The 57671-nt window shown below is 40.9% G+C and carries 31 protein-coding genes and 1 pseudogene (2 of these 32 running past the window's edge); 2 read left to right on the forward strand and 30 right to left on the reverse strand.

Going from position 1 to position 57671, the window contains the following annotated elements:
• The 3 genes and pseudogenes from ACIQ0H_RS18240 to ACIQ0H_RS18250 all read right to left on the reverse strand — a co-directional run.
• A protein-coding gene (locus tag ACIQ0H_RS18240; protein WP_403417898.1) for a S8 family serine peptidase crosses the window boundary here: on the reverse strand, nt 1-3042 show its 5' portion. 1053 nt of this gene lie to the left of the window's left edge; the window shows 3042 of its 4095 coding nt (coding positions 1-3042); the start codon lies at nt 3040-3042; the stop codon falls past the left edge of the window.
• 348 nt (nt 3043-3390) lie between these two features.
• Nucleotides 3391-7539, reverse strand: a complete 4149-nt coding sequence (locus tag ACIQ0H_RS18245; protein ID WP_403417901.1) for a S8 family serine peptidase — start codon at nt 7537-7539, stop codon at nt 3391-3393.
• A 255-nt stretch (nt 7540-7794) separates the two neighbouring features.
• A pseudogene (locus tag ACIQ0H_RS18250) lies at nt 7795-7899 on the reverse strand (LuxR C-terminal-related transcriptional regulator); the annotation flags it as partial.
• 105 nt (nt 7900-8004) lie between these two features.
• Here ACIQ0H_RS18250 and ACIQ0H_RS18255 point away from each other — a divergent pair.
• The gene (locus ACIQ0H_RS18255; protein ID WP_403417904.1) at nt 8005-9435 is read left to right on the forward strand and encodes a polysaccharide deacetylase family protein; all 1431 of its coding nucleotides are present in this window, start codon (nt 8005-8007) and stop codon (nt 9433-9435) included.
• Between the two features lie 415 nt (nt 9436-9850).
• On the opposite strand, the gene ACIQ0H_RS18260 is transcribed toward ACIQ0H_RS18255, so the two are convergent.
• From ACIQ0H_RS18260 to ACIQ0H_RS18390, 27 genes are all read right to left on the reverse strand, one after another.
• Complete coding sequence (locus tag ACIQ0H_RS18260; RefSeq protein WP_403417907.1) at nt 9851-14164, reverse strand: S8 family serine peptidase; 4314 nt, start codon at nt 14162-14164, stop codon at nt 9851-9853.
• Nucleotides 14165-14600: 436 nt separating this feature from the next.
• Nucleotides 14601-18893, reverse strand: coding sequence for a S8 family serine peptidase (locus ACIQ0H_RS18265; RefSeq protein WP_403417909.1), 4293 nt, complete (start codon nt 18891-18893; stop codon nt 14601-14603).
• 537 nt (nt 18894-19430) lie between these two features.
• On the reverse strand, nt 19431-20123 hold the full coding sequence (locus tag ACIQ0H_RS18270; protein ID WP_403417912.1) for a hypothetical protein: 693 nt from the start codon (nt 20121-20123) through the stop codon (nt 19431-19433).
• A gap of 114 nt (nt 20124-20237) precedes the next feature.
• Entirely contained in the window at nt 20238-24551 is a 4314-nt protein-coding gene (locus ACIQ0H_RS18275; RefSeq protein ID WP_403417914.1) for a S8 family serine peptidase, read from the reverse strand.
• 579 nt (nt 24552-25130) lie between these two features.
• On the reverse strand, nt 25131-29489 hold the full coding sequence (locus ACIQ0H_RS18280) for a S8 family serine peptidase (RefSeq protein WP_403417917.1): 4359 nt from the start codon (nt 29487-29489) through the stop codon (nt 25131-25133).
• Between the two features lie 293 nt (nt 29490-29782).
• Complete coding sequence (locus tag ACIQ0H_RS18285) at nt 29783-34135, reverse strand: S8 family serine peptidase (RefSeq protein ID WP_403417919.1); 4353 nt, start codon at nt 34133-34135, stop codon at nt 29783-29785.
• 254 nt (nt 34136-34389) lie between these two features.
• Complete coding sequence (locus ACIQ0H_RS18290; RefSeq protein WP_403417922.1) at nt 34390-35019, reverse strand: response regulator; 630 nt, start codon at nt 35017-35019, stop codon at nt 34390-34392.
• Between the two features lie 192 nt (nt 35020-35211).
• Nucleotides 35212-39564: a S8 family serine peptidase gene (locus ACIQ0H_RS18295; RefSeq protein ID WP_403417925.1), complete on the reverse strand. Its 4353-nt coding sequence runs from the start codon at nt 39562-39564 to the stop codon at nt 35212-35214.
• Nucleotides 39565-39806: 242 nt separating this feature from the next.
• Entirely contained in the window at nt 39807-40436 is a 630-nt protein-coding gene (locus ACIQ0H_RS18300; protein ID WP_403417928.1) for a response regulator, read from the reverse strand.
• Between the two features lie 782 nt (nt 40437-41218).
• Nucleotides 41219-41617 carry a hypothetical protein gene (locus ACIQ0H_RS18305; RefSeq protein ID WP_403417931.1) on the reverse strand — a complete coding sequence of 133 codons (399 nt, stop codon included), beginning with the start codon at nt 41615-41617 and terminating at the stop codon, nt 41219-41221.
• A gap of 213 nt (nt 41618-41830) precedes the next feature.
• Nucleotides 41831-42457, reverse strand: a complete 627-nt coding sequence (locus ACIQ0H_RS18310) for a response regulator (RefSeq protein WP_403417933.1) — start codon at nt 42455-42457, stop codon at nt 41831-41833.
• A complete protein-coding gene (locus ACIQ0H_RS18315) occupies nt 42432-44285 on the reverse strand; it encodes a GAF domain-containing sensor histidine kinase (protein WP_403417936.1) in 1854 nt (617 codons plus the stop codon). Before ACIQ0H_RS18315 ends, ACIQ0H_RS18310 begins: the two co-directional genes overlap by 26 nt.
• Nucleotides 44286-44735: 450 nt before the next feature.
• Nucleotides 44736-44996 (reverse strand): thermonuclease family protein, encoded by a 261-nt coding sequence (locus ACIQ0H_RS18320; RefSeq protein WP_403417939.1) that lies wholly within the window; start codon nt 44994-44996, stop codon nt 44736-44738.
• Nucleotides 44997-45048: 52 nt separating this feature from the next.
• Nucleotides 45049-45807, reverse strand: coding sequence for a polysaccharide deacetylase family protein (locus tag ACIQ0H_RS18325; protein WP_403417942.1), 759 nt, complete (start codon nt 45805-45807; stop codon nt 45049-45051).
• A gap of 75 nt (nt 45808-45882) precedes the next feature.
• Nucleotides 45883-46587, reverse strand: a complete 705-nt coding sequence (locus tag ACIQ0H_RS18330) for an N-acetylmuramoyl-L-alanine amidase family protein (protein ID WP_403417944.1) — start codon at nt 46585-46587, stop codon at nt 45883-45885.
• 228 nt (nt 46588-46815) lie between these two features.
• A complete protein-coding gene (locus ACIQ0H_RS18335) occupies nt 46816-47298 on the reverse strand; it encodes a hypothetical protein (RefSeq protein ID WP_403417946.1) in 483 nt (160 codons plus the stop codon).
• Nucleotides 47299-47617: 319 nt separating this feature from the next.
• Complete coding sequence (locus ACIQ0H_RS18340; RefSeq protein WP_403417949.1) at nt 47618-49456, reverse strand: sensor histidine kinase; 1839 nt, start codon at nt 49454-49456, stop codon at nt 47618-47620.
• Nucleotides 49453-50133, reverse strand: coding sequence for a response regulator transcription factor (locus ACIQ0H_RS18345; protein ID WP_403417952.1), 681 nt, complete (start codon nt 50131-50133; stop codon nt 49453-49455). The genes ACIQ0H_RS18340 and ACIQ0H_RS18345 overlap by 4 nt, the downstream gene beginning before the upstream one ends.
• 331 nt (nt 50134-50464) lie before the next feature.
• Nucleotides 50465-51055 carry a thermonuclease family protein gene (locus ACIQ0H_RS18350; protein ID WP_403417955.1) on the reverse strand — a complete coding sequence of 197 codons (591 nt, stop codon included), beginning with the start codon at nt 51053-51055 and terminating at the stop codon, nt 50465-50467.
• A 67-nt stretch (nt 51056-51122) separates the two neighbouring features.
• Nucleotides 51123-51476: a fluoride efflux transporter CrcB gene (gene crcB, locus ACIQ0H_RS18355; protein WP_403417958.1), complete on the reverse strand. Its 354-nt coding sequence runs from the start codon at nt 51474-51476 to the stop codon at nt 51123-51125.
• Nucleotides 51473-51850, reverse strand: a complete 378-nt coding sequence (gene crcB, locus ACIQ0H_RS18360; RefSeq protein WP_403417961.1) for a fluoride efflux transporter CrcB — start codon at nt 51848-51850, stop codon at nt 51473-51475. Before crcB (ACIQ0H_RS18360) ends, crcB (ACIQ0H_RS18355) begins: the two co-directional genes overlap by 4 nt.
• A complete protein-coding gene (locus tag ACIQ0H_RS18365) occupies nt 51847-54003 on the reverse strand; it encodes an ATP-dependent helicase (protein WP_403417964.1) in 2157 nt (718 codons plus the stop codon). The genes crcB (ACIQ0H_RS18360) and ACIQ0H_RS18365 overlap by 4 nt, the downstream gene beginning before the upstream one ends.
• Before the next feature lie 180 nt (nt 54004-54183).
• Nucleotides 54184-54729, reverse strand: coding sequence for a GNAT family N-acetyltransferase (locus tag ACIQ0H_RS18370; protein WP_403417966.1), 546 nt, complete (start codon nt 54727-54729; stop codon nt 54184-54186).
• Nucleotides 54711-55304, reverse strand: a complete 594-nt coding sequence (locus ACIQ0H_RS18375) for a nucleoside/nucleotide kinase family protein (RefSeq protein ID WP_403417968.1) — start codon at nt 55302-55304, stop codon at nt 54711-54713. Before ACIQ0H_RS18375 ends, ACIQ0H_RS18370 begins: the two co-directional genes overlap by 19 nt.
• Nucleotides 55304-55831 carry a signal peptidase I gene (lepB, locus tag ACIQ0H_RS18380; RefSeq protein WP_403417971.1) on the reverse strand — a complete coding sequence of 176 codons (528 nt, stop codon included), beginning with the start codon at nt 55829-55831 and terminating at the stop codon, nt 55304-55306. The genes ACIQ0H_RS18375 and lepB overlap by 1 nt, the downstream gene beginning before the upstream one ends.
• 144 nt (nt 55832-55975) lie before the next feature.
• Nucleotides 55976-56569 (reverse strand): histidine phosphatase family protein, encoded by a 594-nt coding sequence (locus ACIQ0H_RS18385; protein ID WP_403418053.1) that lies wholly within the window; start codon nt 56567-56569, stop codon nt 55976-55978.
• Nucleotides 56570-56653: 84 nt separating this feature from the next.
• Nucleotides 56654-57439, reverse strand: a complete 786-nt coding sequence (locus tag ACIQ0H_RS18390) for an alpha/beta hydrolase (RefSeq protein WP_403417974.1) — start codon at nt 57437-57439, stop codon at nt 56654-56656.
• Between the two features lie 84 nt (nt 57440-57523).
• Between ACIQ0H_RS18390 and ACIQ0H_RS18395 the strand changes: the two genes are divergently transcribed.
• A protein-coding gene (locus ACIQ0H_RS18395) for a gamma carbonic anhydrase (RefSeq protein ID WP_403417975.1) crosses the window boundary here: on the forward strand, nt 57524-57671 show its beginning. It continues 365 nt past the right edge of the window; 148 of the gene's 513 nt are visible here — the first part of the coding sequence; it begins with the start codon at nt 57524-57526; the stop codon falls past the right edge of the window.

The following is a 57671-nucleotide window of genomic DNA, read 5'->3' on the forward strand; positions in this document are numbered from 1 at the left end:
GCTAGAAGCATTCACATTAATTTCCTTGGAAAACTTTCCGTTTTCGTCGGCGGTAATACCGATAAAACGACCACCTGCTCCATACCATACTTGGTTATTAGATTGGGTGAGTCGAATGTTCGCCGCTTGTGTATCATTTATTTCATGATCCAGTAAAGTTCCGGATAACGTTACAGTCTTTTTACCTTCTGGCAATTCAACAATTGGAAGATCACCTGTAGGGATGGCATCCGTCTCATCATAGCCAATAGTTGGTGCGTTATTGTCAAGACTTATAGTCGACGTTTCAACGTATTGGTTTCCATCTTTTGTCGTTCCAATCATTTTGACTTCATATATTCCATCTTGGGCTCTTACTTTGGTATAGCTGATTGGTTTTTTTTCATTTCCCGTAAACGGATAATAAAAACCTGCAAATCCTTTCTCTATGAAGTAATCTGTATCGAGCGCTGCTCCTGTTGCGTTAACGGATAGAATCCAACCTAAATCTTCTTTCGTATTAGGATCTGTCAACACCCAATCAATTCTTTCCAGTGGTGAATTTAATTTAAAGTCTAAATCTGTTGTCTTTCGGCTAAAAATATTTCTTGTACGATCTGTCGAGATACTTGGTGTAAAGACCTCAAAATAGCCGATGCCTTCTACAACCAATTTCGCCCCAAATGGGATACTGTAACTTTCTTCTGGATCTTTGCTATTTTCAAGATGAATATACCCTTCATACGTACCTTTCTCTGCCGTTTTCGGGATTGTAAGAAAAGCATTAAAGCTCTCTTCTTTATTCTTTTTGACAGTAATGGAGCTAGGCACATTTAGTTTCACACCATTTTTCTCTGCATCCAGTGAATCTGATGCAGATGCTCCAACATTATATTTTACCGAAACAGTATAGTTCTTATCTTCAGTACTCGTATTTGAGATGGATAGCTTGGTCGTTTTAAGAATGTTTTTATTCGACATAGGAACGAAGCCATAACTGAGTCCACCGGTTGGTTCGGGTATAATTCTTTCCTTGCCGTTTTCAATATACGGCGTCTTATCAAGTACCGAGATGACCGTGTCAGAATGGACGGCTTGCATAGGGTCCACTCTACCTGCGCCAACTTCAAATACGCTATATTGCTTTTTCAATGGATCGGCCGTATTCATCAATACAGATTTAATATCACTCGGCGTATAGTCCGGATGCGCTTGAAGTAACAACGCAGCGATTCCAGCTACTTGAGGTGCTGCCATCGATGTGCCTGACAGTCGTTGGTAGGCTTGAGAATAATCCGAATGATCTACTTTGTTTTGGATATAAGCGGGTACTGTTGAGAGAATACTAACCCCAGGCGCCGTCACCTCTGGCTTGATATCATACAAAGTCCCTGATGGTCCTTTCGAACTGAATGGAGCCAGCTCATCACCACTAATTTCGGCATTTCCTATTTCGCCAAGTGTGAGGGAAAGAGGCCCTTTTTCCAATAGGCTTTTAACAGCTAAGCCATCTTTGTTCGACAATGAAAAGGTTGGGATATTGTCTTTACTTTCACCTAAGTAATGAGGGATATGTCCTTCTTCTGCATTTGTATTATACACAACGCCCCCGATTGCACCGTTCTTCTCTGCATTCTCCATTTTTTCAATCAGCGCATTAGATCCACGAGCAACAAAGGCTACTTTTCCATTGACGTCTTTATCCTTGTAATCAGCTGGCACGCCTTCTCCGACTTCGACTATTTCAAAACGTTGACCTGTTAGATGTTGAAATTCAACTGTCCATTTGTTAGTCATTAACTGCAAGGTTCCATCATAGTCTTGACCCTCAGCAGAAAATGCGCCTTCATAAGTCGTCACAAAAGATGAAGCAGAACTTGCACCAACCGTTAATGCCAGTGCGGCAGCTCCAGGAGATCCGAGTGTACTATTTGCCAAATCTCCAGTATTTCCAGCTGCAACGACTGCAGTCACACCGCTTAACACGGCATTATCAATCGCTAAGCTCGATGCATCAAGCGGGTTATTTGTAGAAGCCCCCAAAGATAGGTTTATAATATCCATGCCATCTGCAACGGCACGGTCAATTCCAGCAAGTACCGCACTATTTGCTCCGCTTCCGTAAGGTCCTAATACACGGTAGACATTCAATTCCGCATCAGGTGCCACTCCAGTCACTTTGTAATCCGAATCATTTGCAGCTTGACCTACAATGGTTCCGGATACATGTGTACCATGTTCTGTGTAATATGTTTTCCCTTTATTAATTTCAGGATAACCTGTAGCCGCTTTCCAATCCTTATAAGTCGTTTCCATTGGATCATTATCATGATCGACGAAATCATATCCACCTTTATAAGCATCTTTTAAATCTGGATGGTTATAATCTATTCCAGTGTCAATGACTCCAATTCGAATCCCTTTTCCTGTAAAACCATCTTCATGCAATTTATCGATTTTCAGAAAAGGAATACTGTCTACTCTCGTGGCAGATCCTGTTTCCTCGTTCACTACCGGTAACGGAATTTGTACTTCCAGTTCACTGTAAACTGCTTTTACTACTTCTAAGTCTACTAATTTTTCTATTTCATTGGCTGGTAACGTTATGGCTACTCCATTGAAAGCTGTTTTATACGTGTACTTAATTTCATATTTTGCTTTTCCTGATTTAGCGTTTTTACCTACTATAGCTTTTAATTCATTCGTAAAACTTTCGTGAGATGCTTCTGCCTTTTTCTTAGCTGTTTCAAGGGAGACTTTTTCGCCCATGAGAGACTTTTGCTTTTGTTCCGCCTTTGCTGGCAGTTGATCAAATTCGACAATAACTGTTACTTGTTCTTCACTCGTCAAATCAATATCTCTTGATAATTGAAGTCCCCTGATCGATTGGCTGGCTTCTAAGTTTTGCAGAGCCTCACGTTGCTCTTTTGATAAGTTGGCTAAAATACTCCTTGCATCTGACTGATTTGCTGCATGTCCAACGGGTACATGGCTCAAAGGCGCCACTGTCCCCATAAGTAGGCCTACACTTAAAGCCACTTTTAAACAGTTCTTATTCTTCATTATCTCATCCTCTTTTCTACTGTACTCATCATTTCCCATTCACAAATTCATGTTTCTTCTAAACAAGCATTTTCCAGTGAATAGAATGTAAACTAGTTAAGTTGTCCTCATCAATTATCCACCATTTGTATTAACATGAATATAAAGTTAAAGGTGTAATTTTTGAAGACTTTAGTTTTACATCGGTTAAAACAAAAGCACTAGTATAAAAGCAAAATAATAAAGTACGGTACATTTGCTTACGACCTATCATCTGATTTATCGATATAAACGTTCCACAAAATAGTAAAACAGCCTTAGCTCCCAAGAATGCAGGGCTAAGGCTGATTGATCGCAACTTTTAACTATTTATTCCTTCACTTCAAGACCAATCAGGCGTAGGAAGTATTCCAGCCCTTTATTACCAATCTTCTCCTTCGGCTGTTTATCGGCAGTCGCATCAGGTCCCTTCATTAAGAAGTTTTTCTCAATAAAACGAACATCCGTTTCGTCGACCACACCATCTTGATTAAGGTCTTGCGGCACAATGGATGAATCCTTCGTACCATAGGCATCCACGACACTCTGGATATCGAGGATATCAATCACTTTGTCGCCATTCACATCCCCTGCAAGACTTCTCAGATTCATTGTTATAGATTGCCCACGTAGCTCACCTTTTGCATGATATCCAGGAATGAACTTTGTCATCTCTTTAAGATGCCCCGGAACATCGATAACAGCTGTATATACTTGATCGGAAGCCGGGATATTATCGATCGTGAAAGTTCCATTCCCATTCATTGTTCCTTTGTACTTTTTACCGCTTCTGGAGAGAGCGTATACTTGTGCACCTATTTTTGTATAATCCGCTTGTTTCAAAAATGATGTCCCTGATGGTTCATATATCAAAAATGCTTCCGGCAAGCTATATCCTTTCAACCGTGTATCTTTAGGAATTACTTTAAAATATTCAGTGCCGTAAAAAGGAATAGCAGTGTCAGCAAGTTGTCCCGATTTCTTATAAGAACCTTTCGGCACATCAAAAGTAACATAATCATATACTTCATCATTCACTACTTTAAACGTTACATCGAGGAACGGTATATCTCCGTTCAATCCTTTGAATGCCTTTCCAGTAATGGAAGCACCAACGTTCAAACTATTCCTGAAACTACCTTCCTTCACAACAGGCTCATGGAGTGATACTTGTAAGCCTTTTTCCTTTGCATATTTTTTCACTTCATTGTTCAGCTTCACATTCGCAAGCTTGAACAAATATTTCTCGAACTCTACATTAAATTCTCCGGATACGAGCTGCTTCACATTATTAAGACTGAGTGTCATCGTAAAGTTATCGCCTACTATCAACTCTTTCTTATCATAACTGGTGGTCGTATATTCCGTCCCTTCCTTCATGAAGAAATATTTTTGGCCAATTTCTGCCGTGGCAATATCAGACGCTCTCAAACTTAACCTCAAAGGTCCTGTTGCAATATCACTTTTCTCAATTCCAAATTTGAAATCCCCATTCGCTTGAATCGGGAAGTACCCACGTATAAATCCAGAGTCACCTGAATAGTAAGCCATTTTGTTGGACGATTGATCGACGTCCAACCCTTTAGATTGTAATAGATCCACTGTCGTATCCTTAGTTGTTCCATGCATCCACACTGCTTTTTGTCCATCTTCTACTGTAAACATAGAATCATCTATTTCGATTACATGCGATTTAATATTCATGTTCACTTCTGGTGCTGTATTGTCCACGATAAGCGGATTGTCATAAACATAGGATTTCCCATCCTCATCGTGTGCAATCAGTTCCAGTATATAATCGCCTTCTGACAGCTTTATTGGAGTATCACTGATTGGCTGGGATGGATCATTTGTAAATGGTAAGACCGTACCGCTGAATGCACCAACGAGGTACACTTCTCTATCTATTTGTAAATTACTCGCATTTACTGTTCCTATGAACCCTACAGCATTTCCTGTTTTACTGTCTTTTACAAGCACATCCATGGTTTTCATTGGGCTATTCAATTTCATGACGCCATGGATCATCGGGTCAAGATTTTGCCAGAAAGGCGTCGTATTTGTTACAGATGGTCTAGACGTTTTGACATAAGCCAAACCTTTTTCCGTCACCCTGACAGCAAATGGAATTTGATAGGTTTCGGCTGGATTGTCGGCATTGGTCACATGAATATACCCTTCATATCTGCCGTCCGCAGCGCTGGCTGGTATTGTCATTTTAGGCTGAAGCTCTTGTACTTGGCCGCCCCCCACTGTAATCGATGAAGGAACATCCACTGTAACACCGTTACTCACCGCATCTTGAATCCCTGTACGCTCACCGTGATACTCCACTTCTAGGCTAAACGTTTTTTCTTCCTGGCTGTTGTTTTGAACTGTCACCTTTTTACTTGCTTCAATGGGCTGATCTTCTTTTTTATTATATCTGCCGAATACAATGGAACCTGTTTCTTCATCAATTTCTACGACTTTTCCATCCTCGATATTTTGTGTCTTATCCCACACTTTGATGGATGTATCTGCATGAACCGCTTGATAGGCATCGATTCGACCGGCACCCACTTCGTATACAGAATGATCCCCTTGTAAATCATCTGACGTATTCATGAGTGCCAATTTCACATCGAAAGGCGTGTATTCCGGATGCTCCTGTAAAATCAAAGCGGCTGTACCTGCCACGTGTGGCGTGGCCATCGATGTTCCCGACATACGTACATAGGCATTGTCGTAATGAATGCCGTCCTGTGGATCATTGATGTATTCCGGAGTCGTGGAGAATATGGACACGCCCGGAGCGACGACATCCGGCTTGATATCGTCATTGCCATTTACCGGTCCGCGTGAACTGAAATCTGCTAAATAATCGCCTTCTGTTTGTGTATTCCGTAACGTTTCAAATGTGAAAGAACCTTCGCCCAGCTCCTTTAACCGCTCACCATCCGCTTTTGACAGGCGGAAGGACGGGATGACATCGACGATTTCGCCGAGGTAGCTAGGTATTTGCCCGTCTTCATTGTTGTACACAATCACAGCTTTAGCCCCAGCGTTTTTGGCATTTTTTATCTTTTGATCAAATCCTAATACCCCACGCTCCATTAAGGCGATTTTCCCACCGACTTCTTTTCCTGCAAAATCCTCCACTGAACCCAGTCCCGCAAATACAATGGGTAACGTTTGTCCTTGTAAATCTTCTATTTGGTCAGAAAAATCTTTGACGAGTAGTTGCAAATCATCAAATTGATTATCGAAAGCGCTTCCACTAAATGTAGGAATCGCCATGGAAGCGTTGCTCGCCCCGACTGAAATACCAAGAGCCGCTGTTCCTGGAGAACCAAGCGTTTTTTCTCCCGGTCCGGCGTTCCCTGCCGCAACGACGGCCACCACGCCTGAAAGCATGGCATTATTTATCGCGACAGAAGTGGCATATAAAGGATCGTTCGTCGCGGCGCCAAGTGACAAGTTAATGACGTCCATGCCATCTGTAATCGCTTGATCGATTCCAGCAAGGATTCCTGCCGTGGATCCAGAACCCCAAGCTCCCAATACGCGATAAGCATATAAATCTACTTCCGGTGCTACCCCTTTCACCGCATAGTCCACATTGTTTTTCTGTTGGGCTGCAATCGTCCCTGCGACATGTGTTCCATGATTCGTGTAATACACACGATCCGGACGCACTGGCTTGCCAACGTTGATCCATTCCTGATAGGTCGTTTCCATGGGATCTGCATCATTATCTACAAAATCATATCCGCCTTTAAACGCATTTTTTAAGTCTGGATGATTATAGTCAATCCCTGTATCCAGCACTCCGACTTTAATGCCTTTACCCTTAATGTCCTCGGCATGAAGCTTGTCCACGCCAATTTGTGGAATACTATCTGCCATTTTCGGTTCAATGGATTCTTGCGTTTCTACCGATGGTTCCACTTTTACCTCGTAATCTTTAAAGATATGTTTAACGACGCCGGATTGCAGCAAATCTTGTACGGCCGTACCAGGCAACGTCATCGCTACACCGTTGATGGCCTTTTTATATTCTCTAGTAATGGTTACGTCTTCCGATTTGTATTCGCTTGAGTTCTTCTGCATTTTCAATGACTGCACATGCGCTTTAAAAGCTTTGTGAGATTGTTCCACTTTTTCGTTTGCAGCAGAAGACGATAGTTTTTTTCCTTTCGCCGCTTGTTTCATCACTTCAATTTGTGCTGGTGCCTGATCGAATTCCACAATGACGTTGACTAATTCAAGGCTATTCGTTTCAACATCCGGAGAAATGGTAAAGGTTGTACTTGTCTCTAATTGCTCTAATGCCTTTCTTTGTTCCACAGTCAGGTTCTTTAGAATTTCTACCGCATTATCAACCGATGTCAGCTCATATGGACTTTCTGCCAATACATTATATGGAGCACCTTGAGTTAATAACAGTCCAACCGCTAACGATCCTGTCATGATTTTTCTGAATTTATTCCTCATCATACCCATCCCCTTTTTCAAATGGTATTGTCATTCTCCACTTCCAAACTAGTGTTTTTTTTAAACAAGCATTATCTAGCAAATTTTATGTAAACTAGTACTTGCCCATCCTTATTATCCATCATTTAGAATTTTGTGAATATATGATAAAAGAATCTAATTTGGAATATAATGGTTCTACAACCATTAAAACTAAAGCATTAGTCCAATCACTAGTATGAGAGCGTAATAATACAGTTCAGGACAGGACATTTTCATTCAAGAAAAGGGAACAAGTTGTTGTCGAACAGTATAAATTAAGGCTTTTACATTCAGCTTTTTGAAGATTTTATTGTTGTGAATCTTAACAGTCTTGTCACTGATAAGTGCATTAAACATTATATTTATCCAACAAATCCATAATTTGTTAAGAACTATTAACGAGACTCACCCGTCTAACTTTCTATAAACATAAAAGGAGTCTTTAACATGAAAAAAACGCACAGAAAACGTCGTTCCTTCTGGATTGATGTTACATTTTCAATTGTTATCATCGCACTAACCGTATCCGCTATCAGTTTAATTTCACTGTCTACTAAAGGGAAGGATACTTTGCTCCCTGAAAATAAACATGCTGTAGATCAGACTAATGTTGTAGTCGATACTACTGACTCACAATATACAGATATTAAAATTATTACTGAAACTTCGAATGACTTATATACACCATTTTCCATTCAATATCCGCAAAGTTTACATAGTCCTTTCAATAAAGCTATTGCTAGTTACATAAATGATGCAAAGCAAGGTTACTTGACTAAACATAACGGTAGTAAATTAAAACGAAAAATGAACATCTCTTTAGAAATTCTTTCCCATCGTTCAGGAAACTATTCTTTTGTTCTGGTTGACAGCCGTACAACTGGAAAGTCTAACGGACAGACTAGGATTCGATCATTCCATTTGAATCCTGAAACAGGAGAAAGTTTTACAATCTCGGATGTACTCGGCCACAATTCAAAACACCTTAAAATTCTTTCTACTCTAGTACGTGAAGCAATATACAATGATCCATTAATCGCAGACAACCTTTTCCCAGAAGAAGTTCATATCCAGACGGAACCAACCTGGGCCAACTTCGAAAATTTCGCAATCACAGATGAATCTCTGATTTTTTATTTTGATGAGAATGAACTGGCAGCAGGAAAAGTCGGTCCTCCGGTTGTAGCAATTCCGTTAAATGATATAAACAACTTACTTTCGGAGAAATTCAAATTGGTAATTGAAGATACTGCTACCCCTCCTAATCAAGACGATAGCAATCGGGATGCTACGGAAAACGAAGGAACTAAAGACGAGCATGACAGCGGCAGTAAGAAAGTTGCCCTCACATTCGACGATGGACCCCATCCAAAAGTGACGATGCAAATTCTTGAGACATTGAAGAAATACGATGCAAAAGCAACATTTTTCATGCTTGGTAACATGGTTGAAAAATACCCGGAAATCGCAAAAAAAGTACAAGAAGCTGGCCATGAGCTTGGGAACCATACGTGGAATCACCTTGAATTGACAAAGTTAAGCGGAGAAAAGGTGCGGAATGAAATCTACAAAACATCTGACATTATTGAAAATGTTACTGGTCAGAAAGTAACTGAGTTCAGACCCCCTTATGGAGCAGTAAACGGTACTGTTCGCAGCGAAACAAACTTACCTATTATCTTATGGAATGTCGATACACTTGACTGGAAAGACCGTGATCCAAACCGGCTTCTCGCTAATGTTAAAAATGCGACAAAAGACGGAAGCACCATCCTTATGCATGATATCCATCAATCGACAGCAGACGGCCTCGACGCAGTTTTAGCCTACTTGCAAAGTGAAGGCTATACCTTCGTCAAAGTTTCAGATTTAAAATGATCAGTTACTACACGTCCCTGAACTAAATGTTCAGGGTTTTTTATTTTCAGAAGTACTAAAGACATCTGTCACACCAACATCCGAAATAAAATGGATTGCTGAACCTTCTTGTATAGTCCATACATACCTGGTTGGCACATTCGCTTTGATTTTTGATAGAAAAAGAATAATGCATGATAATTAGCGAACTTCTATTTTTACAAAGTCACAATAGAATGCAAAAATCCACCTAGGCAGTTAAACTCAAAAGGTGGATTTTTTGCGTTATGACACAATAAGACTACATAGATGTTCTTTTATTTAATGAATAAGCACTTATTAATTAATGTCTACATGAGAGGGGATGTCCTTTCGATAAGGTACATGCTACTCTTTAAGTCCTGTCTTTTCATGAATATCCCTGCTAGGATACTATTTATTGCTTCACTTCAAGACCAATCAAGCGTAGGAAGTATTCCAGCCCTTTGTTACCAATTTTTTCTTTCGGCTGTTTATCGGCAGGTGCGTCAGGTCCCTTCGTTAAGAAGTTTTTCTCGATTAATCGAACATCCGCTTCGTCTACCACACCATCCTGGTTAATATCTTGCTTCACGATGGAAGTATCCTTCGTCCCATATGCGTCCACGACACTCTGGATATCAAGGATATCAATCACTTTGTCGCCGTTCACATCTCCTGCAATACTTTGTTTGCTAAAGAAGAAAGATTGCCCACGTAGCTCACCTTTCGCATCATATCCAGGAATGAACTTTTGCATCGCGTTAAGGTGCCCAGGAACATCGAAAACAGCTGTATATTCTTGATCTGAAGCCGGGATACCATTGATTGTGTAAGTTCCAGTCTTAGAGATTGTTCCTTTATACTTTTTACCGCTCCTGGAGAGAGCATATACTTGTGCACCTATTTTTGTATAATCCGCCTTTTTCAAAGTTGGTACTTGCCCTTCCCGATAAATTAAAAATGCTTCCGGCTTGATGGAACCTTGCAACTGTGTATGTTTAGAAATTATTTTAAGGAATTCAATGTTGTAAAATGGAATAGCAGTGCCCGCAAGCTGTCCTGATTTCTTATAAGACCCCTTCAGTACATTAAATCCAGGTAACTCACTGTAATATTCATCATTCACTACTTTAAACGTTACATCGAGGAACGGCATATCTCCATCCAGTCCTTTGTACACATTTCCAGTAATGGAAGCACTGATGTTCAAACTATTATAGAATGAGCCTTCCTTCACAACAGGCTCGTGTAGGGATACTTGTAAGCCTTTTTCCTTTGCATATTTTTTCACTTCATTGGTCAGTTTCACATTCGCAAACTTGAAGTAGTCTTTCATGTACTCTACATTAAATTCTCCGGAGACAAGCTGTTTCACATTATTAAGACTGAGTGTCATCGTAACGTTGTCGCCAAGTTTCAACTCTGTCTTATCATAACTGGATGTCGTATATTCCGTCCCTTCTTTCAAGAAGACATAGTTTTGGCTATTGTCAGCCGTGGCAATATCAAACGTTCTTAATTTAAACTTTAAAGGTTGTGTTGCAATATCACTTTCCTCAATTCCGAATTTCACATTTCCATTTGCTTGAATCGGGAAGGCCCCACCTATGAATGAAGAGTTTGCATAGTACGCCATCGTGTTGGACGATTGATCGAAGTCCAACCCTTTGGCTTGTAATAGATCCACTGTTGTATCCTTAGCAGTTCCATGCAGCCACACCGCTTTTTGGCCATCTTCTACAGTAAACATAGAATCATTGATTTCTATTACACCTGGTTTGATATCCATATTCACTTCCGGCGCTGTATTGTCCACGATAAGCGGATTATCAATAACATATGATCCACCTTCCTCATCGTGTGCAATCATTTCCAGTATATAATCGCCTTCCGGAAGCATTACAGGTAGATCATTGATCGGGTTGGAAGAATCATTTGTAAATGGATAAACCGAACCGCCGAACGCAGTAAGTAAAAGATCTACATCTATTTGTGCATTGCTCATATTCACTGTCCCTATGAACCCAACAGCTTCTCCCGTTTTACTGTCTTTCACAAGCACATCCATGGTTTTCATTGGGCTATTTAACTTCATGATGCTATAAATGTATGGGTCTGAATATTGCCAGTAGGGCGTCGTATTTGCCACAGATATCCTAGACGTATTGACATATTCAAATCCTTTTTCCGTCACCATCACAGCAAATGGAATTTGATAGGTTTCCTCTGGATTGTTGGCATTGGTCACATGAATATACCCCTCATACCTGCCTCCCGCAGCGCTGGTTGGTACCGTTATGGTAGGCTGGAGCTCTTGCACTTGGCCCGCTCCTACTGTAATCGAGGAAGGTACATCCACTTTAATACCGTTTTTTACTCCATCTTGAATCCCCGTACGCTCACCGTGATACTCCACTTCTAGTGTAAACGTTTTTTCTTCCTCGCCGTCGTTTTGAACCGTCATTTTTTTACTCGCTTCAATAGGTTGATCTTCTTTTTTATAATATCTGCCGAATACAATGGAGCCTGTTTCTTCATCAATTTCTACGACTTGTCCATTTTCAATATTTTGCGTCTTATCCCATACTTTGATGGATGTATCTGCATGAACCGCTTGATAGGCATCGATTCGTCCCGCACCCACTTCGTATACAGAATGATCCCCTTGTAAATCATCTGACGTATTCATGAGTGCCAATTTCACATCGAAAGGCGTATATTCTGGATGCTCCTGTAAGATCAATGCGGCTGCACCTGCCACATGTGGCGTAGCCATCGATGTCCCCGACATACGTACATAGGCATTGTCGTAATGAATGCCGTCCTGCGGATCATTGATGAATTCCGGTGTCGTGGAGAATACGGACACACCTGGTGCGACGACATCTGGCTTAATATCATAATTGCCATTTACCGGTCCACGTGAACTGAAATCTGCTAAATGATCGCCTTCTGTTTTTATATTCCCAAGCGTTTCAAATGTGAAAGAACCTTCTCCTAGCTCCTTTAACTGCTCCCCATCTTCTTTTGACAGGCGGAAGGACGGGATTAAACCGACGATCTCGCCCAAGTAGCTAGGTATCTGCCCATCGTCATTGTTGTAGACAATCACAGCATTAGCTCCAGCGTTTTTGGCATTTTTGATTTTTTCATCAAAGGTTAGTTCTCCTCGCTGAATCAAAGCGATTTTCCCGCTAACGTCTTTTCCTGTAAAATCACTCACTTTACCAAGTCCTGCAAATACAATTGGGAATGATTGTCCTTGTAAGTCTTCTAACCGATCAGAAAAGTCTTTACCCAGAAGTTGCAAATCCTCAAATTCGTGAGATAGTCCTTTATTAAGACTCTTCGGCTCTTCTAGTTGAGGGGACAAATCTTTTTCCGGGAGTTGCAACTCATCTAATTGGGGAGAAAGGTCCTCGCCGATAAGCTTCGAATCTTCTAGTTGATGAAAAAGATCTTTATCGAGACGCTTCAAACTATCAGATTCATTCGTGTAAACACTTCCACTAAATGTAGGAATGGTCATGGAAACATCGCTCGCCCCCACTGAAATACCAAGAGCTGCCGTTCCTGGAGAGCCAACTGTCTTTTCGTTCGGTCCACCGTTCCCGGCAGCAACGACGGCCACTACGCCTGAAAGCATGGCATTATTTATCGCGACAGAAGTGGCATATAAAGGATCATTCGTAGTATTACCGAGCGATAAATTAATGACGTCCATGCCATCTGCAATCGCTTGATCAATTCCAGCAAGGACTCCTGCCGTGGACCCTGAACCCCAAGCTCCCAATACACGATAAGCATATAAATCGACTTCCGGTGCTACTCCTTTCACCGCATAATCCACATCGTTTTTCTGTTGGGCTGCAATCGTCCCTGCGACATGTGTTCCATGATTCGTGTAATACACACGATCCGGACGCGCAGGCTTGCCAGCATTGATCCAGTCCTGATAGGACGTTTCCATCGGATCTGCATCGTTGTCTACAAAATCATATCCTCCTTTAAAAACATCTTTTAAGTCTGGATGGTTATAGTCAATCCCTGTATCCAAAACACCGACTTTAATGCCTTTACCTGTAATGTTCTCAGCATGCAGCTTGTCCACGCCAATTTGTGGAATACTATCTGCCATTTTCGGCTCAATGGATTCTTGCGTTTCTACCGATGGTTCCACTTTTACCTCGTAATCTTTAAAGACATGTTTAACGACGCCAGATTGCAGCAAATCTTCTACAGCCGTACCAGGCAACGTCATCGCGACACCGTTAATGGCCTTTTTATATTCTCTTGTAATGGCGATATCTTCTACTTTATATTCAGTCGAGTTCTTCTGCACTTTCAATGATTGCACATGCGCTTTAAAAGCTTTATGTGATTGTTCCACTTTTTCGTTTGCAGCAGAAGAAGATAGTTTCTTTCCTTTCGCCGCTTGCTTCATCACTTCAATTTGCGCTGGTGCCTGATCGAATTCCACAATGACGTTGACTAATTCAGGGCTATTCGTTTCAACATCCGGAGAAATGGTAAAGGTTGTACTCATCTCTAATTGCTCTAATGCCTTTCTTTGTTCGTCTGTTAGGCTTTTTAGAATTTCTTCCGCATTATCAACCGATTTCAGCTCAAATGGGCTTTCTGCCAATACGTTATATGGAGCCCCTTGCGTTAATAACAGTCCAACCGCTAACGATCCTGTCATGATTTTTCTGAATTTATTCTTCATCATACCCATCCCCTTTTTCTACTATGATTGTCTTTTTCCGTTCCACAACTAACGTTTCTTATAAACAAGTATTTTTCAAAGGAGTTTATGTAGACTAGTGAACATGTCCACCCTTATTATCACCCATTTCAAATTCGATGAATATATAGTGAAAGATGTAAAAATTATAGCCATTGGTTTTACTTCCGTTAAAACAAAGGCACTAGTATGAAAGAGGAATGATAAAGTACAGGACATTTTTTACGTTCAGTCAGGCAGTTTATCAATACAAACGATTCTACAAATTAGCAAATAGCCTTAGCCCTTAAGAATACAGGGCTAAGGCTACTTATAATTATGTTTATTGCATCATCTCAAAACCGATTAGACGTAGGAAGTCTTCTAACCTTTATTACGTCTTTGCCTATGCCAAAGAGAAGCATGTCATACGATATTCCCGTTAATTCTTAGGCTGTAGACCAATTGCACGCAAGAAATCAGCTAATCCTTTTTTCCCTGATTTTTCTTGCGGCTTCTTATTTTTCGGTGTATCCGGGCCAACTTTCAAGAAGTTCTTTTCGATCAAGCGAATATCCGCTTCGTTTACAATACCATCCCGGTTAATATCTGCCTGCTTATTTTCCTTACCATAAAAAGCGACAGCCTGTAGGACATCTTTAATATCAATCATTCCGTCCTGATTCACATCACCGGCTACTGCAGTTGGTTGAGCACCTTGTTTTTGTATATACTCACCGACTTCTTCGCCCCACGGTGATTTCGTACCTAGTGTCACTTGCTGAATGCTCTTCAGATGTCCGGGTGCTTCAACGACAATATCGATTGGATCTTTCGATAAAGGAATATGCTCGATATCTACAAAGCCTTGTTTGTTAATCGTTCCTTGTACTTTTGTCCCGTCTTTCAATTGCGCGTATGCTTTTGTTCCAATGTTAGATAAATCCATCGTCCAGTTGTCAGAGAACGCTTCAAGACGGGTATAAGATACCACATACGAGCTCTTTGGTACGATTTTATATTGGTTAATATGGTTGAATGATTCGATGACAACCGGCTCTTGCTCACCGTACTGTGTATACGTGAATGGCACTGTATTATCTTCGCCGTTCATCGTGTCATAGTAGATACCATGCATACCGTCATTGTACAGTTTAAATGTCACGTCTAGGAATGGCGTATCACCGTTGATTCCTTTGAAATCTTCACCGCCACTGATATGAGCGCCCACATTCACCTCGTCTTTAATACCTGGATAGACAGGGTGCTCCTTCACAGTGGGTTCATCGATACTTACTGTTAATCCGTTTGCCTCCGCATACTGCTGGAATGCGGGGTTCACTTTTACGCTTTCGAGCTGGAAGAGCCAATCATAGAATCCGACATCGTAGTTTCCAGCCATCAAATCCTTTACGTTATGGAGATTCAATGTCATCGTCAACGTGTCATCTAGATAGACTGTTTCCTTATCGTAAGTGGGTATCACATAAGGTGTACCTTTTTTGACGAAAGCATAGTAATTGAATTCATTTGTTAGTTCCGCATTTCTTGCCAAATCCATAGGCATTAGTTTGATTGTTGCTGGTCCATTCTCAATATCAGATGGTTCAATACCGATTTTTGTATCCCCTTTTACATCAAGGGGGAAATCGCCGTCCACAGTAGCTTTTTGATTCAAGTAATAAAATAGCTTATTTTCAGACTGTGTGTAGCCTAAAGATGCTAATTTTGCCGTTCCTTCATCCCACAGATTGGCATGAACCCAATGCGCACGATGCATATTTCCGTCTAGCCCTTTTTCTTCTGTAAAGTCCGAATCACTTAGCTCATAAACGCCAGGTTTATGGTCTTTTAGCGTCAACTTCGGTAATGTGTTATCGATGATAAACTTTTGATTTGCGACCTCGTATCTCACTTCATCTGCATCTGTTGCACGAAGTTTGATTGTATAATCACCTTCTGGCAGTGTCGCCATTGGCTGATTGATGTCTGTTTTTTCATCTTTCGGATCACCGATAAACGGATAATACGATGGCGAAAATAGTGTTTTTAGGTCCATACCAAGAGGCGCACCGTTTAGGCTAAATGGTTTTAATGAACTTGCTCCAAGTGCCTTGCCGTCTTTATCATAGATAATCGGCCATAAATCTGTCATCGGGCTATTTAATCTGAAATTGATATAGCGCGATGGAGATACAACAAATGGATGAATCCATTTTAGGGTTGTGATTGCTGGATTAGAGATTGCAACGTCCCCGAATCCTTTTTCAACGAAGCGCGTCGCGAACGGAATGCGATAATGTTCATTTGGATTGTCTTGGTTGACAATGTTCACATAGCCTTCATATAGTCCCATCTCTGCGCTCGCAGGTATGTTCACTGTTGCCGTTACATTTGTTTCCTGCCCTGCAGCGACCGTCACAGATGCCGAAGAAGTCGTTACGGTTACATTGTTCGCTGCAGCGTCTTTTACCTGTGCACTTACCGTATCCATCGGTTTACTATACTCTGCCGTAACGTCGAATGTTTTTGCTTGGGTACCGCGGTTTTTAAAGATAACCATGCGGTTTGCTGTGTTTGCGCTATCGTCTTTTTTGTAAACTGTGCCAAACGTCAATGCACCTTTTTCATAGGCGTTCTCTATAAAGCCACCATTTCCATCACCAATTATCGTGGTATCTTGTACCTTGAATGCCATGTCGTTATGAACGGCTTCTGCTACATCTACTTGACCTGCACCTACTTCGTACACGGAATAGTCGCCATTTAGTTTGTCCGCACTATTCATCAACGCCGCTTTGACATCAGCCGGTTTGTAATCTGGGTGCGCTTGTAAAATCAGTGCAGCCATCCCTGCTACGTGTGGAGAAGCCATCGATGTACCCGAGATACGAGCATACGCTTGTGAGTAGTCAATTCCTGCGTCTGGACTGTTGACAAATTCTGGGTACGTCGAGTACACCGATACCCCAGGAGCCACAACGTCCGGTTTAATGTCATAGGTTGACGTAACCGGTCCTCTTGAACTGAAATCGGCCAACTTGTTTCCTTCTGTTACAATCGACCCAATATCGGTAAACGTAATTGAATCCGTTTCAGCCGCTGCTTTTAAACGCTCGCCGTCTGCTTTTGACATGCGGAATGTCGGGATAAAACCAACACCACTTGCCATATAGTTATCGATATCGCCGTCGACATTGTTATACATAATCGCCGCCACTGCGCCTGCTTTTTGTGCATTCACGATTTTCTCACTAAGCGCATGCGTTCCGCGTTCTATCAATGCGATTTTCCCTTGCAAATCAACCTCTTTGAAATCATCCTCACCAGCTAAGCCTACAAACTCAACTGGATATGTGTTATTCGCAAGTGTTTCCACTTTGTCATTGAACCCTTTTCCAAGCAGTTTAAAGTCGGTGAACGTTTCGTCTCCAACTGTCGCCGTTGCGGTTGGAATCGATATCGCGAAGTCACTTGCCCCAACCGTAATCGGAAGTGCTGCTGCTCCAGGTGTGCCAAGTGTATAGGCATAATTACCATCATTTCCTGCTGAAATAACGCATGTTACACCCGCTAATGTCGCATTGTTAACCGCGATGGCTTCTGCTGATAGTGGATTGTTACTCGCTGCCCCAAGAGACATGTTAATGACTTGCATGCCGTCACTCACGGACTTATCAATTCCTGCAACAATTCCACTCGAATAACCAGAACCGTACGGACCTAATACGCGGTAGACATATAAATCAACACCAGGGGCAACCCCTTGTGCCGGATAGTCAACATCGGCATTCGATTGTGCTGCGATGGTTCCGGATACGTGCGTACCGTGGGCCGTCGTGTATTCACGGCCTGGTACTACTGGTTTACCTTTATCCACCCATTCATCGTATGTTGTTTCCATCGGATCTGCATCGTTGTCGACGAAATCCCATCCTTTAACCGAACTCGGGTCAATCTTCGTTGGATCAACGCCTTCTTGTTTTCGGTAGCCTTTATATACATCCGTTAAATCAGGATGATTGTAATCGATTCCTGTATCTAAAACGCCGACTTTGATGCCGTTGCCTTTAATGCCTTCGTCATGAATCGCGTCAATACCAGGAAGTGGGATACTATTTTCTTCTAGTCCTTCCACGCCTTTTTGTGACACAGCTGGTGGTTTAATCGGCTCGATTGTGACCTTTTCGTCCTCAAGGACATGTTTAACAAGACCAGATTCCAACAGCCTCTCGACCATTGTGCCTGGAAGTGTCATCGCTACCCCGTTCAACGCGTGCTGAAACTCATGCGTAATTTGGATAGTAGATGATGTTCCGGCTGCATTGACACTTGCTTGATGCGTAGATAACCCTTCGATAAATGAACGAAATTGTTTATGCGCATCACTTACTGCTTGTTTCTCTTCTTTTAAGGTTGTCTTATCTCCAGCTGCTTGTGCCTGTAACACAGCTACTTGTGCCGGTGCTTGCTTGAATTCAACAATGACGCGGACAGGTTCCGCACTCGATGTATTGATATTCGGCGAAATTTCCGGACCACCTATGCTGATTTGATTCAATGCCGCAATCTGTTCTTCCGTCAACTGTGGAGCACTCGAATCCTGATAATCCTGACGAAGAGTATCATTAGGCGTTGGTGATTCCGCTAGCACGTTATATGGAATGGCAGATGATAGTAATAAAGCACTCATCGTCGTTGTTGCTAATATGTTCTTTACCTTACGGTTTACCAATTCAAATTCCCCCATTTTTGTTCTACTGGATTCAGTTCACACAAACTTTCTGCTATTTATGTACAAAATATTACTTTTTTCTCCTCCTCTTCATTGCCTGTCTACTATCATTTTTCTCTCCTAAACGATTGTTTTTTACAAACAAGTCATCAAAAATAATTCACAAAACTAGTAAACTAGATTCTATCGTTATCATCCCACATTTCCACTTCTTTGAATATTCAACATAGGTAGTAACCTTCATAACAATTGGTACTACACCTAATAACACAAAAGTATTATTCCAATCATTATTAAAGTGGATGTATAAAATACAGGTCAGTTCGTTTCGACATTTTCATTCAAGATAAAGTTAAATAGCCTTAGCCCACAAACATACAGGGCTAAGGCTACTTAATAAATTCTTTTAAGAAATACTGTTTAATTGCTTCAGCTCAAGATCAGTCAGGCGTAGGAAGTATTCCAGCCCTATTATCAACAATCTGAGGTAGTCTTGCAAAAGACTGACTTTCCCCAATAAAACAGATACGAATCGTTTTAGTATTGGGCACCGTCATCCGTTTGTTTGGCGTTGACCTTGATTGTCGCACTGTATTTTGCCCCTTGATAGTCATTACCTGCGTCTTCACCTAGTTTGATCCCTAGCATCATATCAATATACTGGCCTTCATTTAATGACCAGAACGGATCGCCTTCGCCGCCTTCACCAATCAAAAATTCTCCTGATTGACCCGCAGTAGCCATCATTGCTTTGGCCTGGTCGCCTTTCAGTATACCGCTAACAAGCTCAACGCCTGCTGGTAATGGAGTGGAAAGAGATCTTTCATTTGTCGTTCCTTTAAACAAATTAGCCAATTGGATTTTACTGTCTTCATAAATATCCTTATCTGGTGTGGTTGTATATTTCATCGCAACATATCCCACTTCGTATTCCTCTAATGATGCTTTATCGACAGAGTGAGAATACGTTGCCTTTAAATGAGTATCTAAATCACCACTGTTACTCAGCGTAATCCAATCTCCATATTGTAACTGTGAGGGTGTGAATTTCTCCCCGGAGAAGATGGGTGTGTCGATATCACTACCATTATTGATTTGTAATGTACCATTCACCATTTCCCCATGCGCTTGTGTTTCGGACGTGAACCAAGAATAAGTACCAAATCCAACTGATACGATCAATGCACCAGCTAATGTTGTTCCTAATAGAAATGACTTTGTCTTTTTCAAAGTATTCAATCCTTCCTTTTAAATAATATTCATTCTGTAGTCGGGGTTGTACAACATACATGATCTGTGCACAATCCCCTATGTTTTATAAATGCATGCAATACGATATTCCCGTTAATTCTTAGGCTGTAGACCAATTGCACGCAAGAAATCAGCTAATCCTTTTTTCCCTGACTTTTCTTGCGGTTTCTTATTTTTCGGTGTATCCGGCCCAACTTTCAAGAAGTTCTTTTCGATAAAGCGAATATCCGCTTCGTTCACAATGCCATCCTGGTTAATATCTGCCTGTTTATTTTCCTTGCCGTAAAAGGCGACAGCCTGTATGACATCTTTAATATCAATCATCCCGTCCTGATTCACATCACCGGCTACTGCAGTTGGTTGAGCACCTTGTTTTTGTATATACTGACCGACGTCTTCGCCCCACGGTGTTTTTTTGGTACCAACCGTCACTTGCTGAATGCTCTTCAGATGTCCAGGGGCTTCAACGACAATATCCATATCGATTGGACCTTTCGATACAGAAATATTCTCGATATCCACAAAGCCTTTGTTGTCAATCGTCCCCGGAACTTTTGTCCCATCTTTCAATTGCGCGTATGCTTTTGCTCCTATGCTGGAATAATCTAATGTCCAGTTTGCATAGAACGCTTCAAGATGAGTAAAAGATACCAAATGAGAAGTCCCTGGTATGACTTTATATTGGTTAATATGGTTGAATGATTGGATGACAACCGGTTCTTCCACACCGTATTGTGTATACGTGAATGGCACTGTATTATCTTCGACGTTCATCGTGTCATAGTAGGCATCGTACATACCGTCATTGAAGAGTTTAAATGTCACATCAAGGAATGGCGTATCACCGTCGATTCCTTTGAAATCCGCACCACCGCTGATATGAGCGCCCACATTCACCTCGTCTTTAATACCTGGAATCAAAGGGTGTTCCTTCACAATTGGTTCATCGACACTTACTGTTAATCCGTTTGCATCCGCATACTGCTGGAATGCTGGGTTCACTTTTACGCTTTCGAACTGGAAGAGCCAATCATAGAATGCAACATCGTAGTTTCCAGCCATCAAATCCTTTACGTTATGTAGATTTAATGTCATCGTCAACGTGTCATTTAGATAGACTTTTTCCTTATCGTAAGTGGGTATCACATAAGGTGTCCCTTTTTTGACGAATGCATAGAAATTGGATTCATTTAAAATTTCCCCATTTTTCGCCATATCAATTGGGAATAATTTGATTGTTGCTGGGCCATTCTCAATATCAGATGGTTCAATACCGAATTTTGTATCCCCATTTTCATCAAGTGGGAAATCACCGTTCGCAACAGCTTTTTGATTTAAGTAATAATATAGCTTATTTTCAGACTGTGTGTAGCCTGAAGAAGCTAATGTTGCCGTTCCTTCATCCCACAGGTTGGCATAAATCCAATGCGCATGATGCATATTCCCGTCTGGCCCTAGTTCATCTGTAAAGTCCGAATCACTTAGCTCATAGACACCAGGTTTATGGTCTTTTACCGTCAACTTCGGTAACGTGTTATCGATGATAAACTTTTGATTACCGACCTCGTATCTCACAGCATCTGCATCTGTTGCACGAAGTTTGATTGTATACTCACCTTCTGGCAGTAGCGCCATTGGCTGCTTACTGTCTGTTTTTTCATCTTTCGGATCCCCAATAAACGGAAAATACGATGCCGCGAATGTTGCTCTTATTTCCTTATCAAGAGGCGCACCGTTTAAGCTAAATGGTTTTAACGAACTGGCTCCAAGTGCTTTGCCGTTTTTATCATAGATAATCGGCCATAAATCTTTCATCGGGCTGTTTAGCTTGAAAACGATATAGCGACTTTGAGATGCCATATATGGATGCCTCCAAGACAGCGTTGTGATTGCTGGACCCGGGATTTCAACGTCTGCGATTCCTTTTTCAACGAAGCGAGTCGCGAACGGAATGCGATAGTGTTCATTTGGATTGTCTTGGTTGACAATGTTCACATAGCCTTCATATAGTCCCATCTCTGCACTTGCAGGTAGGTTAACGTTTGCCGTTACATTTGTTGCCTCCCCTGCAGCGACCGTCACAGATGCTGAAGAAGTCGTTACGGTTACATTGTTCGCTACTGCGTCACTTACATATGCACTTACAGTATCAATCGGTTTACTATATTCTACTGAAACGTCGAATGTTTTCCCTTGGGTACCGCGATTTTCAAAGACAATCGTACGGTTTGCTGTGTTTGCGCTATCGTCTTTTTTGTAAACCGTACCAAACGTCAATGCGCCTTTTTCATACGTGTTCTCTATAAAGCCACCATTTCCATCACCGATGATCGTGGTGTCTTGTACCTTGAATGCCATGTCGTTATGCACAGCTTCTGCTACATCTACTTGCCCTGCACCTACTTCGTACACGGAATAATCGCCATTTAGTTTGTCCGCACTATTCATCAACGCTGCTTTGACATCTGCCGGTTTGTACTCTGGATGTGCTTGTAAAATCAGTGCAGCCATCCCTGCTACGTGCGGAGAAGCCATTGATGTACCCGAGATACGAGCATATGCTTCCGAGTAATCAATTCCTGCTTCTGGACTGTTGACAAATTCTGGATACGCCGAGTACACCGATACCCCAGGAGCTACAACATCTGGTTTAATGTCATAGGTTGACATAACCGGTCCTCTTGAACTGAAAGCGGCCATTTTGTTTCCTTCTGTTACAATCGAATCGATAGCGGTAAACGTAATGGAATCCGTTTCAGCAGCTGCTTTTAAGCGTTCGCCGTCTGCTTTTGACATGCGGAATGTTGGGATAAAACCAGCACCACTTGCTAAGTAGCTATCGAAGTCGCCGTCGACATTGTTATACATGATTGCCGCCACTGCACCTGCTTTTTGGGCATTCACGATTTTCTCAACAAGCGCAACCGAACCGCGCTCTATCAACGCTACTTTCCCTTGCAAATCAACACCTTTGAAATCATCCTCGCCAGCTAAGCCAACAAACACAACTGGATACGTTTGATTCGCAAGTGTTTCCACGTGGTCATTGAACCCTTTTCCAAGCAATTTAAAGTCGGTGAACGTTTCGTTTCCAACTGTCGCTGTTGCGGTTGGAATCGACATCGCGAAGTCACTTGCACCAACCGTAATCGGCAGCGCAGCTGCGCCAGGTGTGCCTAGTGTATAGGCATAATTCCCATCGTTTCCTGCTGCAATGACGCATGTTACACCCGCTAATGTTGCATTGTTAACCGCGATGGCTTCTGCTGATAGTGGATTGTTACTATTTGCCCCAAGAGACAAGTTAATGACTTGCATGCCGTCACTCACTGACTTGTCAATCCCTGCAACAATCCCACTCGTATAACCAGAACCGTACGGACCTAGTACACGGTAAACATATAAATCAACGCCAGGGGCAACCCCTTGTGCCGGGTAGTCGACATCCGCTTTCGTTTGGGCTGCGATGGTTCCAGATACGTGTGTACCGTGGGACGTCTGGTATTGACGGCCGTCTGGTCTTACTGGCTTACCTACATTCACCCATTCATCATAGGTTGTTTCCATTGGATCTGCATCGTTATCGACGAAATCCCATCCTTTAACCGATTTTGGGTCAATCTTCGTTGGATCAACGCCGTCTTGTTTTCGATAGCCTTTATACGCATCCGTCAAATCCGGATGGTTGTAATCAATTCCTGTATCTAAAACGCCGACTTTGATGCCGTCCCCTTTAATGCCTTCGTCATGAATCGCATCAATACCAGGAAGTGGGATACTATTTTCTTCTAATCCTTCCACGCCTTTTGGTGACACGGCCGGTGGTTCAATCGGCTCGATTGTGACTTTTTCGTCCGCAAGGATATGTTTGACAAGACCGGAATCCAACAGGCTCTCGACCATTGTGCCTGGAAGTGTCAGCGCTACCCCGTTCAACGCATGCTGAAACTCATGCGTAATTTGGATATCAGCTGTTGTGCCGTCTGCATTTTTTGCAGTGACCGCATTGCCGCTCGCTTGATGCGTAGATAGCCCTTCGATAAATGAACGGAATTGTTTGTGCGCATCATTTACGGCTTGTTTCTCTTCTTTTAAGGTTGTCTTATCTCCAGCTAGTTGTGCCTGTAACACCGCTACTTGTGCCGGTGCTTGCTTGAATTCGACAATGACGCGAACAGGTTCCGCACTTGATGTGTCGATGTTCGGTGAAATTTCAGGACCACCTATACTGATTTGATTCAATGCCGCAATCTGTTCTTCCGTTAACTGCGGAGCGCTCGAATCTTGATGAAAAGGATCGTTTGGTGCTGGTGATTCCGCTAGCACGTTGTACGGAATGGCAGATGACAGTAATAATGCACTCATCGTTGTCGTTGCCAACATGTTCTTTAACTTACGTTTTCCCAATTTAAATTCCCCCTATTTTTGTTCAACTGGATTCAGCTCATACGGGCTTTTCGCCAATAAGTCATATGGAGCGCCTTGACTTAACGACAAACCAATAGCTGGTTTGTCTGTAAAAGCCATACTACCTTTCCCCCTTGTCTACTATAATTTTTGCCCTCCTAAACCATTGTTTGTTTACAAACAAGTCATTTAAAAAAGAACTCAGAAAATAGCAAACTATGTTCTTTCCTTATCATCCCACATTTCTATTTTTTAGAATATTCAACATTAGTGTTAACTTTTGTAACCATTGGTCCTATTCCTACATAACACAAAAGTATTATTCCGATCATTATTAAAGCGGAATAATAAGATACAGGACAGTTTGTTTTATCATTTTTATTCAAGAAAATGGAACAAGTTGATTTCGAACGGCATAAATATGACAATCCTCCAATCACAAACAATTCCAAAAAGGTTAAATAGCCTTAACCCTCAAGAATACAGGGCTAAGGCTACTTGATTACCGCTCTTAAACTATTTTTCTACTTGATTTACTTTGAGTCCTCTCCTGTTGCCTACATCCCTAATAGGATACTGTTATTGCTTCACTTCGAGACCGATCAGGCGGAGGAAGTATTCCAGCCCTTTGTTGCCTATTTTTTCTTTCGGCTGTTTATCGGCAGGTGCGTCAGGTCCCTTCGTTAAGAAGTTTTTCTCAATTAAACGAACATCCGCTTCGTCTACCACTCCATCTTGATTGAGATCTTGTGGCACGATGGATGAATCCTTCGTACCGTATGCATCTACGACACTTTGGATATCACGGATATCAATCATTTTGTCACCATTTACATCTCCTGCAAGACTTCTCTGACCCATTCTGATAAATTGCCCACGTAGCTCACCTTTTGCATCATGATATCCAGGAATGAACTTCTTCATCACTTTAAGATGCCCCGGAACCTCGAAAACTGCTGTATATTCTTGATCGGAAGCCGGAATACCATTAATCTCGAAAGATCCATTTTTATTAATTGTTCCTGGATACTTTTTACCGCCTCTAGAAAGAGCGTAGACTTGCGCCCCTATTTTTGAATAATCCGCTTTCTTCAGATATTCTGTTGACGACCCTGGTTCCTTTAACATAAATGCTTCCGGCGTGATGGATCCTATCAATTGTGTATGTGCAGGAATTACTTTCAGATCTTCAGTGCCGTAAAAAGGAATGGCCGTTTTTACTTTTTGTCCCGATTTCATATAAGATCCATTCTGTACATTAAATCCAGAAACAACATCGTAAACTTCATCATTCATTACTTTAAACGTTACATCGAGGAAAGGCATATCTCCGTTCAGTCCACTGAATGCATTTCCAGTAATGTCAGCACCGAATTTCAAATTATTATTCCATGTACTTTCCGTCACACTAGGCTCATGTAGCGTTACCTGTAAGCCTTTTTCCTTTGCATATTGTTTGACTGCTTTGTTCAGCTTCACATTCGCAAACTTGAACAAATCTTTGGAGTATTCTACATTAAATTCTCCGGATACAAGCTGTTTCACATTATTAAGACTAAGTGTCATCGTAAAGTTATCGCCGAGTCTCAACTCTTGCTTGTCATAACTGGTAGTCGTATATTCCGTTCCTTCTTTCATGAAAACATACTTTTGGGAACCAACTGCCGTTGCAATATCCCACGTGCTCAATCTAAAGTTTAAAGGTTTTCTTGCAATATCACTCTCCTCAATTCCAAATTTCACATCCCCATTCGCTTGAATCGGGAAGTACCCCGTTATATATCCAGAGTCGTTTCCATAGTAAGCCATCTTGTTGGACGATTGATCGACGTCCAACCCTTTAGATTGTAATAAATTCACTGTCGCATCCTTAGCTGTTCCATGCAGCCACACTGCTTTTTCACCATCTTCTATTGTAAACATAGAATCATTGATCTCGATGACACCTGGTTTTATATCCATGTTCACTTCTACTGCCGTATTGTCCACGATAAGCGGATTGTCAAAAACATATGATTTCCCATCCTCATCGTGTGCAATCATTTCCAGTATATAATCGCCTGCTGGAAGCTTTATAGGAATATCACTGATTGGTTGGGACGGATTATTTGTAAATGGTAAGACCGTACCGCTGAACGCACCAGTAATGTATACTTCTCTATCTATTTGTAAGTTACTCATATTCGCCGTTCCTATGAACCCTACGGCTTTTCCAGTCTTACTGTCTTTTACAAGTACATCCATAGTTTTCATTGGGCTATTCAGTTTCGTGATGATATGAACATTTGGCTCTAAAAATTGCCAGAAAGGCGTCGTATTCGTCACGGATGGCTTAGTCGTTTGAAGATAAGCAAATCCTTTTTCCGTCACCATCACTGCAAATGGAATTTGATAGGTTTCGTCTGGATTGTCGGCATTGGTCACATGAATATACCCTTCATATCTTCCACCCGCAGCGCTGTTTGGTACCGTTATGGTAGGCTGGAGCTCCTGCACTTGGCCGGCTCCCACTGTAATCGAGGAAGGTACATCCACTGTCACACCGTTACGCACTCCATCTTGAATCCCTGTACGCTCACCGTGAAATTCCACTTCTAGTGTATAAGATTTTTCTTCCTCGCTGTTGTTTTGAACGGTTACCTTTTTACTTGCTTCAATGGGTTGATCATCTTTTTTATAATATTTGCCGAATACAATGGAACCTGTTTCTTCATCAATTTCTATGACTTTACCATTCTCGATATTTTGTGTCTTATCCCATACTTTGATGGATGTATCCGCATGAACCGCTTGATAGGCATCGATTCTTCCTGCGCCCACTTCATATACGGAATTTTCACCTTGTAAATCATCTGATGTATTCATGAGTGCCAATTTCACATCGAATGACGTGTATTCTGGATGTTCCTGTAAGATCAATGCGGCTGCACCTGCCACATGTGGCGTAGCCATCGATGTCCCCGACATACGTACATAGGCATTGTCATAGTTAATACCCTCCTGCGGATCATTGATGAATTCTGGTGTCGTGGAGAATACAGCCACACCTGGGGCGACGACATCCGGCTTGATATCCAAATTGCCATTTACCGGTCCGCGTGAACTGAAATCCGCTAAATGATCGCCTTCTGTTTTTGTATTTCCTAATGTTTCAAATGTGAAAGAACCTCCACCTAGCTCCTTTAACCGCTCCCCATCTGCTTTTGACAGGCGGAAAGATGGTATTAAACCAACGACCTCGCCCAAGTAGCTAGGGATTTGCCCGTCGATATGGTTATACACAATTACAGCTTTAGCTCCAGCGTTTTTGGCATTTTTGATTTTTTCATCAAAGGCTAGATCCCCTCGCTGAATTAGAGCGATTTTCCCACTGACGTCTTCCCCCGCAAAATCGGCTACTTTACCAAGTCCAGCAAATACAATTGGGAAAGTTTGTCCTTGTAAATCTTCTAATTGGTCAGAGAAATCTTTGCCCAGAAGTTGCAGGTCTTCTAATTTGTGAGATAAGCCCGTCTTCTTATTTTCTAATTTAGAAGATAAGTCCTTGTCTAGGCGCTTCGAATCCTCTGCTTGTGGAGAAAGGTCCTCGCTGCCAAGCTTTGAATCTTCTGTTTGAGAAGAGAGGTCTTCACCGACAGGCTTTGAATCTTCTATTTGATGAAAAAGATCTTTATCGAGACGTTTCGAATTATCAAATTCACTCGTGTAAACACTTCCACTAAATGTAGGAATGTTCATAGAGACATCGCTTGCCCCTACTGTAATACCTAGAGCCGCTGCCCCTGGAGAACCAAGTGTTTTTTCATTCGGTCCGTCGTTCCCTGCAGCAACGACGGCCACTACGCCTGAGAGCATAGCATTATTTATGGCGACAGAAGTGGCGTATAAAGGATCGTTCGTCTTAGCACCGAGAGACAAGTTTATGACGTCCATGCCATCCGTAATCGCTTGTTCGATTCCAGCAAGGACTCCTTCCGTGTATCCTCCACCCCAAGGTCCCAATACGCGATAAGCATATAAATCTACTTCCGGTGCTACTCCTTTTACCGCATAATCTACTTCGTTTTTCTGTTGAGCTGCAATCGTCCCTGCAACATGCGTTCCATGATTTGTGTAATACACATAGCCCGGGTCTACTGGCTTACCAGCATCAATCCAATCCTTATAGGTCGTTTCCATCGGATCTGCATCATTATCTACAAAATCATATCCACCTTTAAAAACATCTTTTAAATCTGGATGATTATAGTCAATTCCGGTATCCAGCACACCAACTTTAATGCCTTTCCCCGTAATATTCTCGGCATGTAGCTTGTCCACACCAATTTGCGGAATACTATCTACCATTTTCGGATCAATGGCTACTTGCGTTTCTTTCGATGGTTCCACTTTTACCTCGTAATCTTTAAAGACATGTTTAACGACGCCAGATTGCAGCAAATCTTCTACAGCCGTACCAGGCAACGTCATCGCGACACCGTTAATGGCCTTTTTATATTCTCTTGTAATGGCTACGTCTTCCGTTTTATATTCGGTTGAGTTCTTTTGTACTTTCAATGATTGCACATGTGCTTTAAAAGCTTTATGTGATTGTTCCACTTTTTCATTTGCGACAGAAGAAGATAGTTTTTTTCCTTTCGCCGCTTGCTTCATCACTTCAATTTGCGCTGGCGCCTGATTGAATTCCACGATGACTTTGACTAATTCAGGGCTATTCGCATCAATATCCGGTGAAATGACAAAGGTCGTATTCGTCTCTAATTGCTCTAATGCCTTTCTTTGTTCCGCTGTCAGGTTCTGTAGAATTTCTTCCGCATTATCCACCGATTTCAGCTCAAATGGGCTTTCTGCCAATACGTTATATGGAGCCCCTTGCGTTAATAACAGACCAACAGCTAACGATCCTGTCATGATTTTTCTGAATTTGTTCCTCATCATACCGCATCCCCTTTTTCGAATGGTATTGTCATTTCCTTTTCCCAAACTAGCGTTTCTTACAAACAAGTATTTTCCCGTGAATTTTATGTGAACTAGGTAACTTGCTTATACTCATCATCCCACATGTGTAATTTTATGAATATATAGTAAAGGATGTAAATTTGGCAGCTATTAGTTTTACACCCGCTAAAACAAAAGCACTAGTCCATTCACTCGTTAAAAGTGGTCCAAATATAAACAAGTAAAAAAGCCTTAGCCCCAACAATACAGGGCTAAGACTGCTTAAATTATTTTTATTGCTTCACTTCGAGACCGATCAGGCGTAGGAAGTATTCCAGCCCTTTGTTGCCTATTTTTTCTTTCGGCTGTTTATCGGCAGGTGCGTCAGGTCCCTTCGTTAAGAAGTTTTTCTCAATTAAACGAACATCCGCTTCGTCTACCACTCCATCTTGATTGAGATCTTGTGGCACGATGGATGAATCCTTCGTACCGTATGCATCTACGACACTTTGGATATCACGGATATCAATCATTTTGTCACCATTTACATCTCCTGCAAGACTTCTCTGACCCATTCTGATAAATTGCCCACGTAGCTCACCTTTTGCATCATGATATCCAGGAATGAACTTCTTCATCGCTTTAAGATGCCCCGGAACATCGAAAACAGCTGTATATTCTTGATCGGAAGCCGGAATACCATTGATCTCGAAAGATCCATTTTTATTAATTTTTCCTGGATACTTTTTACCACTTCTGGAAAGAGCGTATACTTGTGCACCTATTTTTGAGTAATCCCCTGGCTTCAAATAGGCTGCCCCTGATTCATATAGCAAAAATGCTTCCGGCGTGATAGATCCTATCAACTGTGTATGTGTAGGAATTACTCTAAGGTCTTCAGTGTTGTAAAACGGAATCGCAGTGCCTGCTGTTTGTCCCGATTTCTTATAAGAGCCCCTCTTGACTTCAAATCCAGGAACATCTTCGTAAACTTCACCTTTCGTTACTTTAAACGTTACATCGAGGAACGGCATGTCTCCGTTCAGTCCTTTGAATACATTTCCAGTAATAGAAGCACCGATTTTCACAGTATTATTAAATGTACTTTCCGTCACAACAGGCTCATCTAGTGATACTTGTAAGCCTTTTTCCTTTGCATATTGTTTGACTGCTTTGTTCAGCTTCACATTCGAGAACTTGAAGTAGTCTTTTAAGAACTCTACATTAAATTCTCCGGATACAAGCTGTTCCACATTATTAAGGCTGAGTGTCATCGTAAAGGTGTCGCCAAGTTTCAACTCATTCTTGTCATAACTGGTAGTTGTATATTCCGTCCCTTCTTTCAAGAAGTAATACTTTTCGTAACCAGTTGCCGTTGCAATATCCCACGGTCTCAACCAAAATCTTAAAGGTTGTTCCGCAATATCACTTTCCTCAATTCCGAATTTCACATCACCATTCGCTTGAACTGGGAAGAACCCAGCTAAATAATAAGAGTCACCTGCATAGTAACCCAGCGTATTGGACGATTGATCGACGTCCACGCCTTTAGATTTCAATAAATCCACGGTCGCATCCTTAGTTGTTCCATGAAGCCAGAATGCTTTTTGGCCATCTTCTACTGTAAACATAGAGTCATTGATTTCGATTACACCCGATTTAATATCCATGTTAACTTCCGGTGCTTCATTGTCCACGATAAGCGGATTGTCAAAAACATATGATTTCCCATCCTCATCGTGTGCAATCAATTCCAGTATATAATCGCCTGCTGGAAGCTTTATAGGAAGATCACTGATTGGCTGGGACGGATCATTTGTAAATGGTAAGACTGTACCGCTGAACGCACCTGTAAGATAAACTTCTCTGTCTAGGGCTAATCTGCTAATATCCGCTGTTCCAATAAACCCAACAGCTTTTCCTGTTTTACTGTCTTTTACAACCACATCCATGGTTTTCATCGGGCTATTAACTTTCATAATGATATGAACATTTGGGTCTAAATATTGCCAGAAAGGCGTCGCATTTGTCACGGATGGTTTAGTCGTTTTGACATACTCAAATCCTTTTTCCGTCGCCATCACAGCATATGGAATTTGATAGGTTTCTTCTGGATTGTTGGTATTGGTCACATGAATATACCCTTCATATCTGCCACCCGCAGCGCTGGTCGGTACCGTTATGGTAGGCTGGAGCTCCTGCACTTGGCCCGCTCCCACTGTAATCGATGAAGGAACATCCACTTTAACACCATTACTTACTCCATCTTGAATCCCTGTACGCTCACCATGATACTCCACTTCTAGTGTGAACGTTTTTTCTTCCTGGCCGTTGTTTTGAACTGTTACCTTTTTACTTGCTTCAATGGGTTGATCATCTTTTTTATAATATTTGCCGAATACAATAGAACCTGTTTCTTCATCAATTTCTACGACTTTACCATTGTCGATATTTTGTGTCTTATCCCATACCGTGATGGATGTATCTGCATGAACCGCTTGATAGGCATCGATTCGACCCGCGCCCACTTCGTACACAGAATTTTCTCCTTGTAAATCATCCGACGTATTCATGAGTGCCAATTTCACATCGAAAGGCGTGTATTCCGGATTCTCCTGTAAAATCAATGCGGCTGCACCTGCCACGTGTGGCGTAGCCATTGATGTTCCCGACATACGGACATAGGCATTGTCATAGTTAATACCCTCCTGCGGATCATTGATGAATTCTGGTGTCGTGGAGAATACAGCCACACCTGGAGCGACTACATCTGGCTTGATATCATAATTGCCATTTACCGGTCCGCGTGAACTGAAATCTGCTAAATGATCGCCTTCTGTTTTTGTATTACGTAACGTTTCAAATGTGAACGAAACTTCGCCTAGCTCCTTTAACTTCTCGCCGTCTTCTTTTGACAGTCGGAAAGATGGGATTAAACCAACGACCTCGCCCAAGTAGCTAGGTATTTGTCCGTCGACATTGTTGTACACGATCACAGCTTTAGCCCCAGCGTTTTTGGCATTCATGATTTTTTCATCAAAGGCTAATTCCCCACGCTGAATTAGGGCGATTTTTCCGCTGACGTCTTTTCCTGTAAAATCACTTACTTTACCAAGTCCCGCAAATACAATTGGGAATGATTGTCCTTGTAAGTCTTCTAATTGGTCAGAAAAGTCTTTAGCCAGAAGCTGCAAATCTTCTAATGGGAGAGACAAGCCCATCTTCTTATCCTCTAATTTAGTAGATAAGTCTTTGTCGAGACTTTTTGGATCTTTTAATTGTGGAGCAAGATCATCGCTGACAAGCTTTGATTCTTCTTGTTGTGAAGAAAGGTCATCACCGACGGGCTTTGAATCTTCTAATTGATGAAAAAGATCTTTATCGAGACGTTTCACATTATTAAATTCATTGGTGTAAATACTTCCACTAAATGTAGGAATGTTCATAGAGACATCGCTTGCTCCTACTGAAATACCAAGAGCCGCTGTTCCTGGAGAGCCTAGCGTTTTTTCTCCCGGTCCGTTGTTGCCCGCAGCAACGACGGCCACTACACCTGAAAGCATAGCATTATTTATGGCGACAGAAGTGGCGTATAAAGGATCGTTCGTCTTAGCGCCAAGTGACAAGTTTATGACGTCCATGCCATCTGTAATCGCTCGATCGATTCCAGCAAGGACCCCTTCCGTTGATCCTCCACCCCAAGGTCCCAATACGCGATAAGCATATAAATCTACTTCAGGGGCTACCCCTTTCACCGCATAATCCACATCATTTTTCTGTTGGGCTGCAATTGTACCTGCAACATGCGTTCCATGATTCGTGTAATATACATAACCTGGTTCTACCGGCTTGCCGACATTTTCCCAATCCTTATAGGTCGTTTCCATCGGATCTGCATCATTATCTACAAAATCATATCCGCCTTTAAAAACATCTTTTAAGTCTGGATGATTGTAGTCAATCCCTGTATCCAGTACACCGACTTTAATGCCTTTCCCCTTTATGTTCTCAGCATGTAGCTTGTCCACACCAATTTGCGGAATACTATCTACCATTTTCGGATCAATGGCTACTTGCGTTTCTTTCGATGGTTCCACTTTTACCTCATAATCTTTAAAGACATGTTTAACGACACCGGATTGTAGCAAATCTTCTACAGCTGTACCAGGTAACGTCATCGCGACACCATTGATGGCCTTTTTATATTCTCTTGTAATGGTTATGTCTTCCACTTTATATTCACTTAAGTTCTTCTGTATTTTCAATGATTGCACATGTGCTTTAAAAGCTTTATGTGATTGTTCCACTTTTTCGTTTGCAGCAGAAGAAGACAGTTTTTTTCCTTTCGCCGCTTGCTTCATCACTTCAATTTGCGCTGGTGCCTGATTGAATTCCACGATGACTTTGACTAATTCAGGGCTATTCGCATCAATATCCGGTGATATGACAAAACCTGTATTAGTATCTAATTGCTCTAACGCCTTTCTTTGTTCCGCTGTCAGGTTCTGTAAAATCTCTTCCGCATTATCAATCGCTTTCAGTTCAAATGGACTTTCTGCCAATACGTTATATGGAGCCCCTTGCGTTAACAATAATCCAACAGCTAACGATCCTGTCATGATTTTTCTGAATTTATTTCTCATCATACCGCATCCCCTTTTTCGAATGTAATTGTCATTTCCCATTCCACAACTACTTTTTCTTCTAAACAAGCAATCTTCAGAAAACGTTATGTAAACTAGTTAACTTGTCCGCTCTTATCATCCCACATTAAAAATTTTATGAACATATAGTGAAAGATGTAAATTTCGTTGCTATTGGTATTACACTCAATAAAACTAAGGTTCTATTCCAATCACTAGCATTCAAGCGTTAAAATCAAGTGCAAGACATTTTTTATTCACGAAAAGGGCACAAGTTGATGTCGAACGGCATAAATGATTGTTTGTGTACGACTTTTCACATTCAACTTTTTGAAGATTTTATTGATGTGAATTTTAACCGTCTTGTCACTGATACATAAGACTTCTGCAATTTCTTTATTACTTAGACCCTTGACCAGTTCAATTAGGACTTCTTTTTCACGCTTTGTCAGCTTATTTATGAGTGGCTCTTGGTGATGATACGTTACCAGCTTTTTCGTCATGCGAGGATGAATAACAGCCTCTCCTTGAGCGATCATTCGAATAGCCGCCACTACTTGGTCAGACGAAGAATCTTTCAATAAGTAGCCGTCTGCACCTGCCCGAAGTGCCTCTAGCAAGTACTCTTCATCTTCAAACATCGTTAATATGAGGACACGGCAATTCGGATATTCCCTTTTCACGAGTGATGTGACCTCAATTCCATTTTTTCCTGGAAGATTGATATCCATCAAAACACAATCCGGCTGCAACTCCTCTACTTTCTTCAACACCTCATCCCCGGAAACAGCTTCTCCTACAACGCGGATGTCGGGTTCAAGCGCTAATATACTCCGGATTCCATCTCGCAAGAACGTATGATCATCGACTACTAATATTTGAATCATGATAATCCTCCCATGACAAACGATTCCAGTATTAAAATAGCCTTAGCCCCCAGGAATACAGGGCTAAGGCTGTTGAATAACCACTTTGTAATGACTCTCTACTTGGGAGGGATAAGTCCAGCATACAGAAACCATCTTCTTGTTGCGGTTTACCCCTTTTTTATTTTATGAACATGCTAAAAAGAATACTATTTATTGCTTCAGTTCAAGACCAATCAGGCGTAGGAAGTATTCCAGCCCTTTCTTGCCAATCTTTTCTTTCGGCTGTTTGTTGGCAGGGGCGTCAGGGCCCTTCGTTAAGAAGTTTTTCTCAATCAAACGAACATCCGCTTCGTCTACCACACCATCTTGATTGATATCTTGCGGCACAATGGATGAATCCTTCGTACCGTATGCATCGACGACACTCTGGACGTCAAGAATATCAACCACTTTGTCGCCGTTCACATCCCCTGCAATACTTCTCTGAGAAAATCTTATAGCTTGCCCAAGTAGCACACCTTTTTCATTATAGCCAGGAATGATCTTCTTCATCACGTTAAGATGCCCCGGAATATCGAAAACGATTGAATATTCTTGATCGCTAGCCGGGATATCATTGATCTTGTAAGTTCCATTCTTTTCAATTGTTCCTGGATACTTTTTACCGCTTCTTGAAAGAGCATATACTTGTGCGCCTATTTTTGAGTAATCCGCTTTTTTCAAGTATTCTCCTTGCCCTGGTCCTCCAGGAATCAGAAATGCTTGTGGCGAGATGTTTCCATACACCTGTGTATTTTTAGAAATCATCTTAAGCTGTACAGTGTTGTAATAAGGAATATTTGTGTCTGCTGTTTGACCCGACTTCTTATAAGTCGACTTCTGCACCATAAATCCAGGTAGGTCATTGTAGTATTCATCATTCATAACTTTAAATGTTACATTAAGGAATGGCATATCTCCGTCCAGTCCGTTGAATACATTTCCAGTAATGGAAGCACCGATATTCACAGTATTACTAGTTGCACCTTCCGTCACAACAGGCTCCCGAAGTGTTACCTGTAAACCTTTATCCTTTCCATATTTTTTCACTTCATTGGTCAACTTCACATTCGCAAACTTGAACAATTCTTTGTTGAACCCAACATTAAATTCTCCGGAGACAAGCTGCTTCACATTATTAAGGCTGAGTGTCATCGTAACATTATCGCCAACTTTCAACTCTGTCTTATCATAACTGGAAGTAGCAAATTCCGTCCCTTCTTTTAGGAAGAAATAGGTTTGTGTATCAACTGCAGTTGCAAGATCAGACGCTCTCAATCTCAAATTCAAAGGTTGTTTTGCAAAATCACTCGCTTCAATTCCGATTTTCACATTTCCATTTGACTCGATCGGGAAGAACCCGCTTACCATTCCAGAGTTTGCGTAGTAAGCCATCAAGTTGGATGATTGGTCGATGTCCACCCCTTTAGCTTGCAATAGATCCACTGTCGCATCCTTAGCTGTTCCATGTAGCCACACTGCTCTTTGGCCATCTTCTTCTGTAAACATAGAATCATTGACTTCGATTACACCCGGTTTGATATTCATGTTCACTACTGGTGCTGTATTATCCACGATCAGCGGATTATCAAAAGCATATGTTCCACCTTCCGCATCGTGCGCAATCAGTTCCAGTAAATAATCGCCTGCTGGGAGCTTTACAGTATAATCACTGATTGGGTTAGAAGGATCATTTGTAAATGGATAGACCAAACCGCCAAACGCAGCCGGAATAAAAGTTTCCGCATCTGTAAGTAATCGGCTCACATCCGCTGTTCCTAAGAACCCAACAGCTTTTCCTGTTTTACTGTCTTTTACAAGTACATCCATGGTTTTCATTGGGCTATTCATCTTCATGATGACATGAACGAATGTGTCATTGAGCTCCCAGAAAGGCGTCATATTTGTGACGGATGGTCTAGACGTTTTGACATAATCAAATCCTTTTTCCGTCACCATCACAGCAAATGGAATTTGATAGGTTTCGTCTGGATTGTTGGTATTGGTCACATGAATGTACCCTTCATATCTTCCGTCCGCAGCGTTAGTTGGTATCGTAATTTTTGGCTGAAGTTCTTGTACCTGGCCGCCTCCCACCGTTATCGATGAAGACACATCCACTGTAACACCGTTCTTCACCGCATCTTGAATACCTTTACGCTCACCGTGATACTCCACTTCAAGTGTATAAGATTTTTCTTCCTCACCGTTGTTTTGAACTGTCATCTTTTTACTTGCTTCAATGGGTTGATCGTCTTTTTTATAATGTTTGCCGAATACAATGGAGCCCGTTAGTTCATCAATTTCTACGATGTTTCCATTCTCGATATTTTGAGTCTTATCCCATACTTTGATGGATGTATCTGTATGAACTGCTTGATGGGCATCGATTCGTCCCGCGCCCACTTCGTATACAGAATTATCCCCTTGTAAATCATCCGACGTATTCATAAGTGCCGATTTCACATCGAAAGGCGTGTATTCTGGGTTCTCTTGTAAAATCAATGCGGCTACACCTGCCACATGTGGCGAGGCCATCGATGTCCCCGACATACGGACATAGGCATTGTCATAATTAATGCCTTCTTGCGGATCATTGATAAATTCCGGTGTCGTGGAGAATACGGACACACCTGGTGCAACTACATCCGGCTTGATATCATAATTGCCTTCTACCGGCCCACGTGAACTGAAATCTGCTAAATGATCGCCTTCTGTTTTCGTATTCCTTAACGTATCAAATGTGAAAGAACCATTTTCTAGCTCTTTTAGCCGCTCACCATCTGTTTTTGACAGGCGGAAAGATGGAATTAATCCGACGACCTCACCCAAGTAGGATGGTATTTGCCCATCGGCATTGTTGTACACAATTACAGCCTTAGCTCCAGCGTTTTTGGCATTTATGATTTTTTCATCAAAGGTGATTTCCCCGCGCTGAATTAAGGCGATTTTCCCGCTGATGTCTTTTCCTTTGAAATCACTTGCTTTACCAAGTCCCGCAAATACAATCGGTATAGATTGTCCTTGTAACTTTTCTAATTGGTCTGAAAAGTCCTTGCCCAGCAGTTGCAAGTCTTCAAATTTATGAGACAAGCCTTTTTTCTTATCTTCTAATTTAGAGGATAAATCTTTGTCGAATCCTTTCAAACTATCTATTTGAGGAGAAAGATCATCACTGACAAGCTTTGAATCTTCTCCTTGAGAAGAAAGGTCATCGCCAACAGGCTTTGAATCTTCTAATTTATGAGCTGGTTCTTCGCCGAGACGTTGCAAATTATCATTTTCATCCGTAAACACACTCCCGCTAAATGTAGGTATGGTCATGGAAACATCGCTTGCTCCTACTGAAATACCGAGAGCCGCTGTCCCTGGAGAACCAAGCGTTTTTTCACCCGGTCCGTTGTTGCCTGCAGCAACGACAGTCACCACACCTGAAAGCATGGCATTATTTACTCCGACAGAAGTGGCGTATAACGGATTGTTGGTCGCGGCGCCAAGAGACAAGTTAATGACGTCCATGCCATCTGTAATCGCTTGATCGATTCCCGCAAGGATTCCCGCTGAATCTCCTCCACCCCATTCTCCCAATACTCGATACGCATATAAATCTACTTCAGGTGCTACCCCTTTTACCGCATAGTCCACATTGTTTTTCTGCTGGGCTGCAATCGTCCCTGCGACATGTGTTCCATGATTCGTGTAGTACACACGACCTGGGACTACTGGCTTGCCAGCATCAAGCCAATCCTGATAGGTCGTTTCCATCGGATCTGCATCATCATCTACAAAATCATAGCCGCCTTTATAAGCATCCTTTAAGTCTGGGTGATTGTAGTCAATGCCTGTATCCAGTACACCGACTTTAATCCCTTTCCCCTTAATATTCTCGCCATGTAGCTTGTCCACGCCAATTTGTGGAATACTATCGGCCATTTTAGGATCAACAGCTTCTTTCGTTTCTACCGGCGGGTCCACTTTTACCTCGTAATCTTTAAAGACATGTTTGACGACACCGGATTGCAGCAAATCTTGGACAGCTGTACCAGGCAACGTCATGGCTACACCATTGATGGCCTTTTTATATTCTCTAGTAATGTTGATGTCTTCGGCTTTGTATGTAGCCAAGTCCTTCTGCACTTTCAATGATTGCACATGCGTTTTAAATGCTTTTTGTGACTGTTCCACTTTTTCATTTGCAGCAGCAGAAGATAGTTTTTTTCCTTTCGCCGCTTGCTTCATCACTTCAATTTGCGCTGGCGCCTGATCGAATTCCACGATGACTTTGACTAATTGAGGGCTGTTCGTATCAATATCCGGTGATATGGTAAAAGTTGTACTGGTTTCTAGTTGCTCTAACGCCTTTCTTTGTTCGTCTGTTAGGCTTTTTAGAATTTCTTCCGCATTTTCAACCGATTTCAGCTCATATGGACTTTCTGCCAAAACATTATACGGAGTACCTTGCGTTAATAATAGTCCAACAGCTAACGATCCTGTTATAATTTTACTGAACTTTTTCTTCATCATACCGCATCCCCTTTTTCGAATGTAATTGTCATTTCTCTTTCCCAAACTAACGTCCCTTATAAACAAGAAACTTTCAGAAAAAATTATGTGAACTAGCTAACTTGTCTCTCCTTATCATTCCACATTTTTAATCTTACGAATATATAATGAAGGATGTAAATTTAGCGACTATTGGTTGTACACTTGTTAAAACAAAAGTACTAGTGAAAAAGCAGTATCATCATATGTAAGCCATTCTTTCGTTAAGAAATGGGAACAAGTTGATGTTGAACGGCATAAATGATTGTTTGTGTACGGCTTTTCACATTCAGCTTTTTGAAAATTTTATTGATATGGATCTTAACAGTCTTGTCGCTGATAAATAAAGCTTCAGCAATTTCTTTATTACTAAGACCTTTAACCAGTTCAATTAGCACTTCTCTTTCACGCTTTGTTAGCTTATTTATGGTTGGTTCCTGGCGATGAAACGTTACCAGCTTTTTCGTCATGCGAGGATGAATGACAGAATCTCCTTGTGCAATCATTCGTATGGCTGCCACTATTTGGTCAGATGATGAGTCTTTCAATAAATAGCCGTCTGCCCCCGCCCGAAGCGCTTCCAACAAGTATTCTTCATCCTCAAACAAAGTTAAAACGAGAACGCGACAGTTCGGATACTCTTTTTTCACGGTAGATGTGACCTCAATTCCATTTCTACCAGGCAGATTGATGTCCATCAAAATACAATCCGGTCGAAATTCCCCTACTTTCTTCATCACCTCATCCCCAGAAACAGCTTCTCCTACAACTTGGATGTCAGATTCAAGAGCCAATATACTCCGAATGCCATCACGCAAGATTTTATGATCATCCACTACTAATATTCGAATCATGATAGCCCTCCAATAACAAATGAGCCTAAAAATAAAAACAGTCTTAGCCCTCAAGAATTCAGGGCTATGACTGCTGAATCACGACTTTTTAATTACCGTCTACTTGAGATATGAACATGCCTGATGAAATTAAGTTTACTGTTTATTGCTTCAGCTCGAGACCCCTTGAGTTAATAACAGCCCGACCGCTAACGATCCATTCAGAATTATACTGAATTTCTTCCTCATCATACCGCATCCCCTCTTTCTTATGTAATTGCTATTTTCCTTGCCTAAAACAAGCCACATTCAGAAAAATTTATGTGAACTCGTTAACCTTTACTGTTCTTATCATCGCATAGTCCAATTTTTCTGGATATAGAACACAGGAAGTAACTTTGCCAGCTGTTAGTTCTAGGCGCGATACAACTAAAGTTCTAGTCTGATTACTAGTACTGAAGTAGAATCATAAGGTACAGGACATTACTAATTTAGGCTATATATAGTGAACTTATGATTTTCACCTAATCTCCAGCGAAGGTGCCTTACTGGGGTAGCCGAAGCGATAAGACTTAGGAGGGATGCAGTTCAATCCTTCCTTAAGCGCCGAGCGTTGTAGATAGGATTCTTTCAATAAACATATATATGTTTATTCTTAATGTTGTTTTTGCCCCCAAAAGAAAAACGCCCTATGAAAAGGCGATTAATTTAACTATCGTTTCTAGTTAGCTCAATAACAAATTTAAGTTACGTTTTTTATAGTTAAGATGTCGAAAAGGGTATCTCGAAAATCAACATCTGAACTACATGCCAATAAACATATTTCTGCTAAGGGGAGCCCAGTTTTCTCCCCTAAACCCAGACATCCCCTCTAAGTTAACAAAACAAGGAAGCACTGTATACATTGCACCAGAGATTGCATTAACCCTAAAAGTCATGAAGTATCTCATCATAGAATTGTCAGCAGGTGTTATCACTGCCATATCAGGGCGGATTGCGTTCTCTGCCGTTAGAGCATCCTTCATTCCTACGCTCGCAAAACCAACAGGCATATTACTTCTAATCCAATAATTCTCAACGTTTGTGGCTGAAGCTAAGTCAGTCCGCTTATCATACGTCATTAAAATTTGATTTAAGGCAGTTTGTCTTGCCTCTAAAAGAATGGGATGAGGCGTCATCTCTGGCTCTGCTTTAAAATTCAACAGTTTATCCTCCTCATTTATTGAAATAGTCTATTGCACTATTTCAAAGTATGAAGGTTCACTCAATTATGTTCGCAATAAACAGTTAGCAAGAAGAAGCCGTTCGTCGAAGTTTATTGTTTGTCTCATTTACAATAAACTGGAACAAGCGGGCCAACATATTTTTCTTATTCGACGATATTTAGCTGTGTTGCCGCGTAACATAGCCTAAATTTAAGAAAAGGGGACCAGCTGATTCCGAACGGCATAAATGACTGCTTGTGTACGACTTTTCACATTCAGCTTTTTGAAAATTTTATTGACGTGTATTTTTACAGTATTGTCACTGATAAATAAGGCTTCAGCAATTTCATTATTACTAAGACCTTTAACCAATTCCAATAGAACTTCTTTTTCGCGATCCGACAGTATCGTTTCCGTTGGTTCTTGATGATAGGTGACTAGCTTTTTCGTCATACGAGGATGAATCACAGAATCTCCTTGTGCAATCATTCGAATGGCCGCCACTACCTGTTCAGATGATGAATCTTTTAACAAATAGCCATCTGCCCCCGCTCGAAGTGCTTCTATCAAGTATTCATCATGTTCAAACATCGTTAACATGAGTACTCGACAGTTCGGGTACTGGCTTTTCACCAGTGCTGTGACCTCAATGCCATTTTTACCTGGTAGATTGATATCCATCAAAATACAATTCGGTTTGAACTCCTTTACTTTCTCCAACACTTCATCCCCAGAAACAGCCTCCCCTACAACTTTGATGTCAGTTTCAGGTTCCAATATACTCCGAATTCCATCACGCAAGACTGTATGATCATCTACTAATAATATTTGAATCATAATATTCCTCCCCTGTTTCTGAATCTGGAATTAACAATGTAATGACTGTCCCTTTCCCTACGGAACTATCAATCTGTAGGGTTGCACCTAGCTGTTCAGCCTGCTCATTCATATGCAGGATGCCATAATGGGGCTCATGCTTCGTTTTGATCATCGATTCAAACAAGGAAAAGCCAATTCCGTTGTCCTTCACCTTTAACAGCACGTGTTCACGTTGGTAACTTAAAAGAACGTCGACCTTATCTGCTTTCGCATGTTTTGTAATATTCTGTAAGGTTTCCTGTACAGTATCGAAAATAGCTCTTTCTATTGAAATATTGAGTGTTCGAGAACGACCTTTTTCATGATAGGTAATATCCAGATCATATTCTTGTTTAACAGTTTGAACTTTATCTGCAATAGCTTGTTTTAGCCCTAACCTTTGGGTAGGATACGGTTTTAAAGCATAAATAGAATATCGAACATCCCCAAGACTTTCCCTTAATTTTTTTATACTTTTGTCTACCACTTGATTCAAGTTTCCTGATGGATTGGCGGACTGCTTCTGGGCTGATTCCATTTGAAATATGACCCCTGCTAATACTTGTGCGATTCCGTCGTGTATTTCACGCGCAAGTCGATTTCTCTCTTCTAGAATGATTCGTTTTTCCTGTTCGAAGATGAGAGACTGTGTTTTGAGTAAACCGCCCAATTGATTGGAAAACGTAGCTAATGACTGGATATCTTCAGGAATAAAACTCGCCGCCCTGCTTTTCCCTGCAACAAACATGCCAACCAACTCATGATTGACGATCAGGGGTAAGTAAACGAGTGAGCGTATAACATTTTCAAATACTTCATCCCCCGGAGCCATCCCCGTTTTCCAATCAGGGATCACAAAGTTTTTGGATATACTTTCAAAATCCGGTTGTGCCCCAGACGCACTTGGGCAATTGGGATATACCGCCCCATCCTTCAGCAGAAGGCTCCAATCCCCCTCATCATTTGTCCATAAAGCATATGCCTGAATGCCTAAGAATCCATTGAGTGTTTGTTTCATCTGCTGTAAGTTTCCAGCAGACAATCCCTGGCTAAACTCCGTTGTAATGGAAAAAAGTTCATATAATCGCTCTTTTTCAATCCGGATTTGCCGAGAAAAAGAACTCAAAATACAAATGGCTACCAGCGGAAAAAAGAAGAACAAAGTGGCAATTCCACCCATTTTACCATCATATTGATGTTCTAAAAGATAGATAAGCGCGGCATAGAGCAAACAAAAACTTGTACTGAAAAATGCGATCATATTTTTCATATGCCACTGTTCAAGTGGATAGGGCTGTGGTAGAAGCACCATTAATAGATCGAAAAAAAGTGCGTTGAACAAGCAAAAAAATACACTGAATACAAACAAACTTATTAATCCCTCATATAAAAATGGCAGATTCATCCCAAACATAAACAGCGTTTTATTGGCAAACCAATCAGCCAAAACAAGACAAATGGCAAACTGGCCAGCATTAAAAAGTGTCCTTTGCATGGCCAAACGGCGAAGGGAATGAGTAATTACCATTGCACATACACAAGCAATAACCGCTAGATGTATACCGAACTCCCAAATAATTGGATATACAAGTGTAAGGCTAAGCGTAATCCCTCCCCTACTAATACGGATAGGAAAATACTCAACAACCCCCATAAATAGAGCTAATAGCACGAAGACTAGGGGGATTGAAGGTACTTCGCTCATAACTAAAGAGGCGATAAAAGCAAGCAAACCAAGAAAACAAATAGAATATATATAAAAACTGGATACGCGTTCCCTCATCGAAATAGATTTACTATTTTTCAAATGGCACCTTCCTTACTCTTCAAGAATCAATGATCAGACGATTATTGTCTGGCAAAATAGAACATGTACCACTAACTAATCACCCGCTGCACACTAACCTAAAAAGGTAAGTTGCAATAGTAGGGTTGCATCAACTTCATAACCTGCTACATAAGGTTTTACAAGAATAAAAAAAGGAGTAACTATCAAAAGTCGTAATAAGCAAGTAATTAAATACAAACTTTTCTGACTAGATGTGGGACTCCCTTTGTCCATTATACGACACCAATCGCTATTTTACATGTTAGTTTCATAATCTTTAGAACATTATACGCGTAATAATTTTTTTACGCATTGATATCTAGCCAATTCTCGTTAGGATTCGTCACTTACAAACCGTGTTTGACGAACTAGCAAATGGAGATAAATTAAAAATCGCCACAACCTAAAAGGCCGCGGCAATTCCATTTTCTATTTCTCTTCCGGATACGTCTTACTATCAAATCCGCGCTCTGTTACATAGTCATCCAACGTCCAAATGCCAATGCCCGCTTTTTTCGCCTTCTCTTGTGCTTTTTCAAACACATCGAGATGGCGCGTATTTGGTGGGTACACATAACCTACACGTGCCAGTCCTTCCTCTAACAACTTCACTTGAACACTCACACCATCCACGTAAATGTATACTTGTAATCTACCGTATTTATCAAACCGTTCGCCAATTACAAACACAATTTCAAGTTTGCCACCCCTGAACTTCTGGTCTCGGGGGGGGAGTAACCGCTTATTTTAAATCTGAAAATTTAACGAAGGTATAGCCTTCACTTTGTAAGTAAGCTAGAACTGCATCAAGTCCGTCTGCTGTTGATTGATGGATATCATGCATAAGGATGGTGCTGCCGTCTTTCGTCGTACTTTTCACGTTAGTAAGAAGCTGGTTTGGATCACGGTGTTGCCAGTCAAGTGTATCAACGTCCCATAGAATGACAGGTAAGTTTGTTTGACCGCGAACAGTATCGTTAACTGCACCATAAGGAGGTCTGAACACAGTTGCTTTCTGGCCAGTAATGGTTTCAATAATAGCAGATGTCGCATTGATTTCACTCTGTATCTTTTCTGCGCTCGCTTTTGTCAAATTTGGATGGGTCCAAGAATGATTCCCAAGCTCATGGCCAGCTTCCTGCACTTTTTTTGCGATTTCCGGATAGTATTCGACCCGATTACCGAGCATGAAAAATGTTGCTTTTGCATCGTATTTAGCCAACGTTGCAAGAACTTGCATAGTCACTATAGGGTCGGGTCCATCATCGAATGTGAGAGCGACTCGCTTAATGTCTTCGCCTTGATTGGCAGAGGACTCTATTTCTTGAGGTGGTGTGGGTGTTTCTTCCTCCTCTGTCTCAACTACAACCGTGGGTGAAGCAGCCTCGTTTGTAGTTGAGAATGAAGTTAAATAAATGACTGATACAGTTAGTGCGATGAAAGCGATTGAATATGTAACATCCCTCCAGGAGGAACGCCGTTTTCGGTGCGTTTTAGTCATGCTAAAGACTCCTTTACTGTTTTGAGAAAGTTAGATGGGTGGATATCGTTTATGCAAAAATAGTAGGAATTAATATTATTTAGACAGATACTCAATTACGCCCTCCACTATTGCTATAGATGCCTTTGTTTGAAATGCTTGTGAAATTATTCGCTTTTCATCCTCTTTATTTGAGATAAATCCAAGTTCGAGTAAAATAGATGGTTGTGTATTTTCTCTAAGTACAAAATAATCACCAAGTTTTACACCTCTATCTCTAGTTCCCATATCTTGATTAAATAAATAGCTATGGATTAATGTAGCTAAACGCAAATCTTCTTCCTTATTGTAATAGGTTGTAATTCCTTCCACATCGTTTGAAGTAAAAGCATCAAAATGAATACTTATAAAGAGATCGGCATTTTCCTTATTTGCAAGCTCCACTCGATTTCCCAAGGTCACAGAATCATCCTGATCACGTGTCAGAATCACTGTAGCGTCACTCTTTTTTGCAAATTCTCGTTGAATCTCCTTTGCCATTTTAAGCGTTACATCTTTTTCTAGGGTCCCTCTTTGTCCACTAGACCCGTCATCTTTTCCACCATGTCCAGCGTCAATAATAATTGTTTTCCCTTTTAACACCTTTTCTGTTGTTAATCCTTTTATGTCTTTGTGTATCCCCTCCGCGTATGCTGTCTTTCCTTCAACTTTTATGAATTTACTATCGTTCATTTTAATTAATAAAAAAGTTGAAACAGTAAAAACTACAACTAACAAAAGGTACAATTTCTTTTTTTTCATTATTGATTTCTCCTCACTATCAAACTCAAACTCGCTTACATTAGTTATATTAAACGACTTAAATAAAGACGAAATGATAGTGGGATAAAGATAATATAAAGATATTTTAGTTTGTTAAATTCAGCCTCTATAAAATAGACAAAACAAAAAGAGGCCCTCTTATGTGGCCTCTCAAATAGATGCTCTTTTAGATTTTCTTATTAGTTCCAAGGTATTTCAGTTTTGTGCTCAATTATTTTTGTGCTCAATTACTGACAATGTTTTCACTTCAATATCTTTTGAATGTCCTTCTCCAGATTCTCCATCTGCAATCTGCACCTCAATCTGTGCTTTCGCAATGACCTCAATCACTTGTTGTGTAGAAACATTCTTAGACGATGCAATTTCATCAACCGATTTACCAGTTGCTAATTCTTGTTTTAATTCTGTTGCATTCATATTTAATAAAGAAAATAGATCTTTATTATTTAAAAATTCATTAGCAAAGTAATCAGGCTGACCACTCGTTGTGAAAAAAGCCTCATCAGTAACATTAAATTGAGTTGGTAGTTCTTTACTTTCTTGTGTTGTAGTTTCATTCGTTTGTTTGTTAACTATTTGTACAGGTTTTACTGACTCGTCTATCTGAATTTGTTTAGCATAGGCATTTCCACCTCCTACTAATAATACTGTTGAAATACTAAGTGCAGTGATTAAATTCCTTTTACCCATCTTAATCCCTCATTTCATTTTTTTTCTTACAAAACCAAATATAATCGAACAATGTAAAGATGAAATGAAGATTATATAAATTTGAAATCATTTTTTTGTTTTTTTAAAAATACTTTACCAAGCTTGAAAACTGATATTAAGTGAAATCGTGTAGTAAAACTGTAACTAAAAGACCGATTAAACTAGGCATATCACCTGAAAAGTCTAAGGTGATAAACTTTTAATATAATCTGAATTGCTCGGGTACAAGATTAAGGTTGGAATAAAATATAAAACATTTGAGAGGCCATCTTAACTGGCCTCTCAAATGTTTATCCTTTTAGATTTTTTTATTTATATAAAAGAAAAATAATACCCCATCCTCCGTATTACTGACTCCATATTCCATCCCATGAAGCTCTAAAATATTTTTAGAAATTGCAAGCCCTAAACCTGTTCCCCCTTCTGAACGGTGTCGAGACATATCTCCTCGGTAAAAACGATCCCATATTTTATCAATTTGATCACTTGAGATAGAGGTACCTTTATTCTCAATACATATTTTCACCTGTTTATCTTCCTCAATTGTCGTGATAAAAATAGCTTCCTTTTCCGGAGTATAACGTATGGCATTTATAACAAAGTTTGTAATCACTTGTTTAATACGCTGCTGATTAGCAATCACTTCAACATTAGAGAGTTCCATGTAAACTTGAAGTTGTTTTTTGGTTATCTCCATTAATAATCCTTCATAGATTTGTTTAATAGCCTCATCTATATAAAACGTTTCCATTTTCATTTTGTAGGTGCCTGATTCAAATTTCGCCAATTCGAGCATATCAACAATCATATGATCCATTTTGTCGACTTCTTTATCCAATGCTTCAAAATAATAATCCTTCTTATGACTGGCAACCCCATCATTTAGTATTGAAATACAGCTTTTCATAATACTAAGCGGTGTTTTTAGCTCATGTGAAACCCCTGAAATAAATTCTTTTCTTGTATATTCTAGTTGCTTTTCTTTCTCGATGTCTTTGTTTAATTGTTCAATGTGTGCATGAAGCGTATTAGAAAGAAGGTTTATATTTTTCGATAAATCGCCGATTTCATCGTTGGAATGATATTCAATTCGTTCCGTAAAGTCTAAGTTTGCAATCTTTTTTGTTGTGTTATTTATTTTCAATAATGGTCTGGCAATCTTAATTGAAAAATAAAAAGAGGCTAGCAGTGTGAGCAATAAAACAAATACAATTATATATACATAATAGTCCTTTACCATTTGCACAGCTTCGTCCACTGGTTGGAGTGACGCCATTGCAAAGATATAGTTTGTTTCGCCATTTCGATCTGTTATCGTATCAATAAAAATCTTATACTTAATATCATTTTGCTGAAAGTCGAGTGTTTTGATCGTTCCAGGCTTTTCATCATTACGATTGAATAATAAGTTCGTCTGAAATTCATTAATGCGATCCATGAACAAACTATTGTTATAAATAGTACTTGATACATTATTGATATCAGGTAATTGAACATTTATCACATTTCCTATTATCCGGTTTATTTGAATATCCGAATTTTTTTCTTCTAAATAATTATATTTAGCAAGATAATCCTCCAAAATTGATATTTCTTTTTGAATTTGAAAGAAATCTCTTAATTTTGACCAAGTAGGCTGATTTATCCAAACAGCCTTTTCCTGATTCTGTTTCAAATAAAATGGAACTACATTATTAGTTTTTTCAATAGTATAAAGCTCTACAATATCACCTATCGAAAGTGTAGGCTCATTTTTCAGAGCATCTTCTACTTTGACTAAGTGATAAAGTGGAATGGTAATGGTTTGATCGGTTAAGGGCATTAACGTACTTTCTATACTAAGTTCTACGTAAAAGTCATTCGCTGTTTTTATAGCCCCATTGTGATCTAATAGTGTTATCCATGCATTATGATTCCGATAAAACTCTTGCTCTAATTGTTGAGTGACTTGAATGTTGCCATCACTTTCTTCATACTTTTTTATAAAGGATTGAATATTTGTTGTCAGGTCATCTACCTTACGATTCGCATAATATTGCTTAAAGAAGATTGTTTGACCAATATATATTGTGCCTGTAATTAACAAACATAAAGCAGTGGTTAGGAGAAATAACTTGAAGACAATCCGACTTTTCATAGGCTTTTCTCGAATTTATAACCTGTGCGTATAATCGTTGTAATCAGTTTAGACTTACGGCCTAATTTCGTGCGTAAATTACGCATATGTGTATTAATTGTTCGATCGTCACCGTTGTATTCATAACCCCAAATCTTTACTAATAGTTGTTCTCTTGTTATAACAATACCTTGATTTTGCATTAAGTACGTTAAGATCTCAAATTCGGTATGCGTCAAATTGATATTCTCTCCATCAACCGTCACTGTTCGTGAGGTAAAGTCTACAAAAACCCCATTTGTTGTTAATGTATCTTTTGCTGACTCATTCAATTGATACCGATTTTTCAGAAGGCGTTTTACTCTAGCTAATAAAACGAGAGGACTGTATGGTTTCGCAACATAATCGTCTGCGCCTAATTCAAACCCCAGTAACGTATCGTCCTCATCCACTCGGGCCGTAAGCATGATGATTGGGACGGTTGAGTCCTTACGAATTCTTCGGCAAACAGACCATCCATCGACTTTCGGCAACATAATATCAAGAATGATTAAATGAAACGCATGTTCACTGAATAAAGATAATGCCTGTTCTCCATCGATTGCTTCAAAAACTTCATAGCCTTCGTTTAATAAGTAATCTTTAATAATTTCGCGCAAAATGGCTTCATCTTCCACTATTAATATTTTTGGTTGCATGATCTTTATCCCTCACCCTCTTTAGAAGCTTTACCCTTTTTTTATCTTACCCAATCAGACGTTTCATTTACTAACTCGGTTTTCGCAATTTTTTCGTGTTCCTTTACTTCAGGATATGAATCCCTTACAAACGTCACACCCCTACTATCTTCTTCATGTAGAATAATCTTTATAGATGAAGATAGGATGATGATGAAATAAAGATGAAGTAAAGATTGCATGATAAAAGTGAAGTATTTATAGATACCGCAAAAAATCGAATAGGCACATGAATAAGTTCATGTGCCTTCCACGGACCCTTACAAGCGGCTCCTCCATATTGATCGCTCTTCTATTTCCCCTCCGGATACGTCTTACTATCAAACCCACGCTCTGTTACATAGTCTTCCAACGTCCAAATGCCAATGCCCGCTGTCTTCGCCTTCTCTTGTGCTTTTTCAAATGCATCAAGATGGCGCGTATTTGGTGGGTACACATAGCCTACCCGTGCCAATCCTTCCTCCAACAACTTCTCTTGAACACTCACGCCATCAATATAAATATAGGCTAGTAATCGACCATATTTATCAACTCGTTCTCCGATATCAAATTCGATTTCGAGTTTTCCACTATTCATCAGCTCTGTATTACGTTCTTTCGCTTTCTGACCAAAAGGCTGTTTGCCAAGCTGCGGATGATTCGTTTCAGGCGTGTCAATGAGCAAGTAACGAACATTTTGTTCCTTGCCCTCGTACTTAATTCTAATCGTATCCCCGTCAATCGTCTTGACCAGCTCCACTGGTATTAAATCGGACTGACTAGGTGTCTCTTCCTCTTCCGCAAATAACTCTGGGAAAAAGATGGCTGCAATTGCAACGACAACAATTACTACTAGTGATTTTATGATGTTGCTTATATTATTTTTCTTTTCTCTTTTTGCCATTCTCATTCATCCTTTTTTGATTAAATCAAATCCATTTTGTAGGGGTCCATGCCATGGAGGCACCTACTTATTTAGCGATTACATACCCGAGCGCCGCCAGCATGATGCCCACGCCATAGGTCACCAACAAATAGCATACAGCATGAGCCTTTTTACCATTTCTCCACAATTCTATAAGTTCTTTATTCAACGTCGAAAATGTCGTGAGTGCGCCGGCAAATCCCAAAGCCAACAATAATGTCCAGCCCCTTGATAATTCCATACCAAAGACGAACCCAATCAATAGCGCGCCGGTGAGATTGACAGCTAATGTGCCAACAGGAATACTGGCGGAATGATTCATCTTTGTTGCAATAACATACCGGATAACAGCACCCAAAAAGCCGCCAATACCAACCATGACCAAATCCAAAAACATCATGTCCGCACCTTCTTGTCACCGAGATAAAACCCGAATGCCCCAGCAGCAAGTCCGCCAATGATACTGAAGACTATGTATGCGATAGCCATTATAACTTGTCCACTTTCCACCAATAAAACAGTCTCCATACTCAATGCTGAAAACGTGGTAAATGACCCAAGAAACCCAGTCGTGACCGCAGTTTGTAGCTGTTGATTGGCACCGAGCTTACGACAAGCTCCAGTAACGATAAAACATAATACGAACGTCCCCACTAGATTGATCAGCAGTGTTGCCATTGGAAATCCTGAATCACTATGAACAAACTGTCCTAGCAATACCCGCGCAATTGCCCCCGCCATGCCAGCCAAACCAATCCACAGGATATTTTTCATATGGACACCTTTTCAAGTAGCCGTAGGGAAAGTACCGTTTCAAGATCGAGACGCTTGTCGATTTCACCAAATTGAATATGAATTTCATTACCATCACGCACTGTAATTTCACCTTGTCCAAAGACGCGATGTTTGACGATTGTTCCGACGGTGAGGTCCTCGCGTCGTTGAATACCGTCTGGATTGAGCGGGACAGCCGCTTTCGAAACTTTTACCGATGTCTGGGCATTGCTCACTTTACTTGGTTTCAGGAGGAGACCCCGCACTTCATTTAAAAACCTGGAATCTTCTTTTGGTTTCCCTTCGTCCTGACCGTATGACAGCAACTCAAGCCGCTCTTTCGCCCGCGTCATACCCACGTAAAAGAGACGACGCGCTTCTTCTAACATCGCCGCGTCATTTTCATCTTCCTCAGAAGGAATCATCCCTTTTAACAAATCAATCATGAAAACGCGACGGAATTCGAGCCCTTTGGCACTATGTAACGTCGATAACGTGACCGCGTTTTCTGCCGGATTAAACTTGGCATTTTGAACAGCTTGTTCGAGCTCTTTCAATCGCGTCGCAAATTCCACCATCGTCCGTAGTTGGGAGGCGATTCCTTCGAGCGTATCGAGAATGCTTAGGAGATGATCGATCCGATAGCCAAACTTTTCAGCCCTACTTTTCAGCGCCGCCTCATAACCCAAATCGTTCCGAATCAGCTGGATCACGCGTCCTGGCCGCATATCTGGAATAACAGCGTAGCCTTTTTTATAATCCTTCATCTTTGCCACTTGGCTGTCCTTCAAATCAACCGTTTGAATAAAAGCATCAAAGACATTCCCTGTTGTAGCTGTATTTTCAAATTGCGTCAGCATACTCCGTGAGATAAAAAGATTCATTTTCATCACAATTTTGGCGAAGATGTCTTTCCGTTCCGTATTGAAACTAAGTCGCATAAAATTCAAGATGTCTTCCACAATCCAGTGGGAGAAAAACTTGTCATCCGCGTCTTTCATATAAAACGGGATACCACGTCGATGCAGTTCATTGACATACATGGTCGAAGAAGAATTATTGCGAAACAGAATGGCAACCTCATTCAAATTCGTTTCCCCTAGCAATTCATAGGTCACGTAATCAAGCTGACTCTTCGGATTATCCAGTTGTCGAATATAAATCGGCACCATCGCCTCATTTTCCGTATGCATGTCTTTCGGATACCGCTTCTGGTTTCGCTTAATGAAATTCGAGGTCAACTCGACAATTTCTTTTGACGAACGATAATTGCGTTCCATCATGAGCACTTGTGCATCAGGATAGACCTTCTTAAAATCCAACAGATAATCCGGTTCGGCACCACGCCATGTATAGATGGATTGGTCATCGTCAGCCACGACGCAAAGATTTCCATGATGCGCCACAAGATGTTCCACAATCTTATGCTGAACAAGTGACGTATCCTGGCTTTCGTCGGTCAATAAATAATCATAGAGATTACGGAAACGTTCACTCAGCTGCTCATCATCTCTCAACGCCTGTTCTGCAATCGTTAGCATATCGTCAAAATCGAGCAACAGATGCCCTGGTGTCCTCGACTTATATTGCTCATACTTGCGCGCCATACGTCCCGCCTTATCGACTGGACCTTTCAACGCCTCCCATTGTTCGAGGGGAACCATTCTGTTTTTTATGGAACTAATAAAAGTAGATAATGACGCCAACTCATCGTCTGTACAATCCTCTTTTAGTACTTCTTTATAAATTCCTTTCAATAAAAAGGCCTTATTAACTGGCTGCCGTCCTTTTCCCCCACCTTCAATCAAATCAAAAGTCGTACCGCTTGCCGTCAAATAGCTACGCGCAATGGTAAATGCCAAACTATGAATGGTGGAAAAATCGACCGGTTCACTATCAGGGAAAAATCGACTAAAACGCTCTGTCATATCGCGCGCAGATGCCCGGCTAAATGTAATAGCCTTAATGCGTTTCGGATCCACATGCTTTTCCTCAATTAAATAACCAATTCGCATAATCATCGTCGTTGTTTTCCCAGAACCCGGGCATGCCAATAGAAGAAGCGGCCCTTCCGTTTGCAGCACCGCCTTCTTTTGCACATCGTTTAACACTATATTTAATTGTTGCTTTTTTCGTTCAAAAAAATCTGTCATCACGCTGAAACTCCTTTTACTTGCACTGCTCTTAATTTACCATACGAATGCTCGTTTGTAGACTAATCTGGTCAAAAAGTGAGCGTGGCCTGAACCAGTTAGTGGTTATCACCGCCTTAGCAGTTCTACGCATGCCAAAAACCCCCACATGAATGTAGAGGTTCTTTATGATTTCCCTATTCAGTTAGCCTGCCATTCCTCACGTAACAGCGAAAACACCAACGCATCATGAGAGTGTCCGTTCTGAAACAGATAGCTTCGCAACTTGCCTTCTTCAAGAAATCCTTGTTTCTTCAAAAGTCCCGTAGATGCATCATTTGCAGGAAATGTAACGGCTCCGATTCGATGAAGACCCAGTTCTTCAAATGAATACCCTAAAACCGCCCGCAATGCCTCAGACGTTATCCCACTTCTCCAAAAGTCAGGATGAATTTCAAATCCAACTTCCGCCTTTTTCATGCCTAAGGCTAAGTTATTCAGGCCAATTGTACCGACAAAGCGATTGTCATTCTTACTGATAATCGCCCAACGGATACCTCTTTTTGTTTCAAAGCTAGTCTTAAAATGCTGGACGATCTTTTCAGCTTGCACCAACTCTTGAAATGGGTCCATCCCATAATATTTCACCACTTCAGGGTTCGAGAAGATTTCGAACATTGCGGGGGCATGCTCCACTTGCACTTCAGTCAAACGAAGTCGTGGCGTCGTTAACTTCGGAAATTCCAAAATACTCGCTCCTTCACTTGATGATCTACTGCATCTGCCAACGCTAACGGATTGCATTGCGCTATATACATGTCTTCTGCCGGAAAATACCGCTTGTTATACTTTCGGACAATTTCCTCGCTACTTCCAATATACGTATCCCTGTTGATAACACGCTTGAGCCTCGTCCCCCGATCCACATCAAGATAGATGACGCGATCGAAGTAGGCCCTTAATTCCGGGCGTTGTAGAAAGACTCCTTCCACAATTACAGTCGTTCCCACTGGAATTTCAATTTCCTGCATGATATAGCTGTCCATTTCTTTATCATATAATTCAATTTTTTCATGTATCGCTAAACCATTTTTCAAAGGCGCAAGCAGTTTGTCAATCAAATAATCGTATCGCCATTGCAAATAATAATAGCCATACCACTCTTCAAAGTCTTCATTATAACGAACCTTCTCCATATGAATAAAATCATCTAGATGAACGACAATTGAATGCTTGAGCTGTTGCTGCAATTGATGCGCATATGTCGTTTTCCCAGATCCACCAAGACCGTCAATGCCGAGAAGTAAAGAACGCTGATTCATCACTTCGGAATCCCAATCTCACGAAACGGATAGAATCTGAATGCTACAGAGCCAACAACTGACTTTTCATCAATGACGCCTAGTTCCCGACTATCCGTACTATGTCTTCTATTATCACCAAGGACATATAAGTATCCCTCCGGCACTTCAACTTCAAAATCTTGTGTTAATTTTTGACCTTCAAAAACCTTCTCTTTATTCGCTTGGATATAGTCTTCTTCGTATTCCTTGCCGTTAATATAAAGCTTGTCATCTTTCATGACAACGACATCTCCTGGAAGCCCTATGACTCTTTTTATGTAATCTTCCGTTGAATGAGGGGCATGGAACACAATCATGTCAAAACGATTGATTTTATGAATTTTCGATATGACAATTTTATTTTCATTTTCAAAAGTTGGCTCCATTGATTGACCCGAAACGATGACCGGTGTAAATAAAAATTGGCGAATCCCAATCGCGATGATAAATGCAATAGCAAGCGATTGTATCCACGAAATCAGTTCGCGTTTGCTTGTTTCCTTCAATTGATTTCCTCCGTCCGAATATATTTACACTATTTTATCCTATACATTGTATTCTATTCCTACTCATATGACTCCTGCTAAACTAAAAAAGTTTCCTAGAAAAATAAACCGCCCTCCATTTCCAGAAAGACGGTTTAGCTACAATTAATTTTCACGCTCTAGATGCTTTGTACAATTAAACAAACTACAAAGATTTTCATGTTCTTGAAGTTCGACAACTGTCACCGATGTATTATCAAGCTTGTTCTCGAGCTCCTCGTCAGGAACAAGTGCCCCAACCAATCGTTTGATAAACCCTCCGTGGCTGACAACCAACACCCGCTGACCAGGATGCGCTGTTTTCATATCTTCTATAAATGCCATGCCACGTGAAATAATTTCATCATTCGGTTCAACGCCAAGCTCTAGGTCCCGCCAAGACTCTCCCCATTTTTCAAGCCTTTCTACCTCGGTCGTCCCTTCGATCAAGCCCCCACCAAATTCACGTAGGCGATTGTCTTCAAGTAGTGAAACACCCGGCTTACGCTCTAGAATAATTTCTGCCGTCTTTTTCGCACGGATCAAAGGACTCGTATAAACGACATCCCATTGTTCCTCAGCAAGCCTTTTCGCAACATACTCCGCCATTGCAATGCCTTCATCATCTAATGGAATATCTGAACTCCCCTGCGCTCGTCCTTCTTTATTCCAAGCCGTTACACCGTGTCGTACAAATCCAATTGTCGTCAAATAAAACACTCCCTTAGTTCGAAAATAAAAGATTCCTTTATATCCGCTTGGTTTATCCAATATAAAAATAGAAACGCCGTGCACTGGCGTTTCTTATACGATATATCCAAGTGACCGCAACACGTTATTCATAAATGATTCCGTATAGAGATACACTTCTTCACGCTCAGGTTCTTGAAACACATCATGATAGAGGTGTTTCCATTCTTTATATTGACATTCTGAAAGGTTTTGTTGCATCAACCATTTTTTTGTCTGTGCAGAATTTGCGATTTTATCGTTCCCTGCAGTATGGACAAGTAACGGCACGTCAGGAATCGTCCCTTCATACTGGGCTACGGACTTCATAAAAGCCTGCAATTCCTTAAACCAGCTACCTGTCGCAACAGGGTTATACTGTCGATCTTGGTGCGCGTCTACATATAAATCAACGTTCCGCGTCAATAGCTCAATGCTAATGTCATGATTGACTTTCATTGAGGGCGTCAATTTTGACAGTAACCCCGAAAACTTCGCAGGTTGCTGCTTCAGTGTTAACCATGGCGAGCTAAAAATAAATCCAGCACATTCAAATTTCTTCGCTCGTATCATACGCATCACAATCGTTGCGCCCAGTCCATGTCCCATAATGAATAATGGCAAATTGTCATGCAAAGCGACTTCCACTAGTTTCTTCACATAGGTAACATATGCATCGAACCGCTCATCGTGGATCTTTTTCCCTGCTGCCCCGTGCCCTGGTAAATCACCCGTGACCACATGAAAACCGGCACTTCGAAGTTTTTGTATAAGCCATGCGTATCGACTATGGTGTTCATACGCATTATGAACGATAGCTACAACAGCTTTTGGCTGCCCTTCTGCTTCCCATTTCCACATGGATATCCACTCCTTATCGGTTCTCTTAAAACATGAAGTTTGTTAAGATAATTATACACGATATCGAGAAAAGAGGAGAACACTATGATTTATCCATTTAACGGTAAAACACCTGTGATTGATCCATCCGTTTTCATCGCAGATTATACAACCATTTCAGGCGACGTCACGATTGGTCCCGAATCGACGATTTGGTTCAATACGGTGATTCGCGGTGACGTTTCACCCGTAA

Source organism: Sporosarcina sp. NPDC096371, from assembly GCF_044762865.1.
In the GTDB taxonomy this organism is placed as follows: Bacteria; Bacillota; Bacilli; order Bacillales_A; family Planococcaceae; genus Sporosarcina.

Coding starts and splice junctions, on each gene's coding strand:
- crcB (WP_403417961.1), bottom strand. CDS start 51,850: ATGAAAAATATCCTGTGGATTGGTTTGGCTGGCATGGCGGGGGCAATT.
- ACIQ0H_RS18375 (WP_403417968.1), bottom strand. CDS start 55,304: ATGAATCAGCGTTCTTTACTTCTCGGCATTGACGGTCTTGGTGGATCT.
- ACIQ0H_RS18260 (WP_403417907.1), bottom strand. CDS start 14,164: ATGATGAAGAATAAATTCAGAAAAATCATGACAGGATCGTTAGCGGTT.
- ACIQ0H_RS18290 (WP_403417922.1), bottom strand. CDS start 35,019: ATGATTCAAATATTAGTAGTCGATGATCATACGTTCTTGCGAGATGGA.
- ACIQ0H_RS18310 (WP_403417933.1), bottom strand. CDS start 42,457: ATGATTCAAATATTATTAGTAGATGATCATACAGTCTTGCGTGATGGA.
- ACIQ0H_RS18280 (WP_403417917.1), bottom strand. CDS start 29,489: ATGATGAGGAACAAATTCAGAAAAATCATGACAGGATCGTTAGCTGTT.
- ACIQ0H_RS18390 (WP_403417974.1), bottom strand. CDS start 57,439: ATGTGGAAATGGGAAGCAGAAGGGCAGCCAAAAGCTGTTGTAGCTATC.
- ACIQ0H_RS18285 (WP_403417919.1), bottom strand. CDS start 34,135: ATGATGAGAAATAAATTCAGAAAAATCATGACAGGATCGTTAGCTGTT.
- ACIQ0H_RS18350 (WP_403417955.1), bottom strand. CDS start 51,055: ATGGCAAAAAGAGAAAAGAAAAATAATATAAGCAACATCATAAAATCA.
- ACIQ0H_RS18335 (WP_403417946.1), bottom strand. CDS start 47,298: ATGGGTAAAAGGAATTTAATCACTGCACTTAGTATTTCAACAGTATTA.
- ACIQ0H_RS18365 (WP_403417964.1), bottom strand. CDS start 54,003: ATGACAGATTTTTTTGAACGAAAAAAGCAACAATTAAATATAGTGTTA.
- ACIQ0H_RS18330 (WP_403417944.1), bottom strand. CDS start 46,587: ATGAAAAAAAAGAAATTGTACCTTTTGTTAGTTGTAGTTTTTACTGTT.
- ACIQ0H_RS18245 (WP_403417901.1), bottom strand. CDS start 7,539: ATGATGAGGAATAAATTCAGAAAAATCATGACAGGATCGTTAGCGGTT.
- ACIQ0H_RS18325 (WP_403417942.1), bottom strand. CDS start 45,807: ATGACTAAAACGCACCGAAAACGGCGTTCCTCCTGGAGGGATGTTACA.
- crcB (WP_403417958.1), bottom strand. CDS start 51,476: ATGATGTTTTTGGATTTGGTCATGGTTGGTATTGGCGGCTTTTTGGGT.
- ACIQ0H_RS18340 (WP_403417949.1), bottom strand. CDS start 49,456: ATGAAAAGTCGGATTGTCTTCAAGTTATTTCTCCTAACCACTGCTTTA.
- ACIQ0H_RS18300 (WP_403417928.1), bottom strand. CDS start 40,436: ATGATTCGAATATTAGTAGTGGATGATCATAAAATCTTGCGTGATGGC.
- ACIQ0H_RS18255 (WP_403417904.1), top strand. CDS start 8,005: ATGAAAAAAACGCACAGAAAACGTCGTTCCTTCTGGATTGATGTTACA.
- ACIQ0H_RS18345 (WP_403417952.1), bottom strand. CDS start 50,133: ATGCAACCAAAAATATTAATAGTGGAAGATGAAGCCATTTTGCGCGAA.
- ACIQ0H_RS18295 (WP_403417925.1), bottom strand. CDS start 39,564: ATGATGAAGAAAAAGTTCAGTAAAATTATAACAGGATCGTTAGCTGTT.